This is a genomic window from Streptomyces sp. NPDC024698 (genome assembly GCF_055559015.1).
In genome coordinates, this window is sequence record NZ_JBVHLK010000006.1 from 1 (window position 1) to 55395 (window position 55395).

The 55395-nt window shown below is 71.7% G+C and carries 56 protein-coding genes (1 of these 56 only partly in view); 29 read left to right on the forward strand and 27 right to left on the reverse strand.

Going from position 1 to position 55395, the window contains the following annotated elements:
• Window positions 1-158: 158 nt before the first annotated feature.
• From ACZ4AA_RS15615 to ACZ4AA_RS15635, 5 genes are all read right to left on the reverse strand, one after another.
• Window positions 159-2411: a SpoIIE family protein phosphatase gene (locus ACZ4AA_RS15615; RefSeq protein WP_467601383.1), complete on the reverse strand. Its 2253-nt coding sequence runs from the start codon at window positions 2409-2411 to the stop codon at window positions 159-161.
• A 246-nt stretch (window positions 2412-2657) separates the two neighbouring features.
• Window positions 2658-2855 carry a hypothetical protein gene (locus ACZ4AA_RS15620; protein WP_467601385.1) on the reverse strand — a complete coding sequence of 66 codons (198 nt, stop codon included), beginning with the start codon at window positions 2853-2855 and terminating at the stop codon, window positions 2658-2660.
• The gene (locus tag ACZ4AA_RS15625) at window positions 2852-3289 is read right to left on the reverse strand and encodes a hypothetical protein (protein ID WP_467601387.1); all 438 of its coding nucleotides are present in this window, start codon (window positions 3287-3289) and stop codon (window positions 2852-2854) included. Before ACZ4AA_RS15625 ends, ACZ4AA_RS15620 begins: the two co-directional genes overlap by 4 nt.
• A 47-nt stretch (window positions 3290-3336) precedes the next feature.
• Window positions 3337-4827, reverse strand: a complete 1491-nt coding sequence (locus tag ACZ4AA_RS15630; RefSeq protein ID WP_467601389.1) for a sensor histidine kinase — start codon at window positions 4825-4827, stop codon at window positions 3337-3339.
• Complete coding sequence (locus ACZ4AA_RS15635) at window positions 4824-5528, reverse strand: response regulator transcription factor (protein ID WP_467601391.1); 705 nt, start codon at window positions 5526-5528, stop codon at window positions 4824-4826. Before ACZ4AA_RS15635 ends, ACZ4AA_RS15630 begins: the two co-directional genes overlap by 4 nt.
• A 230-nt stretch (window positions 5529-5758) precedes the next feature.
• On the opposite strand from ACZ4AA_RS15635, the gene ACZ4AA_RS15640 reads away from it, so the two are divergent.
• Both ACZ4AA_RS15640 and ACZ4AA_RS15645 read left to right on the forward strand, forming a co-directional pair.
• Entirely contained in the window at window positions 5759-6646 is an 888-nt protein-coding gene (locus tag ACZ4AA_RS15640; RefSeq protein WP_467601393.1) for a hypothetical protein, read from the forward strand.
• Between the two features lie 115 nt (window positions 6647-6761).
• Window positions 6762-7541 carry a hypothetical protein gene (locus tag ACZ4AA_RS15645; protein WP_467601395.1) on the forward strand — a complete coding sequence of 260 codons (780 nt, stop codon included), beginning with the start codon at window positions 6762-6764 and terminating at the stop codon, window positions 7539-7541.
• 43 nt (window positions 7542-7584) lie between these two features.
• On the opposite strand, the gene ACZ4AA_RS15650 is transcribed toward ACZ4AA_RS15645, so the two are convergent.
• Entirely contained in the window at window positions 7585-8208 is a 624-nt protein-coding gene (locus ACZ4AA_RS15650; RefSeq protein WP_467601397.1) for a hypothetical protein, read from the reverse strand.
• Window positions 8209-8236: 28 nt separating this feature from the next.
• On the opposite strand from ACZ4AA_RS15650, the gene ACZ4AA_RS15655 reads away from it, so the two are divergent.
• The 6 genes from ACZ4AA_RS15655 (at window position 8237) to ACZ4AA_RS15680 (ending at window position 11262) form a co-directional block, all read left to right on the forward strand.
• The gene (locus tag ACZ4AA_RS15655; RefSeq protein ID WP_467601399.1) at window positions 8237-8584 is read left to right on the forward strand and encodes a hypothetical protein; all 348 of its coding nucleotides are present in this window, start codon (window positions 8237-8239) and stop codon (window positions 8582-8584) included.
• A gap of 160 nt (window positions 8585-8744) precedes the next feature.
• Window positions 8745-9473: a DUF4232 domain-containing protein gene (locus tag ACZ4AA_RS15660; protein WP_467601401.1), complete on the forward strand. Its 729-nt coding sequence runs from the start codon at window positions 8745-8747 to the stop codon at window positions 9471-9473.
• 263 nt (window positions 9474-9736) lie between these two features.
• Window positions 9737-9901, forward strand: coding sequence for a 50S ribosomal protein L33 (gene rpmG / locus ACZ4AA_RS15665; protein WP_164372232.1), 165 nt, complete (start codon window positions 9737-9739; stop codon window positions 9899-9901).
• A 76-nt stretch (window positions 9902-9977) separates the two neighbouring features.
• Window positions 9978-10238 carry a type B 50S ribosomal protein L31 gene (locus tag ACZ4AA_RS15670; protein WP_467601403.1) on the forward strand — a complete coding sequence of 87 codons (261 nt, stop codon included), beginning with the start codon at window positions 9978-9980 and terminating at the stop codon, window positions 10236-10238.
• Between the two features lie 40 nt (window positions 10239-10278).
• A complete protein-coding gene (ykgO, locus tag ACZ4AA_RS15675) occupies window positions 10279-10401 on the forward strand; it encodes a type B 50S ribosomal protein L36 (protein WP_081220789.1) in 123 nt (40 codons plus the stop codon).
• 255 nt (window positions 10402-10656) lie between these two features.
• Complete coding sequence (locus ACZ4AA_RS15680; protein WP_467601405.1) at window positions 10657-11262, forward strand: GOLPH3/VPS74 family protein; 606 nt, start codon at window positions 10657-10659, stop codon at window positions 11260-11262.
• A 132-nt stretch (window positions 11263-11394) separates the two neighbouring features.
• Here ACZ4AA_RS15680 and ACZ4AA_RS15685 read toward each other — a convergent pair whose 3' ends face one another.
• The gene (locus ACZ4AA_RS15685) at window positions 11395-12504 is read right to left on the reverse strand and encodes a hypothetical protein (protein WP_467601407.1); all 1110 of its coding nucleotides are present in this window, start codon (window positions 12502-12504) and stop codon (window positions 11395-11397) included.
• Window positions 12505-12915: 411 nt separating this feature from the next.
• On the opposite strand from ACZ4AA_RS15685, the gene ACZ4AA_RS15690 reads away from it, so the two are divergent.
• From ACZ4AA_RS15690 to ACZ4AA_RS15715, 6 genes are all read left to right on the forward strand, one after another.
• Window positions 12916-13908 carry a LacI family DNA-binding transcriptional regulator gene (locus ACZ4AA_RS15690; RefSeq protein WP_467601409.1) on the forward strand — a complete coding sequence of 331 codons (993 nt, stop codon included), beginning with the start codon at window positions 12916-12918 and terminating at the stop codon, window positions 13906-13908.
• Window positions 13909-14713: 805 nt separating this feature from the next.
• Window positions 14714-16024 (forward strand): ABC transporter substrate-binding protein, encoded by a 1311-nt coding sequence (locus tag ACZ4AA_RS15695; protein WP_467601411.1) that lies wholly within the window; start codon window positions 14714-14716, stop codon window positions 16022-16024.
• Window positions 16025-16032: 8 nt separating this feature from the next.
• Window positions 16033-17013, forward strand: coding sequence for a carbohydrate ABC transporter permease (locus tag ACZ4AA_RS15700; RefSeq protein ID WP_467602449.1), 981 nt, complete (start codon window positions 16033-16035; stop codon window positions 17011-17013).
• Window positions 17010-17906, forward strand: a complete 897-nt coding sequence (locus ACZ4AA_RS15705) for a carbohydrate ABC transporter permease (protein WP_467601413.1) — start codon at window positions 17010-17012, stop codon at window positions 17904-17906. The genes ACZ4AA_RS15700 and ACZ4AA_RS15705 overlap by 4 nt, the downstream gene beginning before the upstream one ends.
• Window positions 17907-17954: 48 nt before the next feature.
• Window positions 17955-19280 (forward strand): glycoside hydrolase family 36 protein, encoded by a 1326-nt coding sequence (locus ACZ4AA_RS15710; RefSeq protein ID WP_467601415.1) that lies wholly within the window; start codon window positions 17955-17957, stop codon window positions 19278-19280.
• On the forward strand, window positions 19277-21307 hold the full coding sequence (locus ACZ4AA_RS15715) for a beta-galactosidase (RefSeq protein ID WP_467601417.1): 2031 nt from the start codon (window positions 19277-19279) through the stop codon (window positions 21305-21307). The genes ACZ4AA_RS15710 and ACZ4AA_RS15715 overlap by 4 nt, the downstream gene beginning before the upstream one ends.
• A 41-nt stretch (window positions 21308-21348) precedes the next feature.
• Here the strand turns inward: ACZ4AA_RS15715 and ACZ4AA_RS15720 are convergent, their stop codons facing one another.
• The 9 genes from ACZ4AA_RS15720 to ACZ4AA_RS15760 form a co-directional block, all read right to left on the reverse strand.
• Entirely contained in the window at window positions 21349-22998 is a 1650-nt protein-coding gene (locus tag ACZ4AA_RS15720) for an alkaline phosphatase family protein (RefSeq protein ID WP_467601419.1), read from the reverse strand.
• A gap of 185 nt (window positions 22999-23183) precedes the next feature.
• A complete protein-coding gene (locus ACZ4AA_RS15725; RefSeq protein ID WP_467601421.1) occupies window positions 23184-23609 on the reverse strand; it encodes a gas vesicle protein K in 426 nt (141 codons plus the stop codon).
• Window positions 23599-23838 carry a gas vesicle protein GvpJ gene (gvpJ, locus tag ACZ4AA_RS15730; protein ID WP_467601424.1) on the reverse strand — a complete coding sequence of 80 codons (240 nt, stop codon included), beginning with the start codon at window positions 23836-23838 and terminating at the stop codon, window positions 23599-23601. The genes ACZ4AA_RS15725 and gvpJ overlap by 11 nt, the downstream gene beginning before the upstream one ends.
• Window positions 23835-24701 carry a GvpL/GvpF family gas vesicle protein gene (locus tag ACZ4AA_RS15735; RefSeq protein WP_467601426.1) on the reverse strand — a complete coding sequence of 289 codons (867 nt, stop codon included), beginning with the start codon at window positions 24699-24701 and terminating at the stop codon, window positions 23835-23837. The genes gvpJ and ACZ4AA_RS15735 overlap by 4 nt, the downstream gene beginning before the upstream one ends.
• Entirely contained in the window at window positions 24682-25095 is a 414-nt protein-coding gene (locus ACZ4AA_RS15740) for a gas vesicle protein (RefSeq protein WP_467601428.1), read from the reverse strand. Before ACZ4AA_RS15740 ends, ACZ4AA_RS15735 begins: the two co-directional genes overlap by 20 nt.
• Complete coding sequence (locus tag ACZ4AA_RS15745) at window positions 25092-25343, reverse strand: gas vesicle protein GvpG (RefSeq protein WP_467601430.1); 252 nt, start codon at window positions 25341-25343, stop codon at window positions 25092-25094. Before ACZ4AA_RS15745 ends, ACZ4AA_RS15740 begins: the two co-directional genes overlap by 4 nt.
• Window positions 25344-25353: 10 nt before the next feature.
• Entirely contained in the window at window positions 25354-26067 is a 714-nt protein-coding gene (locus tag ACZ4AA_RS15750; RefSeq protein WP_467601432.1) for a GvpL/GvpF family gas vesicle protein, read from the reverse strand.
• Between the two features lie 3 nt (window positions 26068-26070).
• Window positions 26071-26556, reverse strand: coding sequence for a gas vesicle structural protein GvpA (locus ACZ4AA_RS15755; protein ID WP_467601434.1), 486 nt, complete (start codon window positions 26554-26556; stop codon window positions 26071-26073).
• A 26-nt stretch (window positions 26557-26582) separates the two neighbouring features.
• The gene (locus ACZ4AA_RS15760) at window positions 26583-26933 is read right to left on the reverse strand and encodes a gas vesicle protein GvpO (RefSeq protein ID WP_467601436.1); all 351 of its coding nucleotides are present in this window, start codon (window positions 26931-26933) and stop codon (window positions 26583-26585) included.
• Between the two features lie 164 nt (window positions 26934-27097).
• On the opposite strand from ACZ4AA_RS15760, the gene ACZ4AA_RS15765 reads away from it, so the two are divergent.
• From ACZ4AA_RS15765 to ACZ4AA_RS15775, 3 genes are all read left to right on the forward strand, one after another.
• Complete coding sequence (locus tag ACZ4AA_RS15765) at window positions 27098-28129, forward strand: histone protein (RefSeq protein WP_467601438.1); 1032 nt, start codon at window positions 27098-27100, stop codon at window positions 28127-28129.
• A 4-nt stretch (window positions 28130-28133) separates the two neighbouring features.
• Window positions 28134-29195, forward strand: coding sequence for an SRPBCC family protein (locus tag ACZ4AA_RS15770; RefSeq protein WP_467601440.1), 1062 nt, complete (start codon window positions 28134-28136; stop codon window positions 29193-29195).
• A gap of 125 nt (window positions 29196-29320) precedes the next feature.
• The gene (locus ACZ4AA_RS15775; protein ID WP_467601442.1) at window positions 29321-29491 is read left to right on the forward strand and encodes a hypothetical protein; all 171 of its coding nucleotides are present in this window, start codon (window positions 29321-29323) and stop codon (window positions 29489-29491) included.
• A 91-nt stretch (window positions 29492-29582) separates the two neighbouring features.
• Here ACZ4AA_RS15775 and ACZ4AA_RS15780 read toward each other — a convergent pair whose 3' ends face one another.
• Window positions 29583-30167 carry a DUF5709 domain-containing protein gene (locus ACZ4AA_RS15780; protein ID WP_467601444.1) on the reverse strand — a complete coding sequence of 195 codons (585 nt, stop codon included), beginning with the start codon at window positions 30165-30167 and terminating at the stop codon, window positions 29583-29585.
• A gap of 179 nt (window positions 30168-30346) precedes the next feature.
• Between ACZ4AA_RS15780 and ACZ4AA_RS15785 the strand changes: the two genes are divergently transcribed.
• The 4 genes from ACZ4AA_RS15785 to ACZ4AA_RS15800 all read left to right on the forward strand — a co-directional run bounded on the left by ACZ4AA_RS15785 (window position 30347) and on the right by ACZ4AA_RS15800 (window position 38088).
• A complete protein-coding gene (locus ACZ4AA_RS15785; protein ID WP_339133505.1) occupies window positions 30347-30520 on the forward strand; it encodes a CsbD family protein in 174 nt (57 codons plus the stop codon).
• A 317-nt stretch (window positions 30521-30837) separates the two neighbouring features.
• Window positions 30838-32379, forward strand: a complete 1542-nt coding sequence (locus ACZ4AA_RS15790) for an MFS transporter (protein ID WP_467601446.1) — start codon at window positions 30838-30840, stop codon at window positions 32377-32379.
• A gap of 508 nt (window positions 32380-32887) precedes the next feature.
• The gene (locus ACZ4AA_RS15795; RefSeq protein ID WP_467601449.1) at window positions 32888-35203 is read left to right on the forward strand and encodes a M4 family metallopeptidase; all 2316 of its coding nucleotides are present in this window, start codon (window positions 32888-32890) and stop codon (window positions 35201-35203) included.
• 341 nt (window positions 35204-35544) lie between these two features.
• Window positions 35545-38088, forward strand: a complete 2544-nt coding sequence (locus tag ACZ4AA_RS15800; RefSeq protein ID WP_467601451.1) for a discoidin domain-containing protein — start codon at window positions 35545-35547, stop codon at window positions 38086-38088.
• Between the two features lie 115 nt (window positions 38089-38203).
• Here ACZ4AA_RS15800 and ACZ4AA_RS15805 read toward each other — a convergent pair whose 3' ends face one another.
• From ACZ4AA_RS15805 to ACZ4AA_RS15840, 8 genes are all read right to left on the reverse strand, one after another.
• Window positions 38204-38563 (reverse strand): hypothetical protein, encoded by a 360-nt coding sequence (locus ACZ4AA_RS15805; protein WP_467601452.1) that lies wholly within the window; start codon window positions 38561-38563, stop codon window positions 38204-38206.
• 142 nt (window positions 38564-38705) lie between these two features.
• On the reverse strand, window positions 38706-39659 hold the full coding sequence (locus ACZ4AA_RS15810) for a Ppx/GppA phosphatase family protein (RefSeq protein WP_467601454.1): 954 nt from the start codon (window positions 39657-39659) through the stop codon (window positions 38706-38708).
• A 207-nt stretch (window positions 39660-39866) separates the two neighbouring features.
• Complete coding sequence (locus tag ACZ4AA_RS15815; protein WP_467601456.1) at window positions 39867-40343, reverse strand: ATP-binding protein; 477 nt, start codon at window positions 40341-40343, stop codon at window positions 39867-39869.
• Window positions 40344-40456: 113 nt separating this feature from the next.
• Window positions 40457-40894, reverse strand: a complete 438-nt coding sequence (locus tag ACZ4AA_RS15820) for an OsmC family protein (protein ID WP_467601458.1) — start codon at window positions 40892-40894, stop codon at window positions 40457-40459.
• Window positions 40895-40958: 64 nt separating this feature from the next.
• Complete coding sequence (locus ACZ4AA_RS15825; protein WP_467601460.1) at window positions 40959-41636, reverse strand: response regulator; 678 nt, start codon at window positions 41634-41636, stop codon at window positions 40959-40961.
• Window positions 41633-42988, reverse strand: coding sequence for a sensor histidine kinase (locus ACZ4AA_RS15830; RefSeq protein WP_467601462.1), 1356 nt, complete (start codon window positions 42986-42988; stop codon window positions 41633-41635). The genes ACZ4AA_RS15825 and ACZ4AA_RS15830 overlap by 4 nt, the downstream gene beginning before the upstream one ends.
• Window positions 42989-43189: 201 nt before the next feature.
• The gene (locus ACZ4AA_RS15835; protein WP_467601464.1) at window positions 43190-44038 is read right to left on the reverse strand and encodes an ABC transporter permease; all 849 of its coding nucleotides are present in this window, start codon (window positions 44036-44038) and stop codon (window positions 43190-43192) included.
• Window positions 44035-44970, reverse strand: a complete 936-nt coding sequence (locus ACZ4AA_RS15840; RefSeq protein WP_467601466.1) for an ABC transporter ATP-binding protein — start codon at window positions 44968-44970, stop codon at window positions 44035-44037. Before ACZ4AA_RS15840 ends, ACZ4AA_RS15835 begins: the two co-directional genes overlap by 4 nt.
• A 240-nt stretch (window positions 44971-45210) precedes the next feature.
• Between ACZ4AA_RS15840 and ACZ4AA_RS15845 the strand changes: the two genes are divergently transcribed.
• The 8 genes from ACZ4AA_RS15845 to ACZ4AA_RS15880 all read left to right on the forward strand — a co-directional run bounded on the left by ACZ4AA_RS15845 (window position 45211) and on the right by ACZ4AA_RS15880 (window position 54450).
• A complete protein-coding gene (locus ACZ4AA_RS15845) occupies window positions 45211-45831 on the forward strand; it encodes a TetR/AcrR family transcriptional regulator (RefSeq protein WP_467601468.1) in 621 nt (206 codons plus the stop codon).
• Window positions 45828-46595 carry a hypothetical protein gene (locus ACZ4AA_RS15850; RefSeq protein WP_467601470.1) on the forward strand — a complete coding sequence of 256 codons (768 nt, stop codon included), beginning with the start codon at window positions 45828-45830 and terminating at the stop codon, window positions 46593-46595. Before ACZ4AA_RS15845 ends, ACZ4AA_RS15850 begins: the two co-directional genes overlap by 4 nt.
• A gap of 134 nt (window positions 46596-46729) precedes the next feature.
• Window positions 46730-48913 carry an MMPL family transporter gene (locus ACZ4AA_RS15855; protein ID WP_467601472.1) on the forward strand — a complete coding sequence of 728 codons (2184 nt, stop codon included), beginning with the start codon at window positions 46730-46732 and terminating at the stop codon, window positions 48911-48913.
• A gap of 129 nt (window positions 48914-49042) precedes the next feature.
• The gene (locus ACZ4AA_RS15860) at window positions 49043-49873 is read left to right on the forward strand and encodes a PP2C family protein-serine/threonine phosphatase (protein WP_467601474.1); all 831 of its coding nucleotides are present in this window, start codon (window positions 49043-49045) and stop codon (window positions 49871-49873) included.
• Window positions 49874-49946: 73 nt separating this feature from the next.
• Entirely contained in the window at window positions 49947-50942 is a 996-nt protein-coding gene (locus ACZ4AA_RS15865) for an MASE1 domain-containing protein (protein ID WP_467601476.1), read from the forward strand.
• Between the two features lie 83 nt (window positions 50943-51025).
• A complete protein-coding gene (pgm, locus tag ACZ4AA_RS15870; RefSeq protein WP_467601478.1) occupies window positions 51026-52666 on the forward strand; it encodes a phosphoglucomutase (alpha-D-glucose-1,6-bisphosphate-dependent) in 1641 nt (546 codons plus the stop codon).
• A 159-nt stretch (window positions 52667-52825) separates the two neighbouring features.
• Complete coding sequence (locus tag ACZ4AA_RS15875) at window positions 52826-53296, forward strand: DUF5990 family protein (RefSeq protein ID WP_467601480.1); 471 nt, start codon at window positions 52826-52828, stop codon at window positions 53294-53296.
• Between the two features lie 122 nt (window positions 53297-53418).
• On the forward strand, window positions 53419-54450 hold the full coding sequence (locus tag ACZ4AA_RS15880) for a medium chain dehydrogenase/reductase family protein (protein ID WP_467601483.1): 1032 nt from the start codon (window positions 53419-53421) through the stop codon (window positions 54448-54450).
• On the opposite strand, the gene ACZ4AA_RS15885 is transcribed toward ACZ4AA_RS15880, so the two are convergent.
• A complete protein-coding gene (locus ACZ4AA_RS15885; RefSeq protein WP_467601485.1) occupies window positions 54447-54800 on the reverse strand; it encodes a putative quinol monooxygenase in 354 nt (117 codons plus the stop codon). The genes ACZ4AA_RS15880 and ACZ4AA_RS15885 overlap by 4 nt on opposite strands.
• A gap of 119 nt (window positions 54801-54919) precedes the next feature.
• Window positions 54920-55395, reverse strand: partial view of a phosphatase PAP2 family protein gene (locus tag ACZ4AA_RS15890; protein WP_467601487.1) — the 3' portion only. 304 nt of this gene lie beyond the right edge of the window; the window shows 476 of its 780 coding nt (coding positions 305-780); the start codon falls outside the window, past its right edge; its stop codon occupies window positions 54920-54922.

A 55395-nucleotide genomic window follows, 5' to 3' on the forward strand; every position in this document is an offset into this window, starting at 1 on the left:
CCTCCACGGCTACAACTACCATCGCTGCCACACCGCCCTCGGAGGCCAGCCACCCATCAGCCGTGTGAACAACGCTGCGGGTCAATACACCTAGGGCAGCGTCTGTTCCGTCCAGATCGTCTTGCCCCGCGCCGAGTAGCGGATGCCCCAGTTGTGGCTCAGCTGGGCGCAGATGAACAGGCCGCGTCCGCCCTCGTCGGCCGTGCGGGCGCGGCCCCGCCCGCGTCGGCGACCTCGCAGGTGAGGGTGGCGTCCTTGATGAGACGCAACCGGATCGGCGCGGCTCCGTACCGCAGGGCGTTGGTCACCAGTTCGCTGACGATCAGCTCGGTGGCGTAGGCGGTCTCTTCGCTCACCCGCCACACGCGGAGCCGGTCCCGGGCGTGGTGCCGCGCCGCCGCGGCCGCGGTGGGCTCGAAGTCCAGGGACCAGGTGGCGACCCGGTCCGGGGGAAAGGCCCGCGTGCGGGCCAGCAGCAGGAGGACGTCGCGATGGCCCCCCGTGTCGCGCAGCCGGTAGTGCACGTCGTCCCGCAGCTCGCCGAGCGGGCGGTCCAGCCGGGTCAGCGCCGTGCGCAGCGGGTCCCCCGGGTCCGCGCCGGGGTCCTCGGGGACCGGGAACGAGGTGGTGCGCAGGGCCAGGACGCTGCCGTCCGGCAGGGGGACGGACACGGTGGCGAACGGTGGTCCGTCCCTGCTGCCAAGCAGCGGGCCCGTGGGGACCTGGGGCACGTGCACCAGTCCGCCGGGGTGTGCCACGAGGGGGGCGGGATGGCCCGCGGAGGCCATGACGCAGGTCTCCTGGAGGGGATCGTGGATCGCGTAGACACAGCCGGCCCGGAGCGGCTGCGCGCGCAGCGGGTCGCTCGACGGCAGGGCCGCCCGCTCCTGGGCCAGCCGTACGACGGCGTCGTTGAGGCGGGCCAGCAGCTCGTCGGGGTCGAGGTCGAGCGCCGCGAGCGAATGGATCACCGTACGGATCTGGCCCATGGCGGTGGCCGCGTCGATGCCGCTTCCGCCGACCTCCCCGATCGCCAGGGCGGTGCGGGCCCCGGGCAGACCGAAGGCGTCGTACCAGGTGCCCGCCCCCGCGTCGGACGGGACGTGCAGAGGGGCGAACTCCATGGCCGTCCGCGACGGAGGCTCCGGGGGCAGCAGATGGCGTTGCAGGGCCGCCGCGATGGTGTGCTCGCGGGTGTAGCGGCGGGCGTTGTCGAGGCTGAGAGCGGTGTGCGAGGCCAGTTCGTCGGCGATCTTGACATCGTTCTCGTCGAACGCGTCGTGCGGTCGTACGCGATAGAGGCTCAGCAGTCCGAGTACGGCGCCCCGCAGGGCCAGCGGGGTGGTGAGCAGCACGCGGGCGCCGGAGTCGCGGATGGCACGGGCCCGCTCGGGATCGGCGTTCAGCCAGGGGGCGCCGCTGTCCAGCGCGACGGCGCGTGGTCTGAGGTCGCTGAGGACCTGCGAGTACGGCGTCGGCGACGGCACCGCGCGCACGTCGCCGACGGGATGGGCCTGCGCCCCGTCGACGGGTCCCTCGATACGGAAGGCGGCGCGGCGCAACGGGATGTCGCGCCCGAGGGGACTGAGCGGGGGATCCTCGCCGCGCACCACCGCGTCGACCACCTCGACCACCGCGATGTCGGCGAAGCCGGGGACGAGCGCGTCCACGAGTTCCTGGCAGGTGGTGACGACGTCCAGGCTCCGGCCCACCCGCTCGCGCACCGAACCGAGCGCGTCCAGCCGCCTCTTGGACCGCAGGGACTGCGTGACGTCGGTCATGGAGACCACCACGCCGCGCGCGTCCCGCAACGGGAACGCCGAGACGTCCACGAAGCGCTCCCGCGTCGAACCGTCCGCGGGGTCCAGCCGTACGGCGTGGTCGGTGACCGGCGTGCCGTCCGCGAGGACGGCCCGCAGGAGGTCCTCGAACTCCTGGGGGCGGGAGGGGCGGCACACCTCGCCGACCGGCCGGTCGAGAGCCTTGTCCGCCGTGACGCCGCACAGCGAGGCGGCCGCTTCGTTGACGCTGAGGACGCGCAGCGCGGGGTCCAGGACGATGAAGGCGTCGTGGGTGTTGGCGTGCAGGATGTCGAAGACCGCGGTCGGCATGCCTGGACGGGCGGCGTCGGGGCTCGCCTCGTAGACGCCCCAGGCGACCGCGCCGTCGGACAGCGGCACCACCTGGACGCGGAGGTCGACCGGATCCCCGTCCACGTCGTGGATGACCAGGGGCCCCGATTCCGGTTCCCCGCCGGATCGGGTGTCCCCGAGGTCGCGTGTGACCATGGCGAGGGCCGTACGGCCCACCGCCTCGGAGTCCGAGCGCAGCCAGATCTCGCGTGCCCTGCGGCTCCACCGCACGACGACGCCCGCGCCGTCGACGACCATCAGCGGAGTGGCGGCGGTCACCGGAAATCACCTCCGCTGTGCGTCCGGCCGGGCGTCCCCGCTGTCATGGGACGACGTCGACGGCCGGATCGCCGGAGGAGGTCATATCGGGCGACATGCCCTTTACTTCCCTTTGGTCCACGAAACCATCATTCTACGACGTGGCGGAGCCGCAAGCCGATGCGGCTCCGCCACGTCCGCGTCGGCCGTGGGCCTCGCGCCGGGGGAAGCGGTCGTTCGAGGGGGTGGACGCCGCCGGTCACGGCGTCAGTCGTGGGCCATGTCCGACTCGGCCGAACTCGCCGCGGACTCCGCGCCGTCGACCAGCTTCCGAAGATGGGCGACGTCGGTGGAGGCCGGGCCGGGCGAGGCCGGGGCGTTCCCGGTGTCACCCGATCCGCCGCACGCGGTCAGGAGCAGCGCGCTCACGGCCAGGGCCAGGGCCAGTCGCCCCGCGCGTGTCATGAGGCGGCTCCGTCGCCGTGGCTCGCGCACCACTTCTCGACGTCCGCCAGATCCTTCCTGCGGCTCTCCAGGGTCGGTACGAGTGAACGCCGGAACGTGAGCCGGTCGTTGAGGTAGGTCTCGATCTGCGTGTGCCCGGCGGACTTGGCGTCGGCCACCCGCTGTTCGAGCCGGGCGACGGAACCGCGCTGCGAGGCGTCCCCGTTCAGCCGGCCGAGGATGCGGTCGATCCTCTGGTCGATCTTCGGGGCGCGCTTGCAGATCGCCTTCGCGCCGTCACCCTTCGGTGCCCCCGACGGACGCGTCCCGGCGCTGTCGGCCGACGCGACGCCCGCGGCGCCGAGCAGCGCCCCGGCCGCCACCAGCGAGACGACGGTGGTCCTGGTCCTCGACGCGGCCGGCTTCCTCGGTGCGTTCGACGGTGTCCTCGGCATGCTGAACTCCTCCTCGTTGCGGGGCGGTTGCCCGCACGTCCGGCACGCTAGGAGTCCTCTTTGTGGAATTCTTGTGGCCGGGCACCGGCGGTCGCGATCACCCAGTTGCGCTGCGCGGGGAGTGCCGCCTCCCTGCCGGACCCGCCGTCCCGGAGCGGAAGCACGACCTCGATCCGGGTCCCCGTTCCGGCCGGCGGTTCCAGGACACGGACGCGGCCCCGGTGCAGCTCGATCTGCTGGGCGACCAGGGTGAGCCCGAGCCCCGAGCCCGGACTGTCCGGGCGGCGCTCGAAGCGTCCGAAGACCGCGGCCCGCCGCTCGGGCGCGATCCCCGGCCCCCGGTCGTCCACGAACAGGACGGCGTGGTCGCCGCTCGCGCGCAGGGTGACCTCGATCCGGGCGGGCTGCCCGTCGGCGCATCCTCCGTGCACCAGCGCGTTGGTGAGCAGATTGTCCAGGATCGTGCGCAGTCCCGGCTCCCAGCCGTGGACCCGGATCCCCGAAGGGCAGTGCACGGCGAGGTGTGCGAGCGGATGGCGCCTCCGCCGCTCGCGCACGCTCGCCTCGACGACCTCCGTGAGATCCACCGGACCGAACGCGTCCGCCTCGACCAGGTCACCGCGGCCGAGCTCGCGCAGCATGACCAACAGGCCGAGGAGCCGGGAGTGTTCGAGGCGCAGGTCGTCGAGGACCTCGTCGCGGTCGGGAGCCGGAAGGGCCGGATGCTCGGTGAGGATCTCCAGGTTGGTCTGCATGCTCATCAACGGGGTGCGCAGCTCGTGCGCGGCGGCCGAGGCGAACGAACGGGCGGTGGCGAGCGCTTCCTCGGTCCTCGCCGCCTGTTCGTCGTAGCGGCTCAGGACCGTCTGGAGGGTGTGCGCCAGATCGTCGACCTCGGCGATCCGGGCCGGGGCGTGGTCCAGGCGCGCGGAGGTCGTCCGCGGATCGAGACCGCTCGCGCTGTCCCGCAGGCGCCGCAGCGGACGGCTCGCGCGTCCGGCCACCGCGCCGGCCAGCAGACCCGACAGCGGAGCGGCGAGCAGGGCCACCGTCAGCACACGCCTGCGTACCAGGCGCAGTCGGGTGTCGGCGGCGGTGTCGGGCGCGAAGAGCCAGAGCGTGCCGCGCACCCCGGGACGGGTGCCGGACACCTGCTGGGACAGGATCCGCCAGGAGGCCCCGCCGGTCCGCAGCGTGACCGGGACCGGAGCGCTCGCGGGAAGCGGCGCCCCCGAGTCCGGCTGCGGGCCGCCCGTGAACGTCTCCGACGGGCCGACCAGCCGTACGCCGACGTCCAGGGCGGAGGTGAACAGCCGCCTCTCACGGGTCCGTTCGACCGCCGCCGACCGTTCCGCGGCACTCGCGCGCAGCAGCCCGCGGGCGTCCTTCGCCACGGCAGCCGCGCTCTGGCGCAGATGCGCGTCCTGCTCGTGGTGCAGATCGGAGGCGACCAGCCGCAGCAGCAGCCAGCCGGTGGCCAGCACCAGGATCGGCACGGTCGCCCCGACGGCCAGGGCGATGCGGGTGGAGAGCCTCATCGTCCGGCCTCCGGCCCGTCGTCGCGCAGCACGAACCCCACGCCCCGTACGGTGTGGACGATCCGGGCCCGGCCCGCCGTCTCCAGCTTGCGCCGCAGATAACTCACGAACGTGTCCACCGCGTCGCTGCGCACATCGAAGTCGTACCCCCAGACCCGGTCGAGGAGCTGGTCACGGCCGAGGACGATGCCCGCGTTGCGCGCCAGGACGTGCAGCAGCTCGAACTCCCGCCGGGTCAGGTCGAGTCGGCGCCCGTCCAGGCTCACCGTGCGAGCCGCGGGGTCCAGTGCCAGTCCGCCCACCCGTACGGTGTCGGTGTCCCTCGGCGGCCGGCGCCGCAGCAGCGCCTGGAGCCGGAGCACCAACTCCTGGAGGGCGAACGGCTTCACCAGATAGTCGTCCCCGCCGGCCTGGAGCCCCGCGATCCGGTCGGCGGTCTCGTCGAGCGCCGAGAGCATCAACACGGGGACGTCGTTGTCCTCCTCGCGGAGCGTCCGGCACACCTCGATCCCGCTGAGACCGGGCAGGGAGATGTCCAGCACGATCGCGTCCGGCGGGGTCCGCCGGGCGATGTCCAGCGCGGGCCGGCCGTCGTCGGCGAGGTCCACGGTGAAACCGCCCAGCCGCAGGCCGCGTTCGAGTGACCGTCGTATCGCCGCGTCGTCGTCGACGACGAGGACCCGGCCCCGGTCTTTGCCCATCACTCCACCCCAGCCCGGAGGAACGGACCGGTCGGCCCGGCCCGTCTGGTGGCCCATGGTGCACCAGCCGCCGGGCCCGCGGACCGGCGCGGTCCGCCCGCCTGAATCCGGCCAGCCACGAAACGGTAACGAAGGACTTCGTGGCGGGTACAGGAAACGCCGGCGCAGCGTAATGTCCGGCCTTGCCCGGGTGCTCGTGGGGGGTGACCCGGTGCTGGGAGGGGAGTGTCATGGCTGCCATGACGCGCGTTCGAAGCGTGCCCGGAATCATCGGAAACCAGCTGGCGGCGGCGGTCTGCGCGGGGCTCCTGTGCGCGTCCGTGGCCGGATGCGGTCATGGCGACGCGGCGACGGCCGACGCCTCCACGGCGTCCGCCGGTACCCTGGCGTCCGCGGCGCCTTCGTCGGCGCCCGTGTCCTCGCCCGAGGTGACGCCCTCCGCGAGCGAGCCGTCGACGCCGACGGCCGCGCCGATGACGCAGGAGGCCACCACGGCCGCGTCCGAGGAAACGGTGGCGGCCGGCGGTTCGGGCGCGCCGGCCCTGTGGGGCAAGGAGTACACCGGCACCGCGAGCGTCTCGGTCGACGTCTACGACCACTGCACCACCGACGGCTCCCGGCGCCTGGCCGGCAGCCAGACCTACTCGATGAACAGCACGCTCGACCTGGGCAGGCCGCAGGCCGGTGGCGACCAGACCGAGAGCAACCCGTTCTCGATGCTGTTCGCGGCGGGCAGTCCCTCCCAGGCGGGCGCGATGTCCTTCAGGTCGTCCTCGGTCAGCACCGTCTCCAGCCAGGACCTGGCGGGCCACTACCGGGACCCGAATCTCCTGCTGACCTACTGGACCATCGGCTGGTCCGACGGCGAGCTGAACGCCCGGCTCACGGACCCGCACGACCGTGAGGCCGTCGTCCTGAACCTCCTCAACTGGCCGAGCCTGCTGGTCGCCTGCCGCTCCGACCTCGGCCAGCTGCCCGGCGGCTTCCCGCACGCGCTGGCCGCCGGTACGACGTTCACGGGCCGGCTGGACGGCTCCGGGGCGTCACTCACCGCCCGGGGCAGCACCATCGACGGCGTGGTCGCGTTCAGGTTCACCTTCGACGGCACGGCCTCGTGACGCCCTTACGGACCCCCTTCCCGGGCGGCGCCACGAGGGGACGGCTGGCGCACGGGGTGGAACGGCACGCGGCCGGGAACGGGGAACGCGCGGCGGCCGGACCGGGGGAGGCCCGATGACCACACCGGACCCACTGGACACCTGGAGCGTGCGGATCGCCGAGTGCGCCGCCCCCGGGGAGAAGGCGTTCGCGGCGCAGACGGCGCGCGCGTACGCCGCGGGCGGAGCCTCCCGCCGTAACCTTTTTTCCTTACCGGGACGGGCGCCCGGAGGCATGGGAGGCGGAGCCGTCTCCGTCCTTCCCGCCGTGCTGGACGGGCTGGCGTACGCCGCCGAGTCCCTCAGATCCGCCCTCGGCAGCCCCGAGTTGAACAACCTCCTGTCGGCCACCGGACTCCTGGTCGGATTACGGGCCCAGCGGAGCGCCGAGGCCGCCGCCTCGGCCCGAAGACCGGGAGCGGACGCCACCCCCTCGGGCGATGACGCCGAGCCGGTCGGGGAGGACATGCCCGCCCCGGCCGGGGACGGCACCCCACCCGCCGCGCCGGGCGGAGCGGACCCCGGTCCGGCCGCCCCCTCCCTCGAGGGCCTGCGGGCCGCGCTGAGCATGAGCGGGCGGCTCCGGGCCCGGGGACTGGCCCCCGACCGGGCCGACGAACTCACGGCCCGGCTCATGGTCCTGCTGGTCACCGAGGACGATCCCGCGGAGATCGACGCCTTCCTCGACGCGCTGGTCGGTGACGAACCGCCCCGGCCGCGGAGCGGCCCGGACACCCGGTGCGGAAAACTGCGGCGCCTGCGCTCGGCGGCATCGGGCCTGCTCTTCCGCGCCGCCCGCCCGCGCACGAGGGGCCGCGGACCGTCGGCCGGTCCCGAGGGGACGAACCAGGGATGAGCACGGCTTCATGAGGAGGCGGCCGTCCCCGCGGACCGCCCGTTCATGGGGGCCGCCGCCCTGGCTGTGGCTGGCCCTGGCGCTCTTCCTCGCCCAGCTTCCCGCGCTGCTCGGACACGCCGTCGGCGTGGGCACGGGACTCGCCCCGTTCGGACAGTTTGGACGCGGCCGCTTCGTGACCGCGGTGCTCAGCCTGGTCCAGCTCCTGCCCCAGTTCTTCCTGCTCGCGGCCGTCCTCGCACTCCTCGCGCCGGGGGCACGCTGTCGACTCGTCGAGCGCCGCCACGGACTGCTGGCCCCCGACCACCCGCTGATGGCGCCCCCGGCCCCGCGGGAGAGCAGGGACACGAGCGCCGAACAGCACTTCTCCGCCGGGATGACGGCGTTCGTCCACGAGCACGCGCCGGGCGCCCAGGTACGTCTGAGCACGCGGGGCGGGCTCTCCGCCCGCGTCTATCCCGGCGGTTGGCGCACCGCTCGGATCGGCTTCTTCGCCCCGCTCGTCCGGGTCCGAAGCAGGTTCCGGGTCCGAGGCCGGGGCGACGGCGTGTCCCAGCCGTGCCGCGCCGCCCGATCCCACCCGTCCGCCGGGACTCCCGACCTTCACACCCGGGAAGCCGTCCTCCTCCGGCGGTGGTCCCTCACCGCGCCCCCGCATCTTCCGCACGCTCCGCGTCACCTCCGCCGATCCCGTGGTGGGAACGCGTTCCCGGACGCAGGAGGTGGCCGACCGTCTGCGCGGTGCCCGCTGGACCCTGCGCGAGGACGGCACGCTGGTGGCCGACCTGCCCGAGGTCCCCGTCCTGCGCACCACGTCGGCCGACGTCACGACCCGGCTGCTGACCGGGAGGCGGACCCGGCGCACGGACGTCGGCGCCACCACGGTCTGGATGGAGGCCCGTCTCAACGGCACGGGTGCCACGGTCCGGCTGGAGCTCGTCCGGGCCGCGACCGGGGTCACCCGGGCCGTGGTCGACTGCCGGGAATTCACCTCGACGTCGACCACCGCGCAACGCCTGTGGCTGACCTTGGGAAACGGATAGAAAGCGGTCGGCGGACCGCCCGCCCCCGGTGATCCGTGGCCGTCCCGTCACCGTCGTGTCACAGCCCTGTCCGCGCGTGAACCACGCAGGCCGTCGGGCGATCTGTAGCGACGAGTGCCGGTGAACGACCGGCACCTGAACATCGCCATCGGGGGACTTCATGCAGTACGGGACGCACTCCGGGCCACGTGTCCGCGGAGCCGCGCTGGCCATGGCGGCCATGTCGGCCGCCACCCTTCTCATGACCGCGTGCCAGCCCGGCCAGGACGCCGCGGGATCCGCCGCCTCGCCGTCGGGCACCGCGAAGAAGCCGTCGGCCACGTCCTCCGGCTCCCCGGGGTCCGCCAAGCCGTCGGGCGGTACGGGCACCACGGCCGAGCCCGCCGGCGACCACACCCCGAAGGCCCCGGCATCGGTCCCGGCCACCGCGCCACCGGCGACGAAGACGAAGACCTGTGCGTCGACGGCCTTGAAGGCGTTCATGTACCAGGCCGACGTACGGCCCCCCGGCACCGGCACCGGCGCCGCGATCGTCGAGTTCACCAACATGTCCGGGGCGAAGTGCGTCCTCCAGGGGTATCCGACCGTGGCGGGGGCGGCCAACGGCTCTCCCGAGAAGAACCACCCGCTGACCGTGACGCGGTCGGGCCCCTCGTCGCAGGTGGTGCTCGCACCCGCCGCCAAGGCATGGGTCAAGCTCACGTTCGTCCAGGTCCAGGGCGAGGCCGACGGCTACTGCGTGTCCGGGTCGACCCCGGTCTCGTATCCGACCCTGGTGGTAGGTCTGCCCGGCAGCGGAGCGACCCAACTCGCCCTGGAGGACGGGGTGCTGGCCGAGTGCGACAACAAGGCGACGGTCACCGCCGTCACCGCGTCGAAGCCTTCCTGACCGTTCCGGGTGCGGTGCCCGGCGAACCCGTCCGTAGGCTGCCGGAGCGGGGCCGTGCCGTAGCGGCCCCGCGCACGGGGACCGGAGGCGCCCACTCCGCCCGACCTGTGGAACGGGTCAGGACCGGACCTACGGAACGGACGGGGTGTCGTACGCCACTTCCCGGGGCCGGGAATGCGGACACCGGGTGCGCTGTTACAGCTCACGTAACTGATTGGCATGCGCGAATCAAGGTTTGCGCAAGGTGGGCGAAGGAGGACCTCATGGCACGCAGTACCGCGCGCCCCGTCGTCACGCTGAGGTCGACGGCCGGTACCGGCGCCACGTATGTGACGCGCAAGAACCGCGGCAACGACCCCGACCGGCTCGTGCTGCGCAAGTACGACCCGCAGGCGGGCAGGCACGTCGCGTTCCGGGAGGAGCGCTGACCGCACGCCGGGATCTTCCGGCCCGCGCACCCGTCGTGTCCGCGGACCGACCTGCCGTAACCGAGGAGGGAACCGCATGAGGCCCCACATCCACCCCGCATCCCGTCCGGTCGTCTTCCGGGACCGTGCCGCCGGCGTCGCGTTCCTGACGCGGTCCACCGCGCACTCCGCCGAGACCATCGAGTGGGAGGACGGCGCGGTACACCCGGTCGTCGACGTGGAGATCTCGTCGGCGAGCCATCCGTTCTACACCGGGACCTCGCGGGTCCTGGACACCGCCGGCCGGGTGGAGCGCTTCGAGCGCCGCTACGGCCGCACGGCGTCGAACCGGCACTGACCGCCGGAGCACGCCGGGTCGGCAGGAGGAGGACAGAGTCATGAAGGTACGCAACTCACTGCGCTCGCTGAAGTCCAAGCCGGGGGCCCAGGTGGTCCGCAGGCGCGGCGTGGTCTTCGTCGTGAACAAGAAGAACCCGCGCCTGAAGGCCCGTCAGGGCTGACGGCACATCGGGCGAACGGCATCCGGTCCGGCCGGCGCACCCGCGCCGGCCGGACCGGCCGCGTGTACGGACCCGGCATCTTCGTGGCGGAGCCCGCGGCTCGCTGACGCACCGGTCCGCCGGGAGTTACGATCACGTTCGTGACGTGCCCTTCCTCCGTGGGTGACCGGATCCCCGCGGAGGGCGGCGCGGTGGACGCGCTGGATCCGATGCGTGACGGTCGCGCCGGGCGAAGTACTCCGAAGGGAGCCGTTCGTGACCACGGCCAGGGATCTGTTCATCATCACGATGGACAAGGAACCGGAACGTTCTGTGGGACAGGGCGACCTGTCGCTCGCCCTCGCCGGAGCCGAGGTGATCGATCTCCTCGCCGACGAGGTCATCACCCTGGACGGGGACCGGATGACTCCGGCCAGGCAGCCCGCGACGGACGACCGGCTGCTGGGTGAGGCGGCGTCCTCGCTCGTGCGGCAGGTTCCGTACGAACGGGTCGAGGACTGGCTCTGGCGCAGAGGCCGGGACCTGGCCAAGGCCTATCAGACCGACCTCGAACAGGCGGGCCAGCTCACTCGGCAGCGCCGCAGCAGGCTGCCGTTCGGGGGCGAGCGCATGGAGCTCGTGGACTCACCGGCCCGCAGCCGGGCGATGCACCGCTGGGCGGCCGACGAGCCCGTCCTCGCCGCGCTCGCCGAGGTGGTCGGAATCCCCGCCGAACAGAGCGACGACACCTCGTCCGTCGAGGACGAGTCGGTGACCACCGTGCTGGTCGCCGTGCACGACGCGGTGATGGAACTGGAGGCCGTCCGCCAGCGCCGGGCCATCGAGAACGCGGCGTTCGCCAACATCTGGCGCGGCGCCTGACGGCCTCGCGCGGGAGCGACGGGCGCGGGGCGGCGGGTGGTCCCGGCCGCCGTCCCGCGCCCGAGGTCGTGTCCGCGAGTCTCGTCTGCCAGGCGTCGCCGGGCAGACGGGACTTTGCGGACACGACCTAGGTCACTCGGAGGCCTCGCGGGCCCGTCGCTCGCTCGCGCGCGCTTCCTGGAGGTGCGCGTCGACCCGCTGGGCCCGCCGGGGGAGCAGCGAGTCCGTGACGCGCTGAAGCGTCTTCGTCAGCGGGTGCTTGTCCTGCCCGGTCGCCGAACCCCGCACCGCGGAGGCCGCGTCGCGGTACTCGGCCATCCCGGCCAGTGCCGCGTGGGCGAGTTCGGTCGCCTCGCGGTACAGATCGCGCGACTTCGTCATGGCGTCGAGTGCTTCGGAGTACGAGGCCACCAGCGCGCGTGCGCGGGCGAGTTCCTCCTCCATGGTCAGCAACTGCCAGTCCTCGCGCAGGGATGTGAAGACCGCCGCCGCGTCGTCCGGCAGTGGCCACGGCAGCGCCGCGAACCGCACGATCCGGTCGAGAAGTTCGGTCGGCTCCGAGCCGTCGAGGAAGACGCTGCGCACCCGGAACGCCTGCTCGTCGAACCCGGTCCGGGCCGGGTTGCCGGACAGGATCACGGCCCCGCCGCGCGGCACCGACGTCCCCAGGTCGCCGAGCGCCCAGTTGACGGCGTGGAACTGCTCGGGCGTGGCCCGGTGTTCGACCACGCGATGCCGCAGCGCGGGCGGCAGCAGCCGGGCCAGCGGGAGGCGGCCCCCGGCGTCGGGGGTCATGGCCTCGTGCACGAAGACGTTGATGCTCCAGCTGTGCCGGGCGACGTCCTTGACCAGACGGCGCAGCGCGGCGTCGTCCTTCGGCAGCGGGTTGATGTCCTGGAGCAGCAGTCCGGCCACCGCGTCACGGTCCCAGGAGAGATCGCCACGCTCGGGCCAGAGCAGCGCGGCGGGGGAGGGCCACCCGTGATCCCAGGCCCGCTCCGCCTCGGCCGCCAGTGTCCAGCGCCGCTCGCCGTCCACCTGCTCGCGCCCGTCGGTCGCGAGCCGCGCCCGTACGGTCACGCCGTCGTCGACGAACCACCGCGCCTCGAAGACGTGGCCGTCCGGCGCCGTGGCGTTCTCCTTCTCCAGGAAATCCTGGATCCTTTCACTGTTCTTCAGTTCCCGCAGATGCTCCCGAAGAGCGCTCTGCGGGGCGGGGCCGGTATGGCGCCCTGCGGCCATCCAGACTGTTTCCGGTGCGGTGGGACGCTCTGTGGAGGACTTCGGCATGAGTCACTTTGCTGGTGGGGTGTGGTGTGCCCTCCCAGTATGGTCGCCTTTGGCCACGAACAGGGAGGCGAGGCCCCCTGGGATCACGGACCTCCGCCATCGGGTGACTATGGGCGTTTCGTTGACGATCGGCCGTATTGCCGTCATCGCGAGGTGTCCGAACGGGTCACCGGCCGAGTGCCCGACTCGTCCGGACGGCCCGCACGACCGTGCTCCCGACCGGCCCGCGAGGGGCCGCGACGACGGGCGTCCGGTCCGCCGAGGGCGCGGACCTGCGAGGATACGAGCCGGGTCGCGACCGCCCGTGACCTCGCCCACTAGTGGACGCCGGTAGGGTTGCGGTCGGAGAAGGGGCGGACGCGGATGCGGCAGCGGGTCACCATGAGCGACGTGGCGCGGGCCGCGGGAGTCTCGTCCGCCACCGTCTCGTACGTACTGAGCGGAAAACGCCCGGTCGCCGACGGAACGCGCGAAGCGGTCGAAACCGCCATCGAGCGGCTCGGGTTCAGCCTCAACCCGGTCGCCCGGAGTCTGCGCACGGGCAAGTCCACCATGGTCGCCCTCGTCGTCCCGGACATCTCCAACCCCTTCTACGCGCTCCTCGCCCGCTCGATCCAGGACGAACTGCGCGGCCGCGGCTACCACGTACTGGTCAGCAGTACGGGGGCCCGGCGGGACGAGGAGGAGGCGCTGCTCCAGGAAGCGGTGCAGCAGCGGTTCGCCGGGGTGGTGATGACGCCCTTCCGGCTCGCCGCCGACGCCTTCGACGGGCTGCGCGCCGCGGGGATCCCGGCGGTGGTCAGCGCGGATGTCCCGTTCGGCGACGTCGATCTGGTGACTCCCGACGCCGACGACGCGGTCCGTGAGGCGCTGGCGCATGTCGCGGCCACCGGCCGCCGGCGCATCGGCGTGATCGCCGGGCCGCTGGACGCGGCGGGCGGTGATCCGCGTCTGGAGCGCGTGCGCCGGCACGCGGCCGAGGCGGGGCTGCGCATCGCGCGGGAGCACATCGTCCACGGCGAGCACACGCGTGAGGCGGGGGCGGAGGGCTTCGAGCGGCTGATGCGTGCCCCGCTCCGGCCCGAGGCGGTGCTGTGCGGCAACGACATCACGGCGGTCGGCGCGATGGACACGGCCGAGCGCCTCGGACTCGACATCCCGGGTGACGTGTCGCTGGTGGGGCACGACGACATCGAGTTCGCCTCGCTCGTCCGGCCGCGTCTGACGACCATCCGCTACCCGGCACGCGAGGTGGGCCGGGTGGCGGCCGGGCTTCTGCTGGAGCAGATCGACGGCCGGACACCGAGGAGGACCGTGCGGGTCGGCGCGGCCTTCGTGGCGCGCGGCTCGGTCTGACACGGCCTCGCCTTCGGCCCGCGCCGGACCCCGCACCGAAGGCGCCGGACCCCGCACCGAAGGCGCCGGACCCCGCACCGAAGGCGCCGGACCCCGCACCGAAGGCGCCGGACGGACCCCGCACCGAACCCCGCGCCGGACTCCGCGCCGCCCGATGCCTTCGCGGGCGGGTTCCGTCCGACGCCGTCACGCCGAGACGTCGGTTCGTCGCCATGGCGCCCAGACGTCGCTCCGGCGCCGTCGCCGACCGGTAATCGCCGTTCCGGGCACGTCCGTTCCCCTTCCCCGGCTTTGCCGGATCGATGTCGAGCGACGGTGGCGTAATCGATTACGTTGCGCGAGACTGGCGGCGGACGCAGGGCAGGCCAGGGGTGGACAGCCCCATGACTCGACGTCGATCCGTCGTATTTGGAAGCGAATAGCCCACAAGTTGATTTGTGCTGCCTGTAAACAAAATCGACCGACACTTGTTTGCTTTTGGTCGCCCACGTCGCGAAAGCCAACACTGTCAACTACGGCCTGACGGCCTGTCGTGCACCGGTTCGCGAGCCGTCCGAGAGGGCGTTGCGGGCAGGCCCGCGCCCGCCGCTCCCGGCCTGTTCCGGTCGTCGGTGCGGACGGTGCGCCCTGATGCCGGTGGTCAGTGCCGCGGCGGTCACGTTTCGGGCAAGGCGAGTGCGAGGTCTTGACGCGGTGGCGACATGGGGCTGTCATTACGCCCACGTTGTTCGGTCGAGTTGGTTTCTGATCGATTTCCGGCCTCCCCGCCGACCGACTCGACCGAACCCTGCCCTCAGGAGCCGTCATGCACCTTCCCCTCTCGGGTCTGTCCGCCCCGACCCCCAGCCGTCGCACCCTGCTCCGCGGAATCGGCGGCGCGGCCGTCCTCGGCGCGGGCATTCCCCTGCTCAGCGCCTGCGGGGGCAGCGGCACGGCGTCGGACCCCAAGACGGTCACGGTCGGCTCCAACGCGTCCGACGCGGTGCCGAAGAAGGCGTTCGCCGACGTCTACGCGGCCTTCAAGAAGCAGTCCGGCATCACGGTCGACGTCAACACGAAGGACCACAACACCTTCCAGGAACAGATCAACTCGTATCTCCAGGGCACGCCGGACGACGTCTTCAACTGGTTCGCCGGCTACCGCATGCAGTTCTTCGCGGCCAAGAAGCTCGCCGCGCCCATCGACGACGTGTGGGCCAAGATCGGGGACAACTTCCCCGACGCGATGAAGAAGCTCAGCAAGGGCGAGGACGGCAAGTACTACTTCGTGCCGATGACCACGTACCCGTGGGCCGTCTTCTACCGCAAGAGCGTCTTCCAGCAGCACGGCTACACGGTCCCCACCACGTGGGACGAACTCATCGCCCTGTGCAAGCAGATGAAGAAGGACAAGCTCGTCCCGATCGCCTTCGGCGACAAGGACGCCTGGCCCGCGATGGGCACCTTCGACCAGATCAACTTCCGCCTCAACGGCTACGACTTCCACGTCCAGCTCATGGCCGGCAAGGCCTCCTGGACCGACGCCAAGGTCAAGGCCGTCTTCGACCACTGGACCGAACTCCTTCCGTACCACCAGGACGGCTTCATGGGTCGCACCTGGCAGGACGCCGCGCAGACGCTGGTGGCCAAGAAGGCGGGCATGTACGTCCTCGGCACCTTCGTGGCACAGCAGTTCACCGACAAGGCCGACCTGGACGACCTCGACTTCTTCCCCTTCCCGGAGATCAACTCCGCGTACGGCCAGGACACCGTGGAGGCCCCCACCGACGGCCTCATGGTCAGCAAGGCCCCCAAGAACCACGCCGGCGTCCTCAAGCTCCTTGAGTACATGGGCAGCCCGGCGGCCGAGGAGCTCTACCTCAAGGGCGACCCGAGCGTGGTCGCCGCCTCCAGCAAGGCCGACACCTCCGCGTACTCGGCGCTCCAGAAGAAGGCGTTCGACATGATCGGGGGCGCCAAGTCCCTGACCCAGTTCATGGACCGCGACTCCCGCCCGGACTTCACCTCGACGGTGATGCAGCCCGGCCTCCAGAAGTTCCTCCAGGACCCCAAGGGCGTGGACAGCCTGCTGTCCTCGATCGAGCGCCAGAAGAAGCAGATCTTCGCGACCGCGTGAACGACACCATGACCACCGACACCACGACGCAATCCCCGGAGGCGGCGAGCGCGCCGCCTCCGGGCACTGCCGCCGCGCCCAAGCGGGCCGCACGGGGCCACCGCCGCCTGCTGACCCGCCGTGACCGGTTCACCCTCGCCCTCATGGCGGGCGTGCCCACGGTCCTGCACGTGGCCCTGGTCTGGGTCACCGCCCTCGCTTCCATCGCCCTCGCCTTCACCACCTGGGACGGCATCGGGTTCGACTCGATCAAGTGGGTGGGCCTCCAGAACTTCCGTCAGCTCTTCGCCGACAACCCGCAGTTCTGGCCCGCCGTCCAGCACAACGTCATCTGGTTCGTCGTCCTCATCCTGATCCCGACGCCGCTCGGCCTGTTCCTGGCCGTCCAGCTCGACAAGAACATCCGCTTCAGCCGCGTCTACCAGACGGCGTTCTTCCTGCCGGTCGTCATCTCGATGGCCTGCATCGGCTTCGTCTGGCAGCTCGTCTACAACCCGGACACGGGCCTGATCAACAGCATCATCGGCGCCAACAGGCCGGGCCACTACATCGACTGGATCGGCGACCCGAAACTCAACCTGTGGGCCGTCCTCGTCGCCGCCTCCTGGCGCCACACCGGCTACATGATGATCCTCTACCTGGCCGGCCTCAAGGGAATCGATCCCTCCCTCAGAGAGGCCTCCTCCCTGGACGGCGCCAACGAATGGCAGACGTTCAAGCACGTCGTCTTCCCGACGCTGCGCCCCACCAACACCGTCGTCCTGGTCGTCACCGTCATCGAGTCCCTGCGCGCCTTCGACCTGGTCTTCGTCTTCAACAAGGGTGCTCAGGGAACCGAGTTGCTCTCCATCCTGGTGACCAACAACATCATCGGCGAGTCCAGCCGCATCGGTTACGGCTCCGCGATCGCGGTCGTCCTGCTCGTCATCTCGCTCGTCGTGATCATCCCGTACCTGGTGGCCACCTTCCGGAAGGAGCGGCGATCGTGAGCGCCCCCACCCTCGCGGCCGGCGGGCGCGGGCGCCGCGCGCCCGTCCGCCCCGCCCGCGTGCTGCTGCACGTCTTCCTCGCCTGCGCCGCCCTGGCCTGGCTCGCCCCGCTGCTGTGGGCGATGTTCTCGGCCCTGCGCCCGTACGGTGAGACCAGCGCCAAGGGCTATGTGTCCTGGCCGGACACACTGAACTTCGACAACTTCAAGAACGCGTTCGAGCAGTCGGACATGACGCACTACTTCGTCAACACCCTGCTGATCGCGGTGCCGGCCGTCCTGCTGACGCTGTTCCTGTCCTCGATGGTCGCGTTCTACGTCAGCCGCTTCGACTTCCGCCTCAACCTCTCGCTGCTCCTGGTCTTCACGGCCGGCAACCTGCTCCCGCAGCAGGTCATCATCACTCCGCTGTACCGGATGTACCTGCTCACCGACCTGCCGGGCATCACGGCGAGCGGCAAGCTGTACGACTCCGCGCTCGGCCTGGTGCTCATCCACGTGGCGTTCCAGTCCGGGTTCTGCGCGTTCGTGCTGAGCAACTACATGCGCTCGCTGCCGCACGAGCTGACCGAGGCCGCGCTCGTGGACGGGGCGTCGGTGTGGCGGCTCTACTGGCAGATCACCCTGCCCCTGTGCAAGCCCGCGATGGCGGCCCTGGCGACCCTGCTGTCGATCTGGATCTACAACGACTTCTTCTGGGCCCTCGTCCTGATCTCGACCGGCGAGAACATGCCGATCACCTCGGCGCTGAACAACCTCTCCGGCCAGTACTTCACCGACCCCAACCTCGTCGCCTCCGGCGCCCTGCTCACCGCGATCCCCACGCTCGTCGTGTACTTCGCGCTCCAGCGGCAGTTCGTCAGCGGTCTGACCCTCGGCGCCAACAAGAGCTGAGACGACACACCCCGAACTCCCAGGCGGCTTCCCGTGAAAGAGGACGACGTGCCCCCATCCTTCACCCCCGTGGCCTCCGTACCCGTGGACCCGCGCACCGCACGGGTCCACGAGGAGGGCTGGCAGTCCTGGAGCCCCAGCGGCTCCTACGCCCTCGACGACACCCCCTACCGCCCGGCCAACGCCAATTGGGCGACCGTCTGCTACCGGCCCGGCCGCACCGTGCCGCTCGCGGCCTTCCAGGGCGAGGGACTGCTCGCGCTGGACCCGGGCGACGGCTCCCCGGTCCGGCTGTGGGCCGCGCAGGACCCGGCGGGACCGGTCCCCTCGATCCGGCTCACCGTCCAGGACGGCCGCGCCGGGATCGGCGCCGACGGCCCGGTCACCGAGTCCTCCCACACCGGACCGGGCGGAATCCAGGGCGCGCTCGCCGCCTGGGCCGACGCCCTCTCCCTCCCCGCCCCGCGGCCCGCACCGACGGTGTGGTGCTCCTGGTACGAGTACTTCACCGCCGTCACCGAGGACGACATCCACGAGAACCTCCAGGCGATGGACACGCTCGACCTCCCCGTCGACGTCGTCCAGATCGACGACGGCTACCAGAGCGCCCTCGGCGACTGGCTCACCCTCTCCGGCCGCTTCCGCTCCCGCTCCGCCCTCGCCGACAGCATCCGCGGACGCGGCCGCCGCGCGGGCATCTGGACCGCCCCCTTCCTCGTCGCGCCGCACAGCGAACTCGCCGCGCACCACCCCGACTGGCTGGTCCACGACGAGCAGGGGGTGCCCCTGCACGCGGGCCACAACTGGAACCACGACCTGTTCACCCTCGACATCACCCACCCCGGGGCCCGCGCGTATCTGTCCGACGTCTTCACCACCCTGCGCGCCGAGGGGTACGACTACTTCAAGACCGACTTCCTCTACGCGGGAGCCCTGGACGGCGTACGGCACTCAGGAGCCGACGCGCCGACCGCCTACCGCGACGGGATCGCCCTGATCCGCGAGGCCATCGGCCCCGACGCCCACCTCCTCGGCTGCGGAGCCCCGGTCCTCCCGTCCATCGGCCTGTTCGACGCGATGCGGGTCAGCCCCGACACGGCACCGCACCGGCGCCCCGAGGCCGGCGACTACAGCCAACCCGGCCAGGACGCGGCCGAGTTCACCGGCAGGGGCCGCCAATGGCAGCACGGACGGCTGTGGATCAACGACCCCGACTGCCTCATGGCCCGCCCCGCCGTCGAGACCCGCGAACGCTGGGCGGCCCATGTCGAGGCCACGGGCGGCCTGATGGCCTCCAGCGACCGGCTGCTGTCCCTCGACGCATGGGGCGTGGCCACCACCCGTCGGCTGCTGTCCCCGGGAGGGCCCGCATGACCCCCGAACGCTCCCTGTCCGTCCCCGGCATCGTCTACGGCGGCGACTACAACCCCGAACAGTGGCCCGAGGAGACCTGGGCCGAGGACATGCGCCTGATGCGCGAGGCCGGCGTCACCATGGTGAGCGTCGGCGTCTTCTCCTGGGCGCTCATGGAGCCCGCAGAGGGCACGTACGACTTCACCCGCACGGACCGGATCCTCGATCTCCTCCACGAGAACGGCATCGCCGCCGACCTCGCCACCCCCACGGCCGCGCCGCCCGCCTGGTTCTTCCGGGCGCATCCCGAAGCGCTCCCGGTCGACCGGGACGGCCGGAGGCTGACCTACGGCAGCAGGCAGACCTTCTGCCCGAGCAGCCCCGCCTACCGCGAGGCCGCCCTGCGCGTCACGGGCGCCCTCGCCGAACGCTACGCCGGACACCCGGCCGTGGTGATGTGGCACATCCACAACGAGTACGGCTGCCACAACGCGGCCTGCTACTGCGACACCAGCGCCCGGTCCTTCCGCCGCTGGCTGCGCACCCGCTACGACGACGACCTGGCGGCCCTCAACCACGCCTGGGGCACGGCGTTCTGGAGCCAGTGGTACCACGACTGGGAGGAGGTCCTGCCGCCCCGCGCCACCGGCGCCGTACCCAACCCCACGCACCAGCTGGACTGGCGCCGCTTCTGCTCCGACGAACTGCTGTCGCTGTACACGGCGGAGCGGGACGTCCTGCGCACGGCGGCCCCGTTCACACCGGCCACCACCAACTTCATGGTGATGGACGTCTTCGACGCGCTCGACTACTGGCGGTGGGCCCCGGAACTCGACATCGTCTCCAACGACCACTACCTGATGTCCGCCGACCCGGCCTCCGAGATCGACGTCGCGCTCTGCGGCGATCTGACCCGGTCGCTGGCCGGCGGTCCCTGGCTGCTCATGGAGCACTCCACCGGCGCCGTGAACTGGCAGCCCGTCAACCGCGCCAAGGCCCCGGGCGAGCTGCGCCGCAACGCTCTCTCCCACGTGGCCCACGGCGCCGACGGCATCGCCTACTTCCAGTGGCGGGCCGCGAGGGCGGGCGCCGAACAGTGGCACTCGGCGATGCTCCCGCACGCGGGCACGGACAGCCGCATCTGGCAGGACGTGGTCCGCCTCGGCGCCGATCTGAGGGCCCTGGCCGAGGTACGCGGCAGCACCGGCACGGCCGAGGTCGCCGTCGTCTGGGATTGGAACGCCCGTTGGGCACTGGAACTGCCCTCGCAGCCCAGCGGCGCCCTGCGGTACCAGGACCTGGTCCGGGCCTGGTACGAGCCGTTGTGGCGGTCCGGTGCGGCCGTCGACTTCGTCCACCCGGACGCGGACCTCTCGGCCTACCGCCTGGTCCTGGTCCCGAGCCTCTACCTCGTGGACAACACGGGCGCGGCCAACCTGAGCGCCCACGTCGAGCGCGGCGGCACCCTCGCGGTCGGCTTCCACAGCGGCGCCGTCGACGAGAACTGCCATGTCCGGCTGGGCGGTTACCCAGGAGCGTTCCGCGAGACCCTCGGGATCCGCGGCGACGAGCTGTTCCCCCTGCTCCCCGGCGAGTCGGCGGGCCTGACCGGCCAGGTGCCCGCGGGTGCCACGGCCACCCTGTGGTCGGAGCGCGTGCGCCTGGACGGCGCCGAGGCGATCGCCACGTACGCGGACGGACCCGTGGCCGGTGTTCCCGCGGTGACACGGAACTCCCGGGGGCGGGGCACCGCCTGGTACGTGGCGACCCTCCCCGACCCCGGCACCCTCACCGCCCTGCTGGACCGCATCCGCACCGAGGCGGAGGTTCCCGGCGCCGGGGATCTCCCACCCGGAGTCGAATCGGTCCGTCGGCGCGGCCGGGATGCCGACTACGTGTTCCTCATCGACCACGCGGGCCGGGGCGCGGAGATCCCCGTCCCGCCGGGAGCCACCGAACTCCTCACCGGCAAGCCCCTGTCGGGCTCGGTGAGGATCGATCCCGGCGAGATCGCGGTGGTACGGGAGCCGCACGCGACGGAACGGTGAACCGCCGTTCGGCGGGGCGGCTCTCCGCCCCGCCGAACGGATCAGTGCAGCGGCAGCACGGCGGTGTGTTCCTCCCGCACGGCGTCCAGGGAGCGGGGATCGAGGCCCAGCAGGCGCAGGATCGTGGGCGCGATCTGTGCGGTCCGCACACCCGCCGTGTCGCGGACACCCTCCGGAACCGACGCGCCGGACACCACCAGGGGGACGTCGAGGTCGTCGGCGTGGGCGCCGCCGTGCTCGGCGATCTTCTTGGTCCCACCGGTGTAGACGACCCCGTACTGCGTGAGACCGAAGACGTCGGGAACGCGGGTGTCGCCGGCCGCGGCGTGGAAGTACCGGGCCGCAGCCCGTCCCGCGTAGACCTTGGCGAGCCCGCCGTGGGTGAAGGACCTGGGCGCCGCGTCGATGTCGGTGCCGGTGCCGCTCCGGCCGAGCAGGTAGTCCTTGGCGAACTCCGTGGCGGCCCGGGAGCGGTCGGTCAGCCAGAGCAGCATCGCGTCGTCGTCCACGGCGTGCGCGACCAGGTTCCCGGCGCCGGGGTGGAGCTGCCTCCACGCGGCGTCGAGGCCGGCCAGCAGCGGGGCGTCGTCGATCCGGGTGAGCGCGGCCGGGTCGGTCGGCGACTGGCCGTGCTTGGCGGACAGGATGACCGTGGTGCTGCCGGCCAGATGGCGCCGGGCGAGCTCGGAGGTCAGTTCGCCGATCCGGGCGTCGACGAAGTCCAGGTTCTTCTCCAGCAGCGGCCCGGGCACGTTCCCGGCCGTGTAGCCGCCCTTGAGACCGTCGGAGGCGGGCAGCTTCTGCGCGGTGGAGACCGACTGGAAGTTCAGTCCGAAGACCGCCGGGGTGCCGACCCGGTGGGTGCCGCTGTGGTCGTAGCCGTCGATCTCGTTCAGGATGGCCTTCACCTTGTAGCCGTCGTACTGCTCGGTCGCCCGGTTGTCCTTCGTCCAGTCGTTCCCGGCCGGGTAACCGAGGGCGTCGCTGTTGATCTCGGGTGTGAACAGGTCCTGGACACCGCTGCCCGAGGGCCCGCCGAGGATCTCGTACGCCGGGTGCTTGTCCGACCACGCGGTGCGCAGGCCCGCCGCGCGGGCCACCTCGAAGACGGTGTTCACCCTGAGGTACGCGTGCGGCGGGAGCGGCCGGCAGGTGTGCGGGTCGACCGGCAGCTTCGAGGTGTCGAGCAGGCTCGCCGGCTCGCCCGTCATCGACAGGATGCCGTCCGGCAGACCCGTCAGGCCCTGGCCCGCGTCGAGCGAGGCCGGCTTGTGGTCCAGGTCCTCGGTGAGGTCCACCTCGGCGCCGGGCCGCACCCCCTGGCAGGCCGTGGTCCCGGCCGGGAGCAGCGCGGAGTCGTAGCTGTCGTCGTAGTAGACGCCGGTGGTGCCCGGGCCGCCGCCCGTCACCTGGGCGACCATGCCGGGGAAGGAGTCGGAGGGGGTGGTGGTCCTGGCGTGGGTGTACGCCACACCGCCGCCCACCAGCCGCGCCAGCGCCGACTTCGGGTGCCGGGAGACGTACCGGGCCAGGTCGGCCTGGTGCAGTCCGTCGACGGAGACGAGCAGCACGTGCCGGGTGTCGTCCCGGCGCTGGGAGGAGGCGAAGGCGTCGGGCTGGGCGAGGGTCGCCCCGGTCAGCACCCCGGCGGCGGTGAGCAGGGCCGCGGACCTGACATGGCGTCTGGACATGCATTTCTCCCAGGAGTTCGGGGTGCAATTGCCCGAGCCATCAGAGTCGCGTCCCGTGTACCGCGAACGGCACATGTGTGAACGCATGCGGAATGACCGGTCGGTACTTCACCAAGCGGGCCCGGCGGACCTCAAGTCCGTTCGCCCAAGCGGCGCTTGGCAGCGCCGGTCCGTCGTGTACGTCCTCAGCGCACCGGCCGGTCGGGCGGTGGCAGCAGCGGGCCCAGCGGGCCGAGGTCGAGATTGAGGTCCTCCAGGGTGAGCCCGTGGCTCGCGCACAGGTCCCTCATCCGGTCGTGCAGGACCATGAGCGTCGTTCCCAGCCGCTCCTCGTCCTCCTCGCTGAGATCGCCCTGGTCGACCCGGCGCAGTGCCTGACGCTCCATCACCTGGCGCAGCAGTTCGACCAGCGTCAGGACCAGGCGCAGGAGGTCGCGCTCGACCGTGTCGGGGTCGGTGTTGATCCGCCCGGCCACGGAACGGCCCCGCGCCCCCGGCCCCGGACGGTCCGCCGGCTCGGCCGGGAGCAGCCGGAAGGCACGCGCCGCCGCCTCCGCCGCCTCCTCGAGGGGATCCGAGGACCCAAGGGTGCCGTCGCCGTCAGCCGTCATGACCGCCCCGCGGTGGATCGGACCGGTCCCAGGGCGAGGGGTTCTCCGAACTGACGGACACGATCAGCGCGCGCAGCGACACCCGTACGAGATCGATGTCGGCGATGGACAGCACCACGTCACCGACCAGGACCACGCCTCCGGCGAGAAGCCGGTCCAGCAGATCGACGAGCGCGACCTGACGCTCCGGCAGCGGATCCACGGCGGCGGAACGGCCGGACCCGGTCATGGCGTGCCACCTCGTACGGACTGGTCGTCCGCGCCGTCCTCGGGCATCGCGAACGAGTACGGCACCCACGGGCCCGTGACCTCCACGTGGACCCCCGCCAGGCCGTGACCCGCGAGCGCGGCCTCGGCGCGGAAGGTCTCGCTCCGCTCGCGGGGCACGAGAAAGGCGTCGTTGAAGACGTTCTCTCCCGCGTCACCGGCCAGGACTCCTTGCTGGGGCCGATGGGCCGCCCGGTCGGTCGCGTACGCGCGTGCCACGTCCCCGACGCGCTCCGCCGCCCGCTGGGCCGCCCGGTAGACGGCGTCCCGGTCGCCGCGCTGCCGTCTTCGGGCGTCGAGGTAGGCGCGTCCCGGTGAGATGTCCGCCGCCGGTCCGGAATCCGGGTCCTGGCCGGACCGCGGGCCGGCCGTGTCGGGGGGCCCGGCCGCCTCGACATAGATCTTGACTCCCCATTCGACCTGGCCGGCGAGGAGATCCAGACGCTCGGCGAACAGCCGCACCGCGGAGCGCAGCATGTCGCGGGCGCTGCTGTCGTCGACGTAGACGGTCGCCAGGCGCAGCGGCAGCGCCGGGGTGCGGGCCGCGACCTCCTCGACGACCGCGTGGTGCGCCCGTGCGACCGCCTCCAGCCAGTCCAGATCCTCCAGATGGCGTCTGAGCCCGTCCTCACGGAAGTCCGCGGCCGGCACCTCGCTCACCACGAGCACGATGTCCCCGTCCTCGTCCTCCTGCCCGCCCGCGGTGACCAGACGGACCGGGGCGCCGGTCACCCCCGCGAGCCGGCTCAGAGAGGGTGTGAGCTCCGGGTGCGCGCGGGCTACGGCGTACGCGTAGGTGACGTGTTCACTCGTCCGAGGCGTCATCGCGAGCAGCCCTTCCACGGGTGGTGCGGCGCGGTTCCGCGTCCACCTCGGGGATGTCCCTGTCCCGGCGCAGCGCGTTCAGCTCGGCTCGCAGCCGGCGGTTCTGCTCGACCAGTGACGGTTCGTCCGCGGCCCGGGAGGACAGCGAGGGGTCGTGTTCCCACCAGTCGATGCCCATCTCCCTGGCCTTGTCGACCGAGGCGACCAGCAACCGGATCTTGATCGTGAGCAGTTCGATGTCGAGAAGGTTGATCTTGATGTCACCCGCGATGACGATGCCCTTGTCGAGGACGCGCTCCAGGATGTCGGCCAGGTTGGCGGAGGATCCCTGCGCGTACGCGGGCGCGGCCCGGGACGGATAGTCCCCCAGCCGGTTGGAGAGAGGTTCGCTCACGACGGGCCGCCCTGTTCATGAGCCCTGATCTCGTCCAGCCGGTCAAGGAGTTGGTCCTCCAGCCCGTCGAACGTCTCCTCGTCGATCTCGCCGGCTACCAACTGCCTTTCCAGTTCGGCGAGTTGGAGTCGGATGGGCGCTGGGTCGTAGTACTCGTCCTCCGCGGCCTCCAGGACCCGGTCCATCACCCAGGCGACTCCGCGTACGGGTGCCAGAGGAAGCGTGACGAGTTGCGTGAACAGGCCCATGACATCTCCTTCAGCTGAAGCTGTACGGAGGCAGCGGACCGTTGAGCCGGAACGCGAACGCCTCGCCCATCTGGTGCGCGAGACTCAGCTCGGTGGCGAGGAAGAGCTCGTCCTGGTCGGCGCTCACCAGGAACGAGACGCTGAGGAAGTCCGTTCCCGCGGGCGGGGTGGAGTCGATCTCCCGGGCGAACGGGCGGAGCGCCTCGATCACACCCGAGGCCAGTGCCTCCTGGCGGGCCCGTGTTTCGTTGGCCACCAGCTCGCCGAGCCGCAACGGCGCGTCCGGGGCCGCGGTGCCGGCGCGGATCTCGTCGTTGAGCTGCCGGGCCGTCTCCGAATCGGTGAGGATCTCCCGCAGCAGCGTCTCCTCGTCCTGCGCGGCCTTCAGGTTGTACTCGACGCAGCCCTCCAGCCGGCGCAGCCGTTCGGCGTAGTCGTCGGCGCCCGACTCCAGCGCGTCCCTGACCGCGTCCTCGTCCGGCGCGGTGTAGCCGAACCTGATGGGCAGCACGGTGCCGTCCGTCAGGAGACGCTGTTGGACCTCCTGATGCCGGCCGATGTCGCGGCGCTTGGGCCGCAGTTCGTCCGGCGCGTCGCTCACGACCGCGCAGAGCGGTCCCGCGGTCACCGTGCGCAGCGGGGGTGAGGAGGCGCCGACTCCCTCCAGGCCGTCGAGGCGCAGTGGGTGGTCCTTGAAGGTGATCGAGTAGATGTATACCGCCATGGCTCACTCCTCGTCGCGAGACGAGCTTCGCTCCCGCCGGGAGGAGCGCCGGGCCGGCCGCCGCTTGCGCTCCACCGTCTCCGCCTCCTCTTCTCCTTCCGCCTCGTCGTCCTCGTCGCCGCCGCCCTTGCCGGTCACTTCCCGGATCGTGTCGGTGACGGCTTCGGCGGCGCCGCTCAGGGCTCCCTTGGACTTGCCCCGCGCGCCGGATTCCATCGTGTCGCCGACGATGTCGGTCAGCTGGGCCGGTGCCTTCCTGCCGGATTCCAGGTCGAGACGGTTGCACGCCTCGGCGAAGCGCAAATAGGTGTCGACGCTGGCCACGACGATACGGATGTCGATCTTCAGGATCTCGATGCCCACGAGGGACACCCGGATGAAGACGTCGATCACGAGACCGCGGTCGAGTATGAGTTCCAGAACGTCGTAGAGGCTGCCGCTCCTGCCGCCCTGGGCGACACCGCCGCTGCTCTGCGGCACCACAGTCATGGTGCCTCCCTTCACCGGCGGTGATGTCAGCGCCGGTCGATTTGTCCACGCGTGTAGCGGCGCTTCCTCTCGTAGGCCACCAGTTCTCCCTCCTTGTCCAGGGTCACTCGGTAGGTGGCCATGACGCTGGTGGTCTCGGGGACGCGCTCCAGTTCGAGTACCTCCACATCCGCGTCCCAACCGTCGTCCGTGGGTCTGATCGCGGAAACGGACTCGGGGGCTCGGCCGAGCAGCGAGGTGAGCTGCTCCACCGCCGAGCGCATGGCCCGTGCGGCGCCTCCGGACCGGCGGGACGGGGCCGCGCTGTCGCCGGCCGGGCGTCGTGCCGTACCGCGGCCGGCGCTCGATCGGCGTTTGGCGGGTTCTGCTGCGGCCATGGTGTCTCCGGTCGTCGGGACGGACGCCATACTCCGACATATGTGCAATCTCATCATATAGGGGTACTTGGGGCGTCAGGTAAGGAGGACCTCTCCCGAGGCCGCCCGTCGAGACCGCCGTCCCGGGGGAGGTGGGGGCTGCGTTGTCCGAAGGGAAAGAGTCCATGAACGACACAACCAAGCTCGCTCTGGCCGCGGCTGTCGCCGGAGGCTATGTGCTCGGGCGTACGAAGAAGGGCCGCGTCGCGTTCGCCGCGGCGACCTACATCGCCGGCCGAAGATTCGCCCTCAACCCACAGCAGTTGGCCACGGAGGGCCTCAAGCGGCTCTCGGACGTCCCGGGCGTCGCGGAGCTCCAGGAACAGGTGCGGGGCGAACTGATGGACGCCGGTCGTCAGGCCCTCAAGGCCGCGGCCGACCGCCGTCTCGGTGATCTGGCCGGCAGCCTGCATGAGCGGAGGCTGCGTCTCGGGGAGAAGGACGAGGAAGGAGAGGAGGACGAGGAGGGCGACTACGAGGAGGACGAGTACGACGAGGAGCCGGCGCGGGAGGCCGGCCGGGACGAGCCCGATGAGGAGGACGAAGAGGACGAGGACGAGGAGCCGGAGGCCGAGGAGCCGGAGGCCGAGGCCGACGAGGAAGAGCCGGAGGAAGAGGAAGAGGAAGAGGCCGCGGACGCGGAACCGGACGAGGAAGCGCCGGAGGAAGAGGAAGAGCAAGAGGACGAGGGGGAGGAAGAGGAGGAAGAACAGGAAGAGGAGAAGCCGGAGCGACCGCGAAGGCAGCGCCGGAACGCCGGAGGCGCGGCTGACAGGCGTTCTTCGGGATCCGATTCCGCTTCCCGCAGGGGGCCCGCCAAGAAGACCGCCAGGAAGACCCCGTCATCGGACGACAGTGGCTCCGGCAGGGGGTCCGCGTCGAAGCGGACCGAGGCCAGGAAGAAGGCGCCGACGAGGCCGGCGGCGAAGAAGGCTTCGCCCCCCGCGAAGAAGGCGGCCCCGGCGAAGAAGGCCGCGGCCAAGAAGACCGCTCCGGCCAAGAAGACGGCGGCCAAGAAGTCCCCCGCCAAGAAGGCCGCGGCCAAGAAGACCGCTCCGGCCAAGAAGGCCGCCGCCAAGAAGGCGCCCGCGAAGAAGACCGCGACGAAGGGGTCCGCGTCCAGGACGGCCAAGACCGCTTCCGGACGTCGGAGGTAGAGCCATGGCCACCAAGGAACGCGACAAGGACAAGACGGAGCAGACGGAGGCCTCGGGCCTCGACGCCTTGCGCGACGAGTTCACCGACTTCCTCGGCGCCCAGCTGGGACAGCTGGTGGACAAGGCCGGGGACAAGGTCGCGGATGTCACCGACCACCTCTTCGACGTCGCCGACAACGGCGGACCCCTCCTGAAGGCCGGTTCGCGCATTCTCCAGGGGGACTCCCCGCTGAAGGCGATCGTGGGGGAGAAGGCCAAGAGCGCCAAGGACAGCATCTTCGGCAAGGTGAAGGACACTTTCGGCGGCGGCAAGGGAGGGGGAGGGGGCAAGGCCAAGTCCGGCAGCACCAAGACCATGAACATCATCGAGGTGCTGGACGTCGGCGTGCCGCTCCGCAAGGCCTACGACCACTGGACCCAGTTCGAGAAGTTCAGCAGTTTCACCAAGGGTGTGCGCAGCGCCTCGCAGGACGGCGAGGGCGGCAGCGACTGGAAGGTGAAGGTCGGCCCGTCCACCCGCGGCTGGAAGGCGACCGTCAGGGAACAGGTGCCCGACGAGCGGATCGAGTGGACCTCGGAAGGCGCCAAGGGCAGTACACGCGGCTGTGTCAGCTTCCACGAGCTGACCCCGGACCTGACCCGCATCGTGCTCGTCGTCGAGTACTACCCCTCAGGCTTCTTCGAGAAGACCGGCAACATCTGGCGCGCCCAAGGCCGCCGTCTGCGGCTGGACTTCAAGAACTTCCAGCGGTACGTCACGCTCACCGACGAGGAGGCCGAGGGCTGGCGCGGCGAGATCCGCGGCGGTGAGGTGGTCCGCACCCACGAAGAGGCCATGGAGGAGGAGGAAGCGGCTGCCGCCGAGGAGGAGGGGGCCGAGGAAGGCGAGGAGGGGGCCGAGGAAGGCGAGGAAGAGTACGAGGACGAGGAATTCCCGGAGGAGGACGAGGAGAACCCGGAGCAGGAGGACGAGGAGAACCCCGAAGAGCTCCCCGAGGAGGACGACGAACCGGCTCAGGAATACGACGAGGAGGAAGAGGACGAGGACTACGACGAGGAGGAGTGAGACAGCGGCACGGCGCGCGGCCCGTTTCTCCCCGGCGCAGCGGGGGACCCGGTCCTGGCAGCCTGGAATCGGCGGCTGGGACCGGACCCGAGAGGGCCGGACGACCGAAGGGACCTGAAGGAGTCATGACCGCGGACATCGGCACCAGGAGCACCACGCGACCGGAGACGGGATGGGTGAAGAAGCGCGTTCGGAGGCAGTCGGGCCCGCGGACCTGCGTTCCCGCGACGATCGGTGAAACGGCCCGCCAGGACCGGACCGCCCCCGACTGGAACATCGTCCGGGGCGAGGACTGACCAGGACTGGAACATCGTCCGGGGCGAGGACTGACCAGGCGTCAACTCAATCCCGTACGAAGAGAGTTACGGGTGGCACCGGGCGCGGCCCTCAGATCGAGGCGTCCGTCTCGGAGCGCAGCCGGCGGACCTCGCCCTCCGGAGGGCGAGGACCCTCGTCCACCACGCGCTCGGGCATGTCCTCGTCCGGGATGAGGTGGGCGCCCTCCTCATCCCCGGGGTCCGCGTCGCCGTCCTCGGCGATCATGTCGTGCTCGGCGTCCTCATGGGCGCCCACGTCGAGGGCCAGGAACCGTTCCTCGGGGTCCGCGCCCACCTCGTCGTCCGGGAGATCGTCCCTGTCCCCCGCCGGGCCGGCCGAGCCGTCGTCCTCGTCGCGCTCCTCCAGCGCCGGATCCGTCCGCTCCTCGGCCAGCTTCTCGTCCAGGCTCTCCCCCTCGCGCTGCTCACGCGCCGTGGTGCCCCGATGGTCCACCGCCAGGGGGCGCTCGGGCGGCGACCACCCGTCGTCGAAGGGGTCCGAGCCCCGGTACTCCAGGGTGTCCTCAGGATCGAGGATGCCTTCGTCCTCGCGGATGTCGGGACCTCCCGGCTGGTAGACCTCATCACCCATGACGTCGTCCTCGCTCTGGCTGCCCAGGACGGGCGCGACCCTCCGGGGGGATCGAAGGGTCATCGGCCCATGTCTCCAGGCTCGCCCAGCGCACCGGTTCCGGCATGCCGGAACCTCACGCGACCACGGAGGGTCACCGAAATCGGGGCGTGGGGGTTCTCGGTCCCCACGTTTGAAGCCCGTCCCAGGGGTCACTCGACTCCTCGACACTCGAAGCCGATCGTGATGGGGAGTGAGACATCGTGAGTGGCGAGCAGAAGGCCAAGGCCAAGATGGAACAGGCCAAGGGCAAGACCAAGGAAGCGGCCGGGCGCGCCGTGGGCAACGAGCGGATGACCGCCGAGGGCCGGGCCGAGAAGGCCAAGGGCGACACACGGCAGGCCAAGGAGAAGATGAAGGACGTCTTCAAAGGCTGAACGCCCGCACGCCTGAGAGGCCGAGGAGCTGACGGCCGAGAGGGCGGACAGCTCAGGTCCAGGGAGTCGGCGCGGCCGCCGAGCCCAACCACGTGGGGCCCGTTCCGGTGAACGGGCCCCACGGTCGTGCGCCGACCACGACCGTGGGGCCCGTCCGCCCGGCCACCCCCGGGATCTGTACGGCGGCCGGGGAGTCCGTACGGCGGACGCGGGAGCCCGTGCCGGACGGCTGCTCCGGAACCCGTGCCGAAGGGTGCTCCGCCGCTCGTACCGGCCGCCCGGGATCTCGTGTTGCCGCGGACCCCCACGGGCCGAAGATGGTGGGGGCGGCGGAGAGGAGTCCCGGCGTGGAACCGGACGTGCGGGCGGACGGTCGGCAGGACCGCGAGCCGGGACCGGCCGAGGGGGCCGATCCGCGGCGGTGGCGCGCCCTGTGGGTCACCCTGACGGCCGGGTTCATGAGCCTGCTCGACGTCACCATCGTCGCCGTCGCCCTGCCCTCCATGCAGCGGGCCCTGCACGCCTCCGCCCCGTCGATCCAATGGGTCGTCTCCGGCTACGCCCTCACCTTCGCCCTGGTTCTCGTGACCGCGGGACGGCTGGGGGACGCGATCGGCCGGCGCCGGATCTTCCTGCTGGCCCTCGCCGCCTTCGTCCTGTGCAGCGCGGCCGCGGGCGCCGCGCCCACCATCACGCTCCTCGTCGTGGCCCGGCTCGCCCAGGGCACGGCCGCGGGCTGTCTCGCGCCGCAGAACTCCGCCCTCATCCAGCAGATGTTCCGGGGAGCCGAGCGCGGGCGGGCGTTCGGGCTCTTCGGTGCGGTCGTCGGCGTCTCCAGCGCGGTGGGCCCGGTCATCGGCGGCCTGATCCTGATGCTCGCGGACGGTCCCCAGGGCTGGCGATGGATCTTCTACGTGAACGTGCCGGTCGGAGCCGTCGCCTTCCTGCTGGGCCTGCGCCTGCTGCCGAGGGTCGCCCCGCGTCGCCGTGAGCGGCTCGATCTGCGCGGTGTCCTGCTGCTCGGCTCGGGGGTCCTCGCGCTGATGCTTCCGCTGATCCTCGCCGAGTCCGGCGGTGTACGCAGGCTGTGGTGGCTCTTCCCGGCGGGTCTTGGCCTTCTCGTCGGGTTCGCCCGGTGGGAGCGGCGCCTGACAGCGACCGGCGGACAGCCGCTCCTCGATCCGCGCCTGGTGACGAGCACGCGGGGCTACTCCGCCGGAGCGGCCATCGCCGCCCTGTACTTCGTGGGGTTCAGCGGCGTGTGGCTGGTGTTCGCCCTGTACTTCCAGAACGGCCTGGGCTACTCGCCGCTGCGCTCGGGGCTCGCGGTGACACCGTTCGCCATCGGTTCGGCCGCGGCCGCCGTGGTGGCGGGTCGGCTCGTCGAGCGGCTGGGCCGGCTGCTGACCGTGTGCGGTCTCACCGCCGTCGCGCTCGGTCTCGGCGGTGCCGTGCTGATCCTGCGCCTCGCGCCCGGGGAGCAGGCCCTGTGGTACGCGGCTCCGGCCCTGTTCGCCGGCGGGCTGGGCAGCGGCTGCGTGATCTCCCCGAACGTCACGATGACGCTCAGGGACGTGCCGGTACGGATGGCGGGCGCGGCCGGCGGCGCCTTGCAGACGGCTCAGCGGCTGGGCGGCGCCATCGGTACGGCGGCGCTGCCCGGGCTGTTCTACCTGGTGCTCGGCACCGGCGGGCACGCCTTCGGCCCGGCCGTGACCGTCGCCGTCGGCTCCGGGCTCGTGGCCGTCCTCTGCGCCCTCGCCCTCGCGGTGTACGACTGGCTGCGCGACCGTGAGTCCCGGCCGCCGCGGAATCCGCGCGAGCCGTCCCGCGACCACACCCGCGCCGGCCGGCCCTGAGCCGCTGACCCGCGCCGTGCAGGGGACCTGACAGTGCCGTGCGCGCACGAGGGCACCGGCCGCGCTCACAGCTGACGCACAGCGGCCGAAAAGATCGCGCGGGAGTGGTGAACCCGCAGCAGACCATGGTCAGTTCAAGCCGATGTCTTGTCGCCTTCATGACAAGTCCGTCGGCAGGATGCCAGGCTGCTCTCGAACACTCACACCTGCTTCACACCCCCTCCACAAGGCCACCCCGCTTCGCCGACCCCCTCCGTACGCTCGGCATCCCCCCTCCCGGCCCCCCACCCTCCGGCCCTCGGCCCCTTCGCACCCCCTCCCGTCGGCGCACCCGCGTCCTCGTGATCCACGCGCCCCGCGCTCCCGCGTACCCGAGCGCCGCCGAGCGGCACCGCGTGCTGCTTCCGCCTGCCGCCCAGCCCTCCGACCACCTCGGACCGGCCGTACCCCGCCGGTCCCGGACGCCCGGGGCTCCACCCGGGCAAGCCCCCCGCAGAAGGAGACGGCATTGAACCGGCACCACTCCTCCGTCCGCAGGCGCAGACGCGCCACCGTCCTCGCGCTCACCGCCGCGAGCTCCTTACTGGCCCTGGCCGTCCGGCCCGGCTCCGCGTCCGCGGCCTCGGCGGACCTCGCCCCCGGCAGGGCGGTCATCGAGATCACCGCCGCGGGGAACCCGGTTCCCGCCCGGATCGCCGCCGAGCCCCGTGCGCGTGCCCTCGCGGCCCCGCTGTCGCCCGCCCGGCACGCCGAACTGGTCAGGAGCGCGGGAGCGGCGGCGGGCGCCACGGCGAGGCTGCTCGGCCTCGGCGCCCGGGAGCGACTCGTCGTCAAGGACGTCGCCCAGGACCGGGACGGTACGACCCATACGCGCTACGAGCGCACCTACGCGGGGCTGCCGGTGCTCGGCGGCGATCTGGTCGTCCACCTGAAGGACGGCCGGAGCACGGTGTCCGAGGCGACCCGGGCCACGGTCACGCCCGCCACCGTCACCCCGAGGATCTCCGCCGCCGGTGCCGCGGCCCGGGCCCTCGCGGTGGCACGGGAGGCGGCCGTGGCGAGGCCCGGGATCGGTGAGGCGCCCCGGCGGGTCGTCTGGGCCGAGGGCACCCGCCCGGTCCTGGCCTGGGAGACGGTGGTCGACGGCGTCCAGCGCGACGGCACACCGGCCGAGCTGCACGTCGTGACCGACGCGTCCTCCGGCAAGGTCGCCTCCCGCTACGAGGGCGTCGACACGGGCACGGGCACGGGCCAGTACGTGGGCACGGTGCCGCTCTCCACCACGCCGTCCGGAGCCTCGTACCAGCTGGTCGACGGCGACCGCGCGGGTCACCGCACCTACGACCTGGGCCAGGGAACCTCGGGCACCGGGACCCTCTACACGGACGACAACGATGTCTGGGGCAACGGCACCCAGAGCGACCGGCAGACCGCGGGCGTCGACGTCGCCTACGGGGCGGCGGCGACCTGGGACTACTACAAGGACGTCTTCGGCCGCAACGGGATCCGCAACGACGGAGTCGCCGCCTACAGCAGGGCCCACTACGGCAACAACTACGTCAACGCCTTCTGGTCCGACAGCTGCTTCTGCATGACCTACGGCGACGGGGCGAACAACGCCAAGCCGCTGACGGCGCTGGACGTGGCGGCCCACGAGATGAGCCACGGCGTCACCAGCGCCACCGCGAACCTGACGTACTCGGGGGAGTCGGGAGGGCTCAACGAGGCGACGTCGGACATCTTCGCCGCGGCGGTGGAGTTCCACGAGAACCTCGCGGCCGACGTTCCCGACTACCTGGTCGGCGAGAAGATCGACATCCGCGGCAACGGGACACCCCTGCGCTACATGGACAAGCCGTCCAGGGACGGTTCCTCCCGCGACTACTGGGACTCCTCGCTGGGCGGCATCGACGTCCACTACTCCTCGGGTCCCGCCAACCACTTCTTCTACCTGCTGTCCGAGGGGAGCGGCGCGAAGACCGTCAACGGGGTGTCGTACGACAGCCCCACCCACGACGGTCTGCCGGTGACCGGGATCGGCATCGAGAACGCCGCCCGGATCTGGTACCGCGCGCTGACCACGTACATGACCTCGACGACCGACTACCACGGTGCCAGGACCGCCACCCTGCGGGCCGCGGGCGATCTCTTCGGGACGTACAGCCCCACTTATCTCGCCGTCGCCGACGCCTGGGCGGGCATCGCCGTCGGCGACCGCATCGCGCTGGGGGTCAACGCCGCCCCGGTCGCCGACCAGACCTCGGGAGTCGGCCAGGAGGTCTCCCTCCAGGTGGACGCGTACACCACCAACACCGGGGCGAGCCTGACCTACTCGGCCACGGGACTGCCCGAGGGCCTGGCCATCGGCGACACCGGACTGATCTCCGGGATCCCGGTCACCCCCGGGACCAGCGACACGACGGTCACGGTGACCGACAGCACCGGCGCGACCGTGTCCGTGCCCTTCCGCTGGCGCATCGCGTACGTCTACGCCAACGCGACCCGCGTGGACATCCCCGACCTGGGTCCAGCGGTCGAGTCGCCCATCACCATCACCGGCCGGCCGGGCAACGCCTCGGCGGCCACCGAGGTCTACGTCCACATCGTCCACACCTACCGCGGTGATCTGACGGTCGATCTGGTCGGCCCCGACGGAACCGTGTACTCGCTGCTGAACCGCAGCGGCGGCGGGGCGGACGACGTGGACCAGACGTTCACGGTGGACGCCTCCGCGCAGCCGGTCGAGGGCACCTGGAAGCTGCGCGTGCGCGACCTCGCGTCGATCGACGTCGGGTACATCCAGGAGTGGCGCATCACCCCCTGACCCAGAACTCCTCGGAGCCCGTCCGGACCGCTCTTCAGGTCCGGGCGGGCTCTTCGCGTCTTCAAGCCTTGACGGATTCCAGCGGTCCCCGGCCCGTCCGAGGCGTCCCGATCCAGGCCACACCCCCTGCGGCGGCCGGTCAACGCGGGTTCGGCGAACACAAGTTGAAGAAATCCGTGTCGAGGGACTTGTCACCTCGATGGTTCATTACTTAAATCAAATCGTGAACTAAGCGAGCCGCGCTGCCAGTTCACCGTCATCCCTGTGCAAGCAGCTGTGTCCACAGCTGCTCAACAAGTGTGTCCGCTCCACTCGTCACCCCACCCGCATGGAGTCACGGCATGAAACTCAGAACCCTGGGTGTCGCGCTGGCCGCTATGGCCGCGCTCGTCACCCTGCCCTTGCAGAGACCGGCCGCAGCGGCCGAACTCCCGCTGTCCCAGGGCAAGACGGCCACGTCCTCCTCGGACGAGAACGGCGGCACCCCCGCCGCCTACGCCGTCGACGGCGACACCGCCACCCGGTGGTCCTCGGCCGCTACGGATTCCCAGTGGCTCCAGGTCGACCTCGGCGCCTCGGCGACGATCACCAAGGTCGTCCTCAACTGGGAGACCGCTTACGGCAGCGACTACCGCATCCAGACGTCACCGGACGGCAGCACCTGGACCGACATCAAGACGGTGACCGGCGGCGACGGGGGCACCGACAGCCTCGACGTCTCCGGCCAGGGCCGCTACGTGCGCATGTACGGCGTCCACCGCGCCACTCAATACGGATACTCCCTCTGGGAGTTCCAGGTGTTCGGCACCGGTTCCACCACGACGCCGACGACCTGCGGCACCGCGAACGCGGCGCAGGGAAAGACGGCCACCGCCTCTACCACCGAGAACGCGGCGAGCCCCGCCTCGGCCGCGTTCGACGGCAACACCGCAACGCGCTGGTCCAGCGCCTTCTCCGACCCGCAGTGGGTCCAGGTCGACCTGGGAGCCTCCAGCGATCTGTGCCGGGTCGACCTCAACTGGGAGGCGGCGTACGGCAAGGCCTTCCAGATCCAGTCCTCCACGGACGGCCAGAACTGGACCGTCCTGAAGTCCGTCACGGACGGCACCGGGGGCACCGCCTCCTACGACGTCTCCGGCAAGGGCCGTTACGTACGGATCTACGGAACGACCCGGGGCACCGCCTACGGGTACTCCCTGTGGGAGGTCGCCGTCCACACCGGTACGGGCAGCAGCATTCCGCCCGTGCAGGGTGGCGGGGACCTCGGGCCCAACGTCATCGTCGTGGACCCCTCGACCCCCGATCTCCAGGGCAAGTTCGACCAGGTCTTCGCCCAGCAGGAGTCGAACCAGTTCGGCTCCGGCCGCTACCAGTTCCTGATGAAGCCCGGCACCTACAACGGCATCAACGCCCAGGTCGGCTTCTACACCTCGATCTCGGGCCTCGGCCTGAACCCCGACGACGTCCACATCAACGGCGACATCACCGTGGACGCGGGCTGGTTCAACGGCAACGCCACCCAGAACTTCTGGCGTTCGGCGGAGAACCTCTCGATCACCCCCTCCAACGGCACCGACCGCTGGGCGGTTGCCCAGGCCGCTCCCTTCCGGCGCATCCACGTCCAGGGCGGCCTCAACCTGGCCCCGAACGGCTACGGGTGGGCCTCCGGCGGCTACATCGCCGACTCCAAGATCGACGGTACGGTCGGCCCGTACTCCCAGCAGCAGTGGTACACCCGTGACAGCTCGGTCGGAGGCTGGACCAACGGCGTCTGGAACATGACCTTCTCGGGCGTCCAGGGGGCACCGGCGACGAACTTCGACTCCGGCCCGTACACCACCCTGGACAGCACCCCGGTCTCCCGCGAGAAGCCCTACCTGTATCTGGACGGCAGCACCTACAAGGTGTTCGTGCCCTCCAAGCGCACCAACGCCCGTGGCGTCTCCTGGCCCAACACGGCCGGTACGTCCCTCCCGCTCGACCAGTTCTACGTCGTCAAGGCCGGCGCGACCGCGGCGACCATCAACGCGGCCCTCGCCCAGGGCCTCAACCTGCTGTTCACCCCGGGCGTCTACCACCTCGACCAGACGATCAACGTGACCCGGGCCAACACCGTCGTCCTGGGCCTCGGCCTCGCGACGATCGTCCCGGACAACGGCGTCGACGCGATGCACGTCGCCGACGTCGACGGGGTCAGGCTCGCCGGGTTCCTGATCGACGCGGGCCGCTCCAACTCCGACACCCTGCTCCAGATCGGCCCGGCGGGTTCCTCGACCGACCACTCCGCCAACCCCACCACCATGCAGGACGTGTTCGTGCGGATCGGCGGTGCGGGCCCCGGCCTCGCCACCGACTCGGTCGTGGTCAACAGCGACGACGTCGTGATCGACCACACCTGGCTCTGGCGCGCCGACCACGGGGACGGAGTCGGCTGGGACACCAACCGCGCCGACTACGGACTCGTGGTCAACGGCGACGACGTCCTGGCGACCGGCCTGTTCGTCGAGCACTTCAACAAGTACGACGTGCTGTGGAACGGCGAGGGGGGCCGCACGATCTTCTTCCAGAACGAGAAGGCGTACGACGTGCCCAACGCCGCCGCCGTCACCCACGACGGCATCGTCGGATACGCGGCCTACAAGGTCGCCGACTCCGTCTCCACGCACGAGGCCTGGGGCCTGGGAAGTTACTGCAACTTCACCACGGACCCCTCGATCGTCCAGGCGCACGGCTTCCAGGTCCCGGTGAAGACGGGGGTCAAGCTGCACGACATCCTGGTGATCTCCCTGGGCGGCAAGGGACAGTACGCCCACGTCGTCAACAGCACCGGCGCGCCCACCTCGGGGACGGACACCGTCCCGTCCAAGGTCACCCAGTTCCCGTGATCCCGAACGGTGCCGACTGACCGGTACACGGGTGCTGGCGCTCCCTCCAGGAAGGTCCTGGGGAGCGCCGGCACCGCCGCGTGGGCGGCGCCGGACGCGGGCGGCCGTCGTGCGCTCAGCGCGAGGGGTGCCCCGAGCGGGAGCCCGTCGCGGTGCGCGCCGCGTCAGCGGTCGCATCGAGCGGCAGGTCATGACCGCGGGGCGTCTCCAGGTCGGGCGGCCCGGCCGGTTCCACCCCCGCGGCGTGGGCCAGGAGACGGTGGGCGAGCTCCCGTGCCTCGGCGGGAGTCAGCGAGGCCCAGACCCCGTGTTCGTCGCCCTGGTCAGGACCCACGTCCAGCGTCACGCGGCCGATCGTCCGGCCCGGCGTGGGCAGCCGCAGTTCCTTCACGTAGATCGTGCGGCCGCAGGAGGTCACCAGGGGCAACTCGCCCGCCCCCGCCGCTCGTAGCCGCCGCTGTCCGGACGCCGTCATCGCTCTCACGCCTTTCCACGAGCACAACCGCCGGTGGGTCCACCGCACCGGGTGGAACGCCGCTCTCCGGCACCCGCCGGACTGCTCACGTCAGCGTCAGGACGTACGGGTTTGTTCCCGCCGAAACGCCGGCCGGGCCGGGTCAGCGGGGCAGGGGTCCCTTGGTGCGCAGGGCCCCGAGGCGCTCCAGGAGCAGGCCCTCCCTGGTCGACCAGGGGGAGATCTCCACGCTCGTCGCCCGGCACGCCTCCATCAGGGCTTCCGCCACCAGCGCCCCGGCCAGGGACTGTCCGGCCCGGTGACGTGAGATGCCGGGCAGCCGGCCGCGGCCCGCGGACCCGTTCTTGGCGAGCACGCCCACCGCGGCCCGTACCTCGTCGAGGGTCAGCCGCTGCGGTGCCCCGGAACGGTCGCGGCCCGCGGTGGTGTAACGGGCGAGCTGGGTGAAGGTCTTGGAGCAGGCGAGCACCCGCCCGTCCGGATCGGCGCGCGGCAGGTCCGCCACCTCGGCGAGACGGCCGGACAGATGGTCGCGCACCTCGGCGAGCCGCCGCTTGGAGGACACGGCCTCGTCGAGTTGCCAGGCGCGGGTGACCGTCCGGGCGCCCAGCGGCAGGGAATGGGCCGTGCGGGGCCGTCTGGAGGTCCCCGAGGCGACCTCCACGGTGCCGCCGCCGATGTCGAGCACCAGCAGCGAGCCGGGCCGCTCGCCCGCCCAGTGACGTGCGGCCACATAGGCCAGCCGGGCCTCCTCCTCGCCGGACATCACCCGCAGCCGGGTGCCGGTGGCGCTCGCCACCTGGGCGAGGACCTCGTCGCGGTTGGGCGCGTCGCGGATCACCGAGGTCGCGAACGCGTACACCTCGGGCAAGGCCCCGCGGTTCTCGGCGAGCGTCTCGGCCACGGCCCGCTGCACACTGCGTACGCCCGATTTGTCCAGCCGTCCCGTGGAGTCCAGCGTCTCGTGCAACTGGAGCCGTACCTTTCGGGACAGCACCTCCTCCATGGCGACCCCGGCGCGGCGCCGCGCCACGGTGAGCAGAGCGCTGTGACACCCGACGTCTAGTACACCTGCCTGACGCACTGTGTTAACCACCCGTTTTCCTGCCGAAGGGGATCCGCGAACTCACCATTGTCCCGCAAGGCGGCCGCCATGACGCGACACGATTTCGTTTCGGCTCGTCAAACGCCCGTCAAGGGCATGTCGGGGGTCCGTCGGGGCGGCACGGCGACACCGGGCGTCCACCGAGGGCGAGTTGGCGTCCTGCCGGACGGCGGCCGGCGCGCGGGTGGAGGGCCGGTGTCAGATGACGGAGTGGCTCATGTCACTGTCCGGCGCGTCGGCCAGCGGGACCACGGCGGTGATCCGCTTGCCGACGGGTTCGCGGTACACCTCGAAGGCGTGGCACACGGCCATGACGATCTCCAGGCCGTGCTGCCCGACGCGTCCCGCCTCGGCGGCGCGCGCCACCGGAAGGGTCGGGTCGGAGTCCCACACGGTCGCCCGGACGGCCCCCTGGGTGACCTCCAGCGTCAACAGGCAGGGACCGCCCGCGTACTTGACCGCGTTGGTCACCAGTTCGCTGACGACCAGCGGGACCATGCCCATCACCCGCCCGGAGACGGGCAGCCCGGCCACCGCCTGCACCCGCGTCAGGAAGTCGCGGGTGAACGCCCGCGCCTCGGCGATGCACGCGGAGTCACCGTCGTACGCGACTGAGGCCTCGATCAGTGCACCCCGCTGTTCCTTCTGTCCCGCTTCGCTCACCCGATGGCCCATACGATCCGTCCCGCGTTCGCCTCTTCGACGGTGGCCGTCTGCCCCGGAAACGGGACTTCACTCCGTCCGCCCGCGCATTCGTTCAGCGATACGACGCCGGGGGCCTGGCGAGGTCACTCGTCGGCGACCCTCACGGTGACCGGGGTGCCCGCCTCGATCGTGCGGCTGACCGTGCACAGCCGGTCGTGGGAGGTCTTGACGGCGCGGGGGAGGATGGCCCGGGCCCGGTCGCCGGGTTCACCGTCCGGGAACGCCACGGAGAAGGTGACGGCGAGGTCCGTCATCCGGTTGCCCCGCTCGTCGGTGATCTTGTCGCCGGTCACGGTCAGCGTGAACCGCGTGGGCTCGACATGGCGGGCGGTCGCCACGTCGACGTCGGCCGCGGTGCACCCCCCGATGGCGGCGAGCAGCAGTTCGACCGGGGTGAACGCGTCCTCCGCGCGGCTCCCGCCCGTGCCGAAGGAGATCGTCCCGCCGCGTGCGTTCGTCGCGGTGAAAGCGCCGGTGCCGGTCCGCTCGACGGTGACGCGGCGCAGGTTGTCGTCAGTCATACCGCCGACCCTAATGCGGGGCCCCGGTGACCGCGCGGAGGCCGCGGGGGCCCGGGACCCGGCGTCAGTCGGGTGGGTTCGGGCGGACGACACCGAGGTCGTAGGCGAGGATGACGGCCTGGACGCGGTCGCGGACGCCGACCTTCGCCAGGACGCGCCCGACATGCGTCTTGACCGTCGACTCCGCCACGACGAGACGCTCGGCGATCTCGCTGTTGCTCCAGCCCTCGCCGATCGCGACGAAGATCTCGTACTCGCGCTCGGTCAGGGCGTGGACGCGGGGATCGTCCTGGGGCCTGGCGCCGGACGGGTCGTGCGGGAGGTGTTTGCTGTAGGCGTCCAGGAGGCGCCGGGTCAGGGCGGGCGCGATCACCGCGTCGCCCGCGGCGACCGCCCGGATCCCGGCGAGCAGCTCCTCGGGATGGGCGTCCTTGAGGAGGAATCCGCTGGCCCCGGCCCGCAGCGCCGCGTAGGCGTACTCGTCCAGGTCGAACGTCGTCAGGATCAGCACGCGGGAACGTCCGCCGGAGGCGACGACCCGGCGGGTGGCCTCGATGCCGTCCATCCCGGGCATCCGTACGTCCATGAGGATCACGTCCGGGCGGAGTTCGGCGGCACGGCGGACGGCGTCGCCGCCGTGGGAGGCCTCGCCCACGACGTCGGTGTCCGGGGTGCTCTCCAGGAGCATGCGGAAGCCGAGGCGTTGCAGCGGCTGGTCGTCGACGATGAGCACACTGGTCACGAGGCACCGCCCGAGACGGCCGAGGGAGCGAGATCGGTCCCGGGCGGAGGGGTGAGGTCCAGGGTGGCCCGCAGCGTCCAGCCGCCGTCGGGGGCGGGTCCGGCGACGACCGTTCCGTCGTAGAGGGCCGCGCGTTCTCTCATGCCGGGGATTCCGTGCCCTTCGTCGTCGTGCGGCCGGGGGCGGGCGCCGGTGCCCGGGCCGGTGTCGTGGACGTCGATGTGCAGCAGCGCCTCCTCGACGATCACCGCGAGCTCGACGCGTGTCTCGGGGCCCCCGTGCTTGAGGGCGTTGGTCAGAGCCTCCTGGACGATGCGGTACACGGCCAGCTGGACACCCCGGTCCAGGCCGCCCAGTTCGCCGCTGCTGCGGTGGACGACCCGCGGGCCGGCGGCCCGGATCCGCTCGCACAGGGCGTCGATGTCCCCGATCCCCGGCTGGGGGCTGAGCTCGGGCGCGCTCGGAACCGCGGGCCGCTCGCGCAGGACGCCCAGCATGCGGCGCAGCTCGCCGAGGGCCTGGCGCCCGGTGTCACCGATGAGCAGCAGGGCCTGCTTCCCGCGTTCGGGCGCGACGTCGCTCGCGTACGCGCCGCCGTCGGCGAGGGTGATGATGACGGAGAGGTTGTGGCCGACGATGTCGTGCATCTCGCGGGCCACCCGGGTGCGTTCGGCGGCGGCGGCGAGTCTGCTGCGCTGGTCGCGCTCGACCTCCAGCCGGGTCGCGCGGTCCCGCAGGACGGCGAGCTGGGCGCGCCGGATGCGGACCGCGAGGCCGAGCGCGACGGCCGCGGTTATCGCGCAGAAGAGGAAGAACAGCGCGTCGAGCACATGCACGCCGGACGGCAGTCGCACGGCGACCAGGCCCAGCGCTCCGGCGGTGACCGCGCAGGCCAGCGGCAGCCGCCGCAGTTCTCCGTGCAGGACCAGGCTGTACAGGGCGATCAGGACGGCGACGTCGGCGCGCAGCCAGACGCCCAGCGCCAGCTGGAGGATGAGCACCGCGGTGATCACGCCGAAGGCCAGGAAGGGCCGCTTGCGCCGCCACAGCAGCGGGACCACGAGACCGGCCTGGAGCGCGAGCGTGCCCGGCACGGACAGGTGGGTGAACTGGGTGTCGAACGGATGGTGCCGGCCGTCCCCGTCGTGCACCAGGTCGGGCAGGCAGAACAGCAGGGCGACGACGGCCGTCACCACCGAGTCGAGGATCCACGGCCGACCGCGGTCGCCGCGCTTGAGGCGGCGGCCGAGACGGGACAGCGCACGGGCCAGGGGATGGTTCCACGGCAGCTCCGCCTCCGCGAAGGGCGGATCGTCCGCCGGCTCGCGCGGGGCGGTGTCGTCGGTGTTCATGGGAGTCGGTCCGCGCTCATGGGTCTCACCTGTCCATTGTGGGTCCGGCCGCGTCCTCGTACGCGCCTGTGGGGTGGCTCGTACGGGCGTCACCGCGGGGTCCTCGGCCGGGTGCCCGGACAGCACGGCACCGGACCGGGTGGTCGGGTGCCGTGCCGTGTCGGTGGCGTACGTCGGACGGGGCGTCCGGCGTGCGGTGGGTTACGCGTCCGTGCGGACGAGCCGGTAGGCGGCGCCCGCCGTCGCGAGCACGGTCCAGCCGAGGAAGACCACGAGACCGGCCGTCGGCGACAGCGAGGTCGCGTCGTGGGTCAGCGCGAACATCGACTCACCCGCGTTGCTCGGCAGGTACGGGCTGATGTTGTCCTGCCACGAGCTGGGCAGCAGCGAGATCAGACCGGGCACCAGCATGAGCGAGGCGACCAGGACCGAGATACCGCCGGCGACCGAGCGGAGCAGAGCGCCGAGGGCGGTGCCGATCACGCCGACCAGACCGAGGTAGAGGCCCGCGCCCAGCAGGCTGCGGACCACGCCGGCGTGGGACATGGTCAGCGCCGCGGGCGTGCCCGAGACGATCCCGCTGTCGATCGTGAAGGCGACGAAGACGCCGACGGTGGCGACGACCAGCGCGACCAGTCCGAACACCGAGGCCTTGGACCACAGCACCGGCAGTCGGCGCGGCACGGCGGCCAGGGTGGACCGGATCATGCCGGTCGAGTACTCGCCCGCCGTGATGAGCACGCCCAGCACGCCGAGTGCCAGCTGCGCGAAGTTCGTGCCGAACACGGAGAGGCTGAGCGCGGTGGCCGCGACATCGTCCCGGTGCAGCGGGCGCCCGGAGTTGAGCTCGGACTTGTAGTGCGCGGCGGCGATCACGCCGAACGCGACGAGGAACAGCAGTCCGAGGCCGAGGGTGATCCAGGTGGAACGCAGGGACCACAGCTTCGCCCACTCGGAGCGCAGCACGCGGCGTCCGGTGACCTTGTACTCCGGACGTGCCGCTCGTACGGGTGCGGGCGCGGGGCTGTCGGTGACGGTGACGGTGCTCATGCCGCCCTCCCAGGGGCCTCGACGGTGGCGCTGGCGTGGTACTCGACGGCGTCGCGGGTCAGCTCCATGAACGCCTCTTCGAGCGAGACGCTCCGGGAGCTGAGCTCGAACAGCGCGATGCCGTGCTCGGCGGCCTTGAGACCGATGGCCCGGGCGGACAGACCCGTCACCTGGAGCTCCTCGGACCCGGCGGTGCCGGTGATCTCGACTCCGGGACCGGCCAGGGCGTCACGCAGCCGGGAGGCCTGGTCGGACGCCACGGTGACGGTGTCGCCTCCGGCCTGCTGGACGAGCTCCCGCACAGTGGTGTCCGCCAGCAGACGCCCGCGTCCGACGACGATCAGATGGTCGGCGACGAGCGCCATCTCGCTCATCAGGTGCGAGGAGACGAAGACCGTACGGCCGTCGGCGGCGAGTCCGGTCAGCAGGTTGCGGATCCAGAGCACGCCCTCGGGGTCCAGTCCGTTGACCGGCTCGTCGAGCATGATCGTGGCCGGGTCGCCGAGGAGGGCCGCGGCGATGCCGAGGCGCTGGCCCATCCCGAGGGAGAAGGCGCCCGCGCGCTTCTTGGCCACGGACTGAAGGCCGGTCAGTTCGATGACCTCCTCCACCCGGCGGCGCGGAATGCCGTGGGTGTAGGCCTGAGCCATGAGGTGGTCGAAGGCGGAACGGCCCGGGTGGATCGACTTGGCCTCCAGCAGCGCGCCGACCTCCTGGAGAGGGGCCGCGTGCCGGGCGTAGTGCTTGCCGTTGACGGTGACGTTGCCGCTGGACGGCGCGTCCAGTCCGACGATCATGCGCATGGTGGTCGACTTGCCCGCGCCGTTGGGGCCGAGGAAGCCGGTGACGGTACCGGGCTTCACGACGAAGTCCAGCTGGTCCACCGCCGTCTTCTCCCCGTACCGCTTCGTCAGCTGTTGTGCCTCGATCATCGAAGTTCCCTTGCTTTCGGGGGCAGGCCCCCCACCTGACTGCTCACCCACAACGCTAGGAGACGCCGGCCCCGGATCCGTGGTACCCGAGAGCTCGGTTGGGGCGGGGCACGTAGTACCGCGGTATCACCCCGCTACGGCGCTCGTATGACAGGGCCGGTCAGGGACGCCTCCCGTGCGCCCTCAAAAATGGCAGGGGTGACAATTGACAGAACCGGCGCCGGTGGTGAGGGTGGCACCATGCCAGAGAGAACCGAGAAGCCAGGGCTGCGTGAGCGCAAGAAGGAAGAGACCCGGCGCGGACTGCGCGAGGCCGCCGGACGGCTGTTCGCCGAGCACGGATTCGCGGAGACCACGGTGGCCGGCATCGCCGCCGAGGCGAACGTGTCGGAACGGACCTTCTTCCGCTACTTCGACAGCAAGGAAGCCCTGCTCCTCCCCGACGGGATCGAGCTCTTCGCGCGCATAGAGGAAGCCTTCCTGGCCCGGCCCGACGACGACACCCCGCTGGAAGCGGCCTGCGGCGCCATCACCGACGCGGTCTCCTACTTCGCCTCCAGCAGTCTGACCGCGCTCGCGCATCCGCTCGACGAGATCCGTGAACAGGCACGCGAGGGACTGTCCCGGCAGTTCCAACAGTTCGAGGCCCGCCTGACCGCGCTCGTCCAGCAGCGCCTTCCGGCGACGGCCGAGGACGCCGACCTTCAGGCGGCCGTCATCGCCAACTGCGCGCTGGGCGCCGCGCGCGCCGTCCTGCGGACCCTGCGCGACCGCCGTACGGCCGGAGTTCCCGTGGAACCCGACCGGCTGCTCCCGCAGGCCTTCACCTTCCTGACCATGATCGGAGCCTCCTCCTCGTGAACCGTCGCCGTCGCGTCGTCCTCACCGCCCTGTGTCTGACCGCCGTGGCCGCGGCCGCCGTGACCACCGACCTCGTCGTCGAAGCCCGGGTGAGGAGCAAGGTCGCGGAGACCGCCGTGTGCCGTCTGGGCGGGGCCAAGGGGGTGCGGGTCGATCTCGACGACACCCTGGCCGGGCTCCAGTCGCTCACCGGCACGGTCGGCGCCGTCCACGTCAACGCCGAGGGCGTGCGGCGCCAGGGCACCGACATGGACGTCGACGTCCATCTGCGGGACGTGTCGACCGGCGGCGCCACCTCGGGCGGGACCGCCACCGCCACCATCGCCTACGAGGCGCTGGACCGGAGCGCCGGTGGGCGGGGAGGTGCCGGCCCGGACGGGCTGAAGACGGGAACGGACGGCGAACGGCTCACCCTCACGGGCGCGGCGGGCGGGTCGGGGCTTCCCTTCACCGTGGTCACCGAGCTGTCCACCACGTCCCGCGGCCTCACCATCACACCGACCGGCGTCCAGGTCCTCGGCCGGGTCGTACCGGTCTCGGAGCTCTCCGTGCTGCCGGGCGCGGGGGGCCTCGCCGCGAAGCTCAAGCCGCGCACCATCGACATCCAGAAGCCGCCGCGGGGCGCCACCCTCGTCGGCGCCCACGCCGAACGCGCCGGTCTCGTCCTGGACTTCAAGGTCGCCCCGGCCGGTGAGGGGCGGACGGTGAGGACGGCGGGTGCGTCGTCCGCGTGCGCGTCGGGCAAGGGGCGGACGGACAGCTGAGAGCGGCCGTGCCGTCCGGCGGGGGAGGCGCGGGGTGAAGACGAGGTCCGGAAAAATGGCACCGCTGACAATTGACGGCACTGTCATCTTCCCGGTTAAGTTGTGGCAGTCCTGCCACTTCTTCTGGAGGCGCGGTGTCCCTTCCCTCTGCCCCGGTTTCCCTGGTGCCGCCGCCTCCGGCCGTGCCGCGTCCGTCCGCCCTGCACCGCACGGGTGCCTTCTGCGCCCGGCACCCCGTGTGGGTGATCACCGCCTGGCTGCTCGTGCTGGCCGCCGCGTTCGCGGGCCGGAACGCGGTTGGGGCGGCCTTCGGCGACCAGGTCAGCCTTCCCGGCAGCCGGACGGCCGTCGGCGCGGACCTGCTGGAGCGATCCGACCCGGCCGCGGGCGCGGCCGGCGGCAAGGTCGTCCTCCACGTCGACTCGGGCAAGGTGTCCGACCACGCCGCCGCCCTGGAGGAGACGCTCGGCCGGCTGAGGGACCTGCCCCATGTCACCGCCGTCGCCGCACCGGTGACCAGCTCCGACGGCGCGACGGCGTACACCGCGGTGTCCTTCGACCGGAAGCTGAAGTCCCTCGGCCACGGCTACACCGAGCGGCTCGACGAGGCGACGACTCCCGCCAGGGACGCGGGAATCGGCGTCGGCTACGGAGGCGATCTGCACGACATCGTGCGCGCCCCCGCCGACGACGCCCTCGCCGAGGCGACCGGCGTCGGCGCCGCGCTGATCGTGCTGCTGCTCGCCTTCGGCAGCGTCGCCGCCGCCCTCATGCCCCTGCTCACCGCTCTGATCGGCGTCGGCGTGGGCCTCGGAGTGGTCGGCATCGTGGCCGGCACACTGACCTTCGCCACCTCGGCGCCCACCCTGGCCACGATGATCGGACTCGGGGTGGGCATCGACTACGCGCTCTTCCTGATCACGCGGTTCCGGCAGTACCTGATCGACGGGGACGATCCCCTGGCGGCCGTGGGCCGCACGACCGCCGTCAGCGGCAAGGCCGTTCTGGTCGCCGCCGTCACGGTGGCCGTCGCCCTGCTCAGCCTCTACGCCTGCGGACTGACCATGATCGGGCGGCTGGGTCTCGCCGCCACCATCGCGGTGGTCGTCACGGCCGCCGCGGCGCTCACCCTGGTGCCCGCGGCCATGGGGCTCGTGGGCCGCCGCGTCGACGTCCTGCGCGTCCGGCGCAGGCCGGTCGCCGAGAGCGCCGGCGACCACGACGGATGGCACCGCTACGCACGGCTGGTCGCCCGGTACCCGTGGCGGTTCTTCACGGCCGGATTCGTCCTCGTCGCCGTCTGCGCGATACCGCTGTTCTCGATGCGCCTCGGGCACATCGACGACGGCGCGGACCCGGCGGGCAGCACCACCCGCGACGCGTACGACTGGATCGCCGACGCCGATGGTCCCGGCTTCGGGCCTGGCGTCAACGGCCCCTTCACCCTGGTCGTCGACCTCGCCCACGCGACCGTGCCCGCCGACCGGGTCGCGAGCCGGCTCACCGACGGACTGACGAGGACGGACGGCGTCGCGAACGTCACGCCACCGATGACCAGCGCCGACGGCAAGGTCCTCGTCACCACCGTCGTTCCCGTCACCGGCCCCCAATCGGCCGCCACCGGGGCCCTGTTCGCCACGCTCGGCGACTCCGCCGTGCCCCACGCGCTCGAAGGCACCGGAACGCGGGGGTACGTGACCGGCAGCACCGCGGGTCAGATCGAGTTCCGCGACACCGTCACCGAGCGACTGCCCCTCATCATCGCCATCGTGCTCGTCTGCGCGTTCCTGCTGCTGACGGTCGTCTTCCGCAGTCTGGTGATCCCCCTCAAGGCGGTCGTCCTGAACCTGCTCACGACCGGCGCCTCGTACGGCGTCCTCGTCGCCGTCTTCCAGTGGGGCTGGGGCGACAGCCTGCTCGGCCTCGGTGAGCCCGTGCCGATCGAGTCCTACGTCCCCATGATGATGTTCGCCATCGTCTTCGGCCTGTCGATGGACTACGAGATCTTCCTGCTCTCACGCATCGCCGAGGAGTGGCACGCGACGGGTGACAACGAGCGGGCGGTCGGCACCGGGCTGTCGCTCACCGGCCGGGTCATCACCTGTGCCGCGCTCATCATGACGGCGGTGTTCCTGTCCTTCACCGGCTCACCGGCCGTCGTGGTCAAGATGCTCGCCCTCGGCCTGGCCGTCAGCGTCGTCCTCGACGCCACCGTCGTACGCCTGGTCCTGGTGCCGTCGCTCATGTTCCTGATGGGGAGGGCGAACTGGTGGCTGCCGCGATGGTTGGAGAGCCGTCTGCCACACACGACCGTCTGACGGCGGAGGGGGGGCACCCCGCCGCCGCCACCTCGCCGATGTCGGGTCCCGCCCGCTTGCTCGTTATCATCCGATAGAGGCGTCTTCTTAACATTTCTTTCATGTGTGGCCTTTCCTCCGGAGTGGTCGATGTCCCGCAATCCGCCGACGGACGACGACGAGCTGCTCACCCGGCTCGGCACGCTGACCGCCCAGGCGCGTGAACGCGCGGAGTTCCAGCGCTCACAGGTCGAACTGGCCATCGCGCTGCAACGAGGCATGCTTCCGGGAGACCTGCCCTCCGCCCCGGGATTCGACATGGCCGTCCAGTACGCGCCCGCCTGCTACGGCCTCAACGTGGGCGGGGACTGGTACGACGCCTTCAGGCTGCCCGGCGACCGCATAGGCCTGTCCATAGGTGACGTACAGGGCCACAACATCGAGGCCGCCGCGTTCATGGGGCAGGTCAGGGTCGGTCTGCGGGCCCTCGCGTCCGTCACCGACGACCCCGGAGAGCTCCTCGCCCGGACCAACGACCTCATCCTGTCCCTCGGCTCCGACCTCTTCGCGACCTGCACCTTCATGCGGCTCGACCCGGCCACCGGCATGCTGGAGAGCGCGCGGGCCGGGCACATACCGTGCGTCTGGGCCTCGGCGGACGGGAAGTCCGGCATCACCGAGGACGAAGGAGGCCCGCCGCTCGGCGTCGAGCCCGGGACGCTCTACCCGGTGACCCGGCACCGCCTCACCACCGGAGGAGTCTTCGTCCTGCTGACCGACGGCGTGGTCGAGGGCCCCTCGATGACCGTGGACGACGGACTCGGCCAGGTCGTACGGCTCGCCGGGATCGCGGCCGTCGCGGGCCTGTCGGCCCGTTCGCTGGCCGCCGCGGTGATCAAGGGGGCCGAGCGCGTGGGACACGAGGACGACGCGGCCGTGCTCGTCGTCCGCCACGGCGCGCCCACCGTCCTGGTCCGCTGAGGGGCCCACCGCCCCCGCCCGGCGGGCGCGCGCTCGCCTCGCCGACAGGGCCCGGGCGGTGTCTGATGGCTCTGTGGTGGCTACACAGGAGATGCGCCGGCCCGTCGTCGTCGCTCTTCAGACGCTGGTGATCGCCGCCTGCTACTACGGAGCAGGGCGGCTGGGACTCATGCGGCGGCTGAGCGTCGAGGGAGCCGTCTTCACCCCCATCTGGCCGCCCACGGGGGTGGCCGTCGCGGCCCTGCTGCTCGTCGGCCTGTGGGCCTGGCTCGGCATCGCGATCGGGGCCTTCCTGGTCGTCCTGTCCCTCTCCTCGTTCGCCTCGCTCCAGCCCTCGGCGGCCGGCATCGTGGCCGGCAACACCGTCGCCCCGGTCTGCGCCTACCTCCTGCTGGCCGCCGTGCACTTCCGACCCGATCTCAGCCGGTTCCGCGACGGCCTCGCCCTGGTGTTCCTGGCGGCCCTCGGCGCCATGACGATCAGCGCGTCCGTCGACGTCGGCCTGCTCGTCCTCACGGACAAGATCGCCCTGGAGGACTTCTGGCCGGTCTGGCTGGCCTGGTGGGTGGGGGACGCGATGGGCGTCCTCATCGTCACCCCGGTCATCCTGATGCTGTACGCCCTGCGGGCCCCGCTGAGCCTGTCGCGGTGGAAGGAGGCCGTACTGATCCTCGGCGCGGCCGCCGTCCTGGTGCCGGTCGCCACCCGCTCCTCCATCAGCATGATGTTCCTGGTCTATCCGCTGCTGATCTGGGCGGCCCTGCGGTTCGAGCTGCCGGGCAGCCTGGTGTGCGCCCTGTTCGCCTCCGTCATGGCCACCGTCGCGGCCACCGACGGCGTCGGCCCGTTCCAGCGGCTGACCCACACGGAGGTCATGATCAAACTCCAGGCCTTCAACGGGACCATGGCCCTGACGGCCCTCCTGCTGTCCGCGGTCATCACCGAACAGCGCAACACCAGACGCTCGGTGGAACGGGCCTGCCAGGAACTGGTGGAGGTACTCGAACATCTGACGACCGGGAATCCCACGCCCAGGCCGCCTCCCGCGGAGGAGGAGGGCTACGGCTGACGGTCGGCACCGTGCCGCCGTACGCCTCCGTGGGGAAAGATGAGCCCGACAGCGTTGAACCACCGACACGGAGGTGCGGGTACATGCAGCACGAGCGAGCGGGCCGTCCGGCCGGCCCCGAGGACCTCGTCGACGTGGCCCGGCTGGTCACCGCGTACTACGCGCTCCACCCCGACCCGGCCGAACCCGGCCAGCGCGTCGCCTTCGGTACGTCGGGACACCGGGGTTCGTCCCTGGCGACCGCGTTCAACGAGGACCACATCGCCGCCACGAGCCAGGCCATCTGCGAGTACCGCGAAGGCCAGGGCACCGACGGCCCGCTGTTCCTCGGCGCCGACAGCCACGCGCTCTCGGAACCCGCCAGGGTCACCGCCCTGGAGGTGTTCGCGGCCAACGACGTGACCGTGCTCCTGGACAGCACGGACGGCTACACGCCCACTCCGGCGGTGTCGCACGCCATCCTCACGTACAACCGCGGGCGCTCCTCCGGCCTCGCCGACGGTGTGGTGGTCACCCCTTCGCACAATCCGCCCGCCGACGGCGGCTTCAAGTACAACCCGCCGAACGGCGGCCCGGCGGGTTCCGAGGCGACCTCCTGGATCCAGGACCGCGCCAACGAACTCATCAAGGGCGGCCTCAAGGACGTACGGCGCATCCCCTACGCCCGGGCGCTCACCGCGCCCGGCACCGACCGTCACGACTTCCTCGGCACCTATGTGGCCGATCTGCCCCAGGTGCTGGATCTGGACGCGATCCGCGAGGCCGGTGTCCGTATCGGCGCCGACCCGCTGGGCGGGGCCTCGGTCGCCTACTGGGGGCGTATCGCCGAACAGCACGCGCTGGACCTGACCGTGGTCAATCCGCTCACGGACCCCACCTGGCGGTTCATGACGCTGGACTGGGACGGCAAGATCCGCATGGACTGCTCCTCCCCGTACGCGATGGCCTCGCTCATCGAGCGGCGCGACCGCTTCCAGATCTCCACCGGCAACGACGCCGACGCCGACCGCCACGGGATCGTCACCCCCGACGGCGGCCTCATGAACCCCAACCACTACCTCGCCGCCGCCATCGCCTACCTCTACTCCCACCGGGACCGGTGGCCCGCCGGGACGGGGATCGGCAAGACCCTGGTGTCGTCCGGGATGATCGACCGGGTCGCCGCCGACCTCGGCCGCCGGCTGGTCGAGGTGCCCGTCGGGTTCAAGTGGTTCGTGGACGGGCTGGTCGACGGCTCCCTCGGGTTCGGCGGCGAGGAGTCGGCGGGCGCCTCCTTCCTGCGCCGCGACGGCTCGGTCTGGACCACCGACAAGGACGGCATCATCCTGGCCCTGCTCGCCTCCGAGATCACGGGAGTGACCGGGAAGACGCCCTCCGAGCACTACACCGGACTCACCGCGCGCTTCGGCGAGCCCGCCTACGAGCGCATCGACGCCCCCGCCTCGCGCGAGGAGAAGGCCCTGCTGGCCAAGCTCTCGCCCGCGCAGATCACCACCGACACGCTCGCGGGGGAACCGGTCACCGCGGTCCTCACCGAGGCGCCGGGCAACGGCGCGCCCATCGGCGGCATCAAGGTGACCACCGAGAACGCCTGGTTCGCGGCCCGTCCCTCGGGCACCGAGGACGTCTACAAGATCTACGCGGAGTCGTTCCTCGGCACCGATCACCTGCGCCGGGTGCAGGACGAGGCCAAGGCGGTGGTCTCGGCGGCCCTGTCCGGCTGAGGCCGTACCCGCGGCGCCGTGGTCCCCGTGGAACGGCGCCGCCTTCCGCCGTTCCACGGGGCGGTCCCGGGCGCCGGCGCCGATCACGTTCCGGCCCCCGGTGCGGGAGGACCGGGGGCGTGGGGGAGTCCCCGGCGGTTCGGCGGGATGATGGCCCGTATGCGCATCCGTATCGACGCCGACGACCTGCCCGGATCCACCTGCCCGGCCCCCGAGGGGCGGGGCACCGGCTCGGCGTACGACAACATCCACGTGGCCGTGCAACGCCGTGACCGGCCGGCCGAACTCCTCGATCCCCAGCCGGGCGACGGCGTGTCCGCGACCTGGACGCTCGCGTGCACGGCCGAGCCCACACCGGCGGGCCTGGAGGTGACGGGCCCCTATGTGCAGTATCGCCTGGGGCACCGGTTCATCTATCTGTCGTGGGGCACCGTCGACGAGGCGGGCGTCTTCAGCATGTTCCGCCGGGCCAAGCTCATGCTCGACGCCGTCCCGGCCGACGTGCTCGCCGCCGCCGCGCGCGAGGGCCTCCTCGTCGGCCGCCTGGGTCTGACCGACGCGCTCGGCCACCCGCGCTGCGCCCGTGTCGTGCCGCCGGACATCGAGTGGACGGTCGAAACCGCCGCGTAGCGCCTCGGGCTCCACGTCGCGTTAGAACCTATAACGAAAGTTCTTGACGCTCACGCCCGTCGGTAATAACCTCTAACTAAAGCGAGATCGGGTAACTCGCGCGGATCGCAATGGAGGTCGTCATGAACGCCGAAGGGCTCGTCGAGGTCGTCCTGCCGGGCAAGGTGGAGCCGGAGGGGCTGGAGATCCGGACCGGCGCCGTGCCCGTCGCGGGCCCCGGCCAGGTCGTCGTCCGGATGGAGGCGACCGGCGTCTCCTTCGCCGAACAGCAGATGCGCCGCGGGCGGTACTACGACCAGCCCCCGTTCCCCTTCGTGCCCGGCTACGACCTGGTCGGCACCGTTCTCACCACGGGCGAGGGAGTCGACCCGGGGCTCACCGGCACCCGGGTCGCGGCCCTGCTCAAGGTCGGCGGGTGGGCCAGCCATGTGCGGGTGGAGGCGGCCGACGTCGTACCGGTGCCCGCCGGGGTCGGGGCGGCGGAGGCGGAGACCGTGGTCGTCAACGGCATCACGGCCTGGCAGATGCTGCACCGCAAGGCGCGGGTCCGCGCCGGGCAGACCGTCCTCGTGCACGGTGCCAACGGCGGCGTCGGTTCGGTCCTGGTCCAGCTCGCCCGTGCCGCGGGCGCGAAGGTGATCGGCACGGCCTCCGCGCGCCACCACGACGCCCTGCGGGAACAGGGTGTGACCCCCGTCGACTACCGCACCGAGAACGTGGCCGCCCGCGTACGGGAACTCGCGCCCGGCGGTGTCGACGCCGTGTTCGACCACGTCGGGGGCCGCAGCGCCGTCGACTCCTGGCACCTGCTCGCCCCCGGCGGCACGCTCGTCTCCTACGGCAGCGCCTCCACCCGCGACGACACGGGGTCCAAGCAGTGGCCCGTGCTCAAGCTGCTCGGCCGGGTGTGGCTGTGGAACAGCCTGCCCAACGGCCGGCACGCCTACTTCTTCAACATCTGGGCCGGCAAGGCCCTGTCCCAGAACCGCTTCCGCGCCCGGCTGAGCGCCGACCTCACGCAGGTCTTCGACGCCCTCCGGCGCGGTGACGTCACCGCCCGGATCGCCGCCCAGCTGCCGCTGACCGAGGCCGCCGAGGCGCTGCGACTGGCCGAGTCCGGCACCGTCGCCGGCAAGGTCGTCCTGAGCTCCTAGTCCTTGTCGGGCAGGCCCTGGGGCTGGTCCTCCACGACCATCTCCCCCAGGAGGGACCAGTCGTCCTGGGGGAGCTTCACGTTCACGATGCGCGGTGTCGCGGTCAGATGGCCCGGCAGGGTCTGCTGGGCGGCCTTGAAGTGCGCGGACTGGACGTGGGACGCCCCGGCCTCGTCGTCGCGGAAGGCCTCGACCAGGACGTACTCCGTCGGGTCGTCGAGGCTGCGGGACCAGTCGAACCACAGACAGCCGGGCTCGGCGCGGGTGGCGGCCGTGAAGTCGGCGGTGATCTCCGGCCACTTCTCCGCGTCCTCGGGGCGGACGCTGAACTTGACGGTGATGAAGATCATGAGTGCTCCTCGGGTCGGCTCCGAGACATTCTGTGCCGTCCGGGCCGGTTCCACACCACGGGCCGGTGGGTACGCCCTCAGCCCGCGCCGAAGCCCTCGCCCGCGCCGGGGACCAGGACTCACCCGGGGCCTCCGGCTTCGGGCCGTTCGCCGGTGAGTTCGGGCTCCAGACCGTCGCCGATCTCGGCAGGAGGCCTCCCGGTGTCGGCCCGCCAGGCCTCGAACGCCCAGGTGGTCAGCGCGACGACGGTCAGACCGAGCAGCCAGCCGCCCAGCACGTCGCTGAACCAGTGAACGCCCAGGGCGACACGGGTGAAGCCGACCCCGACGACCGAGAGCACGGCGGTACCCCAGCACAGCGCCCGCCAGGAGCGGGGAACGAGGGGCAGCAGCACCAGGAGCAGGACGGCGAACGAGGTGGTGGCGGTCATGGCATGGCCCGAGGGGAAGGAGAACCCCGGCGCCCGTGCCACCGGATCCTCCAGCGACGGACGCGCCCGCTCGACGACCGTCTTCACCAGGAGGCCGATGACTCCGCCGGCCACCGCCGTCACCGCGGACCACGCGGCCAGCCGCCACGCCCGGCGGTGCAGCA

Coding starts and splice junctions, on each gene's coding strand:
- ACZ4AA_RS15845 (WP_467601468.1), top strand. CDS start 45,211: ATGCCAGAGAGAACCGAGAAGCCAGGGCTGCGTGAGCGCAAGAAGGAA.
- ACZ4AA_RS15800 (WP_467601451.1), top strand. CDS start 35,545: ATGAAACTCAGAACCCTGGGTGTCGCGCTGGCCGCTATGGCCGCGCTC.
- ACZ4AA_RS15780 (WP_467601444.1), bottom strand. CDS start 30,167: ATGACCCTTCGATCCCCCCGGAGGGTCGCGCCCGTCCTGGGCAGCCAG.
- rpmG (WP_164372232.1), top strand. CDS start 9,737: ATGGCACGCAGTACCGCGCGCCCCGTCGTCACGCTGAGGTCGACGGCC.
- ACZ4AA_RS15765 (WP_467601438.1), top strand. CDS start 27,098: ATGAACGACACAACCAAGCTCGCTCTGGCCGCGGCTGTCGCCGGAGGC.
- ACZ4AA_RS15695 (WP_467601411.1), top strand. CDS start 14,714: ATGCACCTTCCCCTCTCGGGTCTGTCCGCCCCGACCCCCAGCCGTCGC.
- ACZ4AA_RS15790 (WP_467601446.1), top strand. CDS start 30,838: ATGGTGGGGGCGGCGGAGAGGAGTCCCGGCGTGGAACCGGACGTGCGG.
- ACZ4AA_RS15720 (WP_467601419.1), bottom strand. CDS start 22,998: ATGTCCAGACGCCATGTCAGGTCCGCGGCCCTGCTCACCGCCGCCGGG.
- ACZ4AA_RS15755 (WP_467601434.1), bottom strand. CDS start 26,556: ATGACTGTGGTGCCGCAGAGCAGCGGCGGTGTCGCCCAGGGCGGCAGG.
- ACZ4AA_RS15805 (WP_467601452.1), bottom strand. CDS start 38,563: ATGACGGCGTCCGGACAGCGGCGGCTACGAGCGGCGGGGGCGGGCGAG.
- ACZ4AA_RS15715 (WP_467601417.1), top strand. CDS start 19,277: ATGACCCCCGAACGCTCCCTGTCCGTCCCCGGCATCGTCTACGGCGGC.
- ACZ4AA_RS15830 (WP_467601462.1), bottom strand. CDS start 42,988: ATGAACACCGACGACACCGCCCCGCGCGAGCCGGCGGACGATCCGCCC.
- ACZ4AA_RS15775 (WP_467601442.1), top strand. CDS start 29,321: ATGACCGCGGACATCGGCACCAGGAGCACCACGCGACCGGAGACGGGA.
- ACZ4AA_RS15835 (WP_467601464.1), bottom strand. CDS start 44,038: ATGAGCACCGTCACCGTCACCGACAGCCCCGCGCCCGCACCCGTACGA.
- gvpJ (WP_467601424.1), bottom strand. CDS start 23,838: ATGACCGGGTCCGGCCGTTCCGCCGCCGTGGATCCGCTGCCGGAGCGT.
- ACZ4AA_RS15630 (WP_467601389.1), bottom strand. CDS start 4,827: ATGAGGCTCTCCACCCGCATCGCCCTGGCCGTCGGGGCGACCGTGCCG.
- pgm (WP_467601478.1), top strand. CDS start 51,026: ATGCAGCACGAGCGAGCGGGCCGTCCGGCCGGCCCCGAGGACCTCGTC.
- ACZ4AA_RS15640 (WP_467601393.1), top strand. CDS start 5,759: ATGGCTGCCATGACGCGCGTTCGAAGCGTGCCCGGAATCATCGGAAAC.
- ACZ4AA_RS15725 (WP_467601421.1), bottom strand. CDS start 23,609: ATGACGGCTGACGGCGACGGCACCCTTGGGTCCTCGGATCCCCTCGAG.
- ACZ4AA_RS15750 (WP_467601432.1), bottom strand. CDS start 26,067: ATGGCGGTATACATCTACTCGATCACCTTCAAGGACCACCCACTGCGC.
- ACZ4AA_RS15625 (WP_467601387.1), bottom strand. CDS start 3,289: ATGCCGAGGACACCGTCGAACGCACCGAGGAAGCCGGCCGCGTCGAGG.
- ACZ4AA_RS15880 (WP_467601483.1), top strand. CDS start 53,419: ATGAACGCCGAAGGGCTCGTCGAGGTCGTCCTGCCGGGCAAGGTGGAG.
- ACZ4AA_RS15760 (WP_467601436.1), bottom strand. CDS start 26,933: ATGGCCGCAGCAGAACCCGCCAAACGCCGATCGAGCGCCGGCCGCGGT.
- ACZ4AA_RS15620 (WP_467601385.1), bottom strand. CDS start 2,855: ATGACACGCGCGGGGCGACTGGCCCTGGCCCTGGCCGTGAGCGCGCTG.
- ACZ4AA_RS15820 (WP_467601458.1), bottom strand. CDS start 40,894: ATGACTGACGACAACCTGCGCCGCGTCACCGTCGAGCGGACCGGCACC.
- ACZ4AA_RS15745 (WP_467601430.1), bottom strand. CDS start 25,343: ATGGGCCTGTTCACGCAACTCGTCACGCTTCCTCTGGCACCCGTACGC.
- ACZ4AA_RS15815 (WP_467601456.1), bottom strand. CDS start 40,343: ATGGGCCATCGGGTGAGCGAAGCGGGACAGAAGGAACAGCGGGGTGCA.
- ACZ4AA_RS15685 (WP_467601407.1), bottom strand. CDS start 12,504: ATGGCCGCAGGGCGCCATACCGGCCCCGCCCCGCAGAGCGCTCTTCGG.
- ACZ4AA_RS15770 (WP_467601440.1), top strand. CDS start 28,134: ATGGCCACCAAGGAACGCGACAAGGACAAGACGGAGCAGACGGAGGCC.
- ACZ4AA_RS15840 (WP_467601466.1), bottom strand. CDS start 44,970: ATGATCGAGGCACAACAGCTGACGAAGCGGTACGGGGAGAAGACGGCG.
- ACZ4AA_RS15670 (WP_467601403.1), top strand. CDS start 9,978: ATGAGGCCCCACATCCACCCCGCATCCCGTCCGGTCGTCTTCCGGGAC.
- ACZ4AA_RS15660 (WP_467601401.1), top strand. CDS start 8,745: ATGCAGTACGGGACGCACTCCGGGCCACGTGTCCGCGGAGCCGCGCTG.
- ykgO (WP_081220789.1), top strand. CDS start 10,279: ATGAAGGTACGCAACTCACTGCGCTCGCTGAAGTCCAAGCCGGGGGCC.
- ACZ4AA_RS15690 (WP_467601409.1), top strand. CDS start 12,916: ATGCGGCAGCGGGTCACCATGAGCGACGTGGCGCGGGCCGCGGGAGTC.
- ACZ4AA_RS15700 (WP_467602449.1), top strand. CDS start 16,033: ATGACCACCGACACCACGACGCAATCCCCGGAGGCGGCGAGCGCGCCG.
- ACZ4AA_RS15635 (WP_467601391.1), bottom strand. CDS start 5,528: ATGGGCAAAGACCGGGGCCGGGTCCTCGTCGTCGACGACGACGCGGCG.
- ACZ4AA_RS15875 (WP_467601480.1), top strand. CDS start 52,826: ATGCGCATCCGTATCGACGCCGACGACCTGCCCGGATCCACCTGCCCG.
- ACZ4AA_RS15645 (WP_467601395.1), top strand. CDS start 6,762: ATGACCACACCGGACCCACTGGACACCTGGAGCGTGCGGATCGCCGAG.
- ACZ4AA_RS15735 (WP_467601426.1), bottom strand. CDS start 24,701: ATGACGCCTCGGACGAGTGAACACGTCACCTACGCGTACGCCGTAGCC.
- ACZ4AA_RS15885 (WP_467601485.1), bottom strand. CDS start 54,800: ATGATCTTCATCACCGTCAAGTTCAGCGTCCGCCCCGAGGACGCGGAG.
- ACZ4AA_RS15860 (WP_467601474.1), top strand. CDS start 49,043: ATGTCCCGCAATCCGCCGACGGACGACGACGAGCTGCTCACCCGGCTC.